We start from the raw sequence: 57,448 nt of genomic DNA, 5'->3' as shown, positions 1-57,448 counted from the left end.
CCTGGCCGCTGCCCGCCGGCTGGCTGGTGACGGGGTTCGGCGAGGTGGGGGACCAGCGCACCGGTGCCCGTGCCAGCGTGGTCGCGCTGACGGGACCCTCGCTGCTGGAAGGACCCGCCGATCTGCTCGTCATCGCGGAGGAGCCGGGCGTCGGGCTCGGCGCGGCCTTCGCCGGACTCGACGGCCCTGACCCCGGCGAGGGGTTCGACTCGGGTCCTCCGAACGCCAAGATCGATGTGCTCGGGCATCCCACCGCGCTCTGGTGCGTGGGCGGCGCCGATGACCGGGCCGTCTACGCGGGCGAGGCGATGGGCAACTGGCTGTGGGCCATCGCGTGGCCCGCCGACGCCGGTTGCATGATCGCGCTCGCCGAGCTGTCACTGCTCGACGTACGGGATCACGACCTGGATATCCCGTTTGGTGCGTTCTCTCCGCGACTCGAGGACTGAGCTCGATTCGCGCTCTGAGGCAGACGGACTAAAGTTCGGAAGCGTGACAGCGCGTATCGAGCGAGTGGTGACCGAGGGCGTCGTCGAAATAGACGGCACCGAGCACAAGGTCGAGAACAACACCTGGATCGTCGGCGACGACGACGAAGTGATCGTTGTCGACGCGGCGCGTGACGCCGAGAAGATCCTGGAGCAGGTGGGCGAGCGTGAAGTGCTCGCCGTCATCTGCACGGCGGGCCTGCCCGACCACGTCTCCGCCGCCATCGAGGTGGCCAGCAGAGACGAGGCCGTGGTCGCCCTGCACCCCAAGGACAAGCCCCTGTGGCGGGAGACCTGGCGCGAGACCTGGCCCGACATCGACATGGAGGACGACGGCGTCTTCGAGGTCGCCGACGTCCAGCTCGACGTCCTGGAGACGCCCGGCGTCACGCCCGGCGGCGTCTCGCTCTACTGCGAGGCGCTCGGGGCCGTGTTCACCGGCAAGGCCCTGCAGGCCGACGGCCCCGGCAAGCTGGGCGGCGAATACCCCGCCCTGGCCGACCAGCTCACCTCGATCGGCGGGCGGCTGTTCACGCTGCCCGGCGACACGCGGGTGCTGGCCGTCCACGGTGACGAGGTCACGATCGGCGACCTGGAGCCGCACTTCGACGACTGGGTGTCGGGCTCGCTGACCCGCGGCGACTCTGCCGGCGACGAGGACGGCCCGCTCAGCGACGGCACCAGGATCTCCGGGATCAAGCTCAACCCGGACGACCAATAGGGTGCGAGGGAGCGCCGCCGCCTGGACTGAGGAGCGGCGGGAGCGGAGCGACCAGAGCGACGAGGGAAGGCGGCGGCTCCTCGGCGACCGAGCCGCCTCCACGGAGTGGAGGCCATGAACACAGTGCAGCAGCTTCCGTTGGAAGGGATGCCGCGGCGGCTCTATTCATGCACGCCGTCGCGGTTGAACGCCTGGCTCGACTGCCGGCGCCGCTACCGGTTCAGCTACCTGGACCGGCCGCAGCCGTCCAAGGGGCCCGCCTGGGCGCACAACAGCGTCGGCGCGAGCGTGCACAACGCCCTGGCAGGGTGGTGGCGGGAGCCGTACGAGCGCCGGACCCCGCTGACGGCCGCCATCCTGCTCACAAACGGGTGGATCACGGAGGGCTTCAGGGACGCCGAGCAGTCGGGGCACTGGCTCGCCCGGGCGCGCGACCTCGTCTCCGGATATGTCGCGACATTAGACCCCGCTGACGACCCTGTGGGCGTCGAGCGCACGGTCGCGACCCGTACCAAGGTCATCGCCGTCTCCGGCCGCATCGACCGTCTCGACCGGCGCGGTGACGAGCTGGTCGTGGTCGACTACAAGACCGGCCGCCGCCCGCTCACCCAGGACGACGCCCGCTCGTCGCTCGCCCTGGCCGTGTACGCGGCCGCCGCCTCCACGATGATGCGCACGCCCTGCCGCACGGTCGAGCTCCACCACCTGCCCACCGGCGAGATCGTGGAGTGGCGGCACACCGAGGAGTCGCTCGCCCGCCATCTGCGGCGCGCGGAGGAGCTCGGGATCGAGGCGGCGGAGGCCGACGAACGCTACCGCGCCCTCATCGGCCCACCCGCCAAGGGAGGCGCCACCTCCCGCCGGGGGCCGGGGTCGTCCACGTCGGGGGAGCGGCAGGTCGTCAGGCCCGCCGCGGTGCCGGAGGAGGTCGACGAGCTGTTCGCGCCCAATCCCGGGCCGATCTGCTCCTGGTGCGACTTCCGCCGCCACTGCCCCGAGGGCCAGGCCGCCGGCCCTGACCGCCGCCCATGGGACGGCCTCGCCGACTGACGCACCGCCAGGCCCGCCCCACCGGCGGGCCTCGGCGCGCGGCCCCGAAGGACAGGACCTTCATCACTCTGGCGTTGCCCTATTTGAGCTCGTAGATCAGGTATGTGTCTTTCCCCTCCTGGGCCAGGACCAACAGTCCGGTGGCGCCCGGTATCGACACGATGCGCCCCACGCGCCCCCGATGGAGAGTAGATCTCGTCCAACGCCCTTCTCGGAAATTGAGGACATACGACTGGCCGTGATCAGGATTGGCCCCGATCCACACGCCGCCCACCTTGTCGGCCTGGATCTCGGTGAGCTGCGTCGTCGAGTCGAGCGGCAGCTTCGCCTCCTGCCAGGATGTGCCGTTCCAGTGCAGGACCACTTCGCGCACGGTCGGGCCGTTCCCGCAACGGGCGATCCTGGCGAGGGACCATACTTCGTTCCTGGCGCGGGACGCCAGTTCCCGGAGGTAGAGCGCAGATTCCGACGGGTTCTCGCACCACCCGGGCTCGCGCTGCGGCAACGACACGGAGGGCGAAGGTGAGGGCAGCATCGCCCAGCGGGAGCCATCACGGTGTATCACCCGGAGCTCGCCATAGCCCTGGCCGTATACGGAGAGCCCCCATACTTCGCCAGGATCGGCCGCGGCGACGTCCTCCACCAGATCGAGGCTGTCGAGCTGAGCCGGCTTGCGCACCCTTCGCCACGCGGCACCATCCCAGCGACGGAGTGCGGCCCCCGCGTAATCATCCGGACCACCGGTCTCGGCGACCCACACCTCGTTTCGGCTGGCGACGGCGACCGAGCCCGCCGCGTATCGACCGCGCCACGGCCGGATCACCACCGGCCCTCGACCAGTTGCCATGGGCCGTCTCCACAGGAATCACAGAACAGCCACAGATCATTCCCGGACGGCGAAGCGGCAAGCGTTCCGTAAAGTGACCTGCCGAAGCCCTTGGGCATGACGGCAGGCCGCCAGGATGCCCCGTCCCATCGCATGAGGGAGGCGGGCGCCGTGGACTTGCGTCGGATCATCGACCAGGCTTCGTTCGGGCCCGTAGCGGCTATCGGCCCATAGACTCCTACGCCACGCCCCGTATGCGTAAGCCGCCAGGTGGCCTTCGCCTCTTCGACCAGCGGGGCGCGCTTCTCCTCGGCGGCGCCGCATCCTGCGAGCAGCAAAAGGAGCGCAACCAGGAGCCTCATGAATGATCACCATATGTGCGAATTGACGAGGACATTCCCTACTTTGTGCGCCAGAGGGCTCCTCGATGCTCTTCGGCGAGTGAGCCGTCAATGAGGTCGTCCTCATCAGTGGTGACGTAGCCGGAGGCGTAGACCTCGTCCGTCCCCGGGCGCTTGACCAGGTGATCGACGAAGTAAGTCTGCCCGGCGGGAGTGGGCAGGAACTCTTTGGTCCATCGGCCGTCGGACAGGTGCCAGAGCTCGCTGGCTTCGTACTCGCGCTCGGCGATCACCCACAGCCCGCCCTTGCCGTCCGGCGCCGCCTCGCCGAAGAGGCGGTGCATCGGCCCCCATGTGCACGTCCACGACGAGCCGTTCCAGTGGACAGCCACTGGCCTGGCCCTGACCGGCACATCCTCGTACTCCTCGTTGTCCATGTCCCAGCCCACGTAGCCCACCGCCCAGGTGTCGTCGCGGCCGTACGGGACGAGAGCGGTCAGCCATGGCTCCGGGCTGCTGTCGAGCGCGCGCGTGCCCAGATCAGGCAGCTTCAGCCTCCGCCAGCCGGTGCCCTCCCAGCGCAGGACCGTTAGGTCGCCGTCGAGTGTCCACATGTCGTGGCCCTGGCCGAACGGGATGCCGCCCGAAGGTTTGCCCGGCTGCCGTGCCCAGGCCCGGCCGTTCCAGCGCAGCATCAGGCCGTCCACCGTCGCCCACCCGCTCCGCGCGCCGACCACGGACCAATCAAGCTCCAGAGTGGCTTTGTCGGCGATGACGACATCATTCCACCGCCCGTGCTGGAAGGTACCGATGAACATCCGGGTCACCACGTCGTCCTCTCCCGGAGGAGCCGTCGTGCCGAAGACCCAGACCCGCCGCGCCGAATCCGCGGCCAGCGCATAGACGCCGTCCACGGAGTCCGGGCCGATCGGATGCCGCGTCAAGGTGGTCCACTTCCCCTTGTGCCATCGGCGGATGGCGCTCTCCGTATCCTCCGCCTCCTCCTTGGATTCGATCACTCGGAACGTCTGTGCCCACACGGCGCCGTCGGCGGCGACATCGAAGTACCCGATCTGATTGATCTTCTGATCCACGTTGAGCAACTTCCAGCCCGATCGCCGCACCGGAACGGGCCTCATCTGGTCCGCCTTCAAGCCGGGCTGCGCGCACACCTTGGGTCTCGCCGGTATGGCCGGAAACGTCATGGGCTTGGGACCGGTCTCCAGCTTTTCGATCTTCCCGTATCCCGCCGGCGGGCTCGTGGTGGGACTGGCCGTCGGCGACCCGGTCGGCTTCGGCGTCGGTTGCGCAGCCGGACCCGGCGCAGTCGGTTGTTCGGCGGCGGAGCAACCGCAGACCATGAGCGCCATTGCCACCAGCAACCGCTTCACGCCGTTCATGATCCACGCACGCTAGGGCGATCCACATGAATCGCGCAACCCGCGGTGTAGGTCACCGAGACAGTGGTTATGACCGAAAAGTGGCTCACGTGGGGCGGTTACCGGCGGCGGTGGCTCTAGGATCGCTGTTCAATCCCCTGAACTCATCGATGATCGCCGTGGCCCTGGCCCACATCGAGGCCGAGTTCCACGTCGGCATCGCGGCCGTGACCTGGCTGGCCGCCGGGTTCTACCTGACCGGCATCATGGTCCCGCCCGTGATGGGCACGCTGGCGGATCGGCTGGGGCCGAGGCTGGTGTTCTGCGCCGGGCTGGTCACGATGGCCGTCACGGGCGTGCTGGCCGCGCTGGCACCGTCGTTCCCTGCGCTGGTCGTGGTCAGGTTGCTGCAGGCCTTCGCGAGTTGCGCGACGATGCCCGCGGGGATGGCGATCGTGCAGGCGGTGATGCCCGGCGAGGACGGGAGGCCGCCGCCCCGGGTGATCGCCACCATCTCCATGGCGCTCACCGCCGGCGCCGCCGCCGGTCCGGTGCTCGGCGGATTCCTGGTCTCGTTCTGGGGCTGGCAGGCGATCTTCCTGGTGAACGTCCCGCTCGCGGCGGTCGCGCTGGTCGCGGCCCTGCGCTGGCTGCCCAAGGTACGCGTGGACGGCCGGAGCCAGGCCCTGCTGCCCCGCCTGAGGCCGCAGCTGCTGGCCACCTGCGGCCAGTTCGCCCTGGTCAACATGGTCTTCTACTCGGCGTTCTTCGTGGTGCCGCTCTGGGCGCAGCGCTCGGCGGGAGTGCCCGCGCACATCGCCGGGCTGCTCGTGCTCCCCATGGCCGGGCTGGCGGTCGTCATGACCCCGGTCGCGGTGGCGCTGGCCGCCCGGGCGGGGATGCGGACGGTCCTGATGGCGAGCGCGACGCTGCTGCTCGGCGGCTCCTGCCTGCTGCTCGGAGTGGGACCCGTCTGGCTGGTGCTGGTGGTGGCGGCGCTGCTCGGGGTGGCGTCGGCGCTCAGCCAGTTCGGGCTCAACTCGCTGGTCTTCGTGCACGCCGACCGCCGCGACACGGGGGTGGCGGTGGGATTCTTCCAGGCGTCCAGGTACGTCGGCGCCGCGACCGCGTCGTCCCTGCTCGGTGTGCTGTTCGACGGGGGAGGCATGGCCGGCAGCGGATGGACGATGGCGGCCGTGTCGGCCGTCGTGCTGGTGGCCGGGTCGCTCCTGCCGGTCAGGCGGCCGGTTTCGGCGGCCAGCGGCGGGGATCGGTCAGACCCTTGAGGCCCTTGCTCACGTCGTAACCCGCCGCGCCGAGCCGCTCTCTGGACGCCTGCAGCATCCGCCTCGTGGCCGGCATGAACGCGCGGTCGTGCACCGGCTCCGGCAGCGAGTTGAGGCCCAGCCTGAACGCCTTCAGCGCGGCCGTGACGGTCGCGCGAGGCACCTCCGGCAGCGCCCCGTACATGCGCCTGGCCCAGTCCGGCAGCGTGTAGTAGCAGAGCGCGCCGAACGGGAAGTAGACGGGCTTGCCGGCGGACAGCAGCCTCAGCTCGTGCGGCAGCCTCGGCCACATCAGGAACCGCACGGCCGCGGCCGCCTCCTCCGTGACGCGCAGGATGGGGCGTACCTGCTTGAAATAGGCGTCCATCTCCGCGCACGAACCGGGCACGTCGTCGAGGTGCAGGCCGACGTAGGCGGCGCTCTTGCGCTGCTCGTACAGGTAGCGGTCGGCCTGGCGCTCGGTGAGGCCGAGCCCGCCGCGCCTGGCCACCTCCAGGTACGACGACACCTCCGCGCAGTGCACCCACAGCAGCAGCTCGGGGTCGTCCACCCGGTGCGTCCTGCCGGTGTCGGGGTCGTGGATGCGCAGCGCCTTGTGGATGCCGCGCACCCGCCGGCCGATCTCGTCGGCCTCCTCCGGGCTGCCGAACGTCACCCGCCCCACGAAGTCCGCCGTGCGGCGCAGCCGCCCGAACGGGTCCTCCTGGAAGTTGGAGTTCTGCCAGACGCCGCGCATGGCCAGCGGATGCAGCGCCTGCAGCATGAGACCGCGTACGCCACCCACCCACATCGAACGGTCGAGATGCACCTGCCACGTCGCGCTCTGCGGTGGCTGGGCGACGATGTCTTCGATGTTCGCCATAGTAAGTGGATAATTACATGACATTGGACCTTGTGTCCAAGTAGTGCTTCTCCGCCGCGTTCCAGAACCGGACCAGCGCCGCCGCGGTCGTCTCCGGCGCCTCGACGTTGGGGGAGTGGACGGCGCCGGGCACGACCATGCACTCGGCCTCGAGCCTGGCGGCCATCTCCGCCTGCATCTCGGGCGGCCACCCGTCGTCGTGCTCGCCGTACAGCACGAGCGTGGGCACCTCGATCTGGCGCAGCTCGTCGGTACGGTCGTGCATGCTCAGCACCTGCTGGGCCATGCACGTCAGCCCGGTCGGCGAGTTGGTGAGCAGGCGCTTGCGCAGGAACGCCAGGATCTCGTCCGGCACGTCGCCGGCCAGTGCCTCGGGCTCGAGCCGGTGGTGCCACACGTGCTCCAGGCCGAACTCCCGCACTTCTTCCATGAGCTTCTTGCCGTTGACCGCCCGCCTGCCCTCGATAGCCGCGGGGCCCGACCCCATCAGCGTGAACGACGCGAAATGCGTGCGCCCGTCGATCACCGCCTCCCTGGCGACCAGCCCGCCGAACGAGTGGCCCACCAGATGAACGGGGTCTCCGCCGCCGATGACCTGGGCGAGCGCGTCGACGTCGGCGCCGAGGGCGGGGCAGGAGTAGGCGGCCGGGTCGTCGGGGCCCGGTGTCTCGTACTGTCCGCGCAGGTCCACGGCCACCACCCTGCGCCCGGACTGGGCCAGGGTCATCAGGACCGCGATGAAGTCCTCCTTGCTGCCCGTCAGGCCGGGGACCAGAAGCGCGGGCCAGCGCTCAATCACACCACTGACCGGTCGCGCGTCCAGGGCGGCGAACGTGCCCTGCGGGGTTTCGATCTTCTGTGGTGTGACGCCAGGAGGCAGATCGAGGAATCGCGGCGTACTCACGTGGGGCAACAATACCCAGAGGTCAGCGGCTCGACACCGTCGAGGGGACTACCTGGGCGAAAGGGCGCGCACCCGACCGGGTGCGCGCCTCTCCTGCGGTGCTCAGCCCGCGCGGCGGCGGTTGCCGCCTCCGCCACGGGACTGGCGGCGCTGCTGCTTGCGCTCGGTGGCGGCGGACGGGGCGATGTCGTCGTCGTCCGTGGCCAGATCGGGTGACTGGAAAATCACCGTGAACGGGTTCGGGGGGACGATCCGCTCCGGCTCCTTGCGCACCGGCGGAGGCGGCGTCGCGAGGAAGGACGGCTCCGGCTCCGGCTCCCTGGCGGTCACGGGTTCCGTGGCGGCCACCGGCTCCGCGACGGTCCGGGGCTCGGCGACGGCGTCGGCCTTGGCGGGGGCACGGCGGGAGCGGGTGCTCTTCACCGGTGCCTCCTCGGTCGCTGCCGGCGCGTCGGCCTCGGGAGCGGCGTCGGCGGTCCGGCGCGACCTGGTGGCCTTGACCGGCGCCTCGGGCGCCTCCGGGGCGTCGGCGCTCCGGCGCAGCCTCGTGGCCTTGACGGGCGCCTCAGGAGCTTCGGCGAGTGCCTGCTCGATGGCCGAGGAGGCAGCCCCCCTCCGCGTACGCGTCCGCTTCGGCTCGGCGGCCGCCTGGATCTCGTCCGTTGAGAAGATCGCGGGGGTCTCCTCCGCCTTGGCATCCACGAGCTCGACCTCCGGAGTCTCGACGGCTGCGGTCTCCGCCAGCTCCTTGCCGCCACGGGTGCGGCGGCGCTGGCGCGGCGTGCGGGCAGGGCGCTCCTGGCGCTCCTCGCGCTCGTCGCGGCGACGGCCGCCACGACCGCGGGGCCTGCCGGTCTCTCCGAGGTCCTCGATGCGCTCCGCGGACAGCCCCGCGCGCGAGCGGCTCGCGTGCGGCAGGACGCCCTTGGTGCCTTCGGGGATGTTCAGCTCGGAGTAGACGTGCGGCGAGGTGGAGTAGGTCTCCTCGGGCTCGGCGAAGTCGAGTCCGAGCATCTGGTTGATCATCTTCCAGCGGGTCAGCTCCTCCCACTCCACGAAGGTGACCGAGATGCCCGTGCGCCCGGCCCGGCCGGTGCGGCCGATGCGGTGCACGTACGTCTTGTCGTCCGTGGGGCAGTCGTAGTTGACCACGTGGGTGACGTCGTCGATGTCGATGCCGCGGGCCGCCACGTCGGTGGCCACCAACACGTCGATCTTGCCGTTGCGGAACGCGCGCAGCGCCTGCTCGCGCTGGCCCTGGCCGAGGTCGCCGTGGACGGCCGCGACCGCGAAGCCGCGGGTGTCGAGCTGCTCGGCGACCATGTCGCAGGCCCGCTTGGTCTCGCAGAAGACCATGGTGAGCCCGCGGCCCTCGGCCTGCAGCAGCCGTGCGACGATCTCGATCTTGTCCATCCGGTGCGCACGCCACACGATCTGGCGAACCTGCGGCGTGGTCTCGCCCTCGCCGCTCTCGTGCTCGGCGCGCACGTGCGTCGGACGGTTGAGGTACTTACGCGACAGCGCGACGATCTCGCCCGGCATGGTCGCCGAGAACAGCATCGTCTGCCGCTCCGTGGGGATCAGCTTGAAGATCCGCTCGATGTCGGGAAGGAAGCCCAGGTCGAGCATGCGGTCGGCCTCGTCGAGCACGAGGGTCGTGACCTGGCTCAGGTCGAGGTGCTTCTGCTTGACCAGGTCGAGCAGGCGGCCCGGGGTGCCGACGATGACGTCGACGCCGGCCTTCAGCGCCTCGACCTGCGGCTCGTACGCGCGCCCGCCGTAGACGGTCAGGACCCGGGAGCCGAGCTTGCCCGCGGCCGTGACGAGGTCCTCGCTGACCTGCACGGCCAGCTCGCGGGTGGGCACGACGACGAGCCCGCGGGGCTTCTTGCGGTTCTTGCGCGGCTTGCCGATGCTCTGCAGCATGGCGATGCCGAACGCGTACGTCTTGCCCGTGCCCGTGCGCGCCTGACCGATCAGGTCCTGGCCGCTCAGGGCGAGCGGGAGAGCCATCTCTTGGATGGGGAACGGTGTGACGATGCCCTCAGTCTCGAGGGCATCGGCGATCTCAGGTGTGACTCCGAGGTCTCGGAAAGTCGTCAGGGTGGCCTGCCTCAGTTCTCAAATGAAGGCGGGCCTGCCGGGACCGACGGGCGGAAAACAGCCCCCGTTGCGTGGGTCCTCGCGGTAGAGCCAGCCCTCTCGCGTCATCAGCGACCGCGCACCCGGAAGTGGGGGTAATCGGGGGAAACCCTCGAATTTACACAGTGCGGTCGCACTTTCACAGAGCAGTGTACTCGATACCACAACGCTGGCCCAGCTTACGTATGTTCCCGCAGATTCCCCGAAGTACGCTGCCTCTATGAAGGAGTCTCCAGGAGTCGTAGACCTTCTCGGCGTGCTCGCGTACGCGGAGCTCAGCGCCTACGCGCGGATGACGGAGGACGCCGCCACGCTGGCGCCCACGCTGGCCGACCGCGCGGCGCTGAGCGAGCTGGCCGTGACCGAGTACGCCCATTTCCGCCTGCTGCGCGACCGGCTGGCCGAGCTCGGGGCCGATCCCGACGAGGCGATGGCGCCGTTCGTCGAGGCGCTGGACGCCTGGCACGCGCAGACCAGACCGGCCGACTGGCTCCAGGCGCTGGTCAAGACGTACGTCGGGGACGGCATCGCGCTCGACTTCTACCGGGAGGCGGCCAGGCACCTCGACCCGTCGATCGCCGAACTCGTGGACGAGGTGATCGTGGACGAGGAGCGCTCGCAGTTCGCGGTCGAGCGGGTCAGGGCGGGCATCGAGGCCGCGCCCGTGGAGGCCGGCCGGCTGGCGCTGTGGGCCCGGCGGCTCGTCGGCGAGGCGCTCAGCCAGGGGCAGCAGGTGGCCTCGGCGCGGCCCGAGTTGGCGTTGCTGTTGGTGTCGGGGGAGGGCGCCACCGATATTTCCCGACTTTTCGCGACATTGACGGAGGCGCACAACAAGCGCATGGCCGCCATGGGCCTCTGACCGACGCCCGCTGCCGAGGACTGGTCCGCCCATCGGGCGGCGCGAGGCGCGGAACGGTTGTACCGTGCCAGACATGAGGGCCTCGCGCCGCTACGGCAGTTCTTCGACGACGAGATGTAGGCCGAACCGCTGGACCTCGCGCCCGGTGCTGCGGAGGGAGAGCGCACGCTGCCCGACCGCCAAGCCCGGGCACGCCGTCCTCCACCCCCGGCCACCCCGCGCCTGCCACCTCGGGACTCTCCGCTGACCCACCCCTGCCGGTCGCGTCGGTGGGTCAGGCGACGGCAGCCGCTGGGCCGGGTGCGGTGAGGGAAGCCGGCGCGGCAAGTCGACAAGGAGCGCGCCCAGCGAAGGGGTACGGCGCCAGAGCCGTACCCCTCAGTCAGGAAAACCCTAGAGAGTGCCGCCGAACCCGACGGGCCGCGCCTCGGGCTCGCCGATCTCGATGAACCCGAGTGAGTGCACCGGCACCATGACCCGCCTGCCCTTGACGTCGGTCACGACGAACACGCCGCGCTGGACCGCCAGTGCGTTTCTGATCTCTTCTTCGATCTGCTCGGCGGTGAGGTCGGTCTCGACGATGAGTTCGCGGTGTACGGAGCGTACGCCGATCTTGATCTCCATCATGGCTCCTTAGTCGACGGGCTGGCTCACTCCCATCGTGGCGGCTCGTACCCGGGAACGGCGCAAATGATCGCGAACAGCGAACGGGTTATGCCGTACGCGGAAAACCGCTGATGCCGCGCCAGGCCAGCCGTGCCATGAGCTGCTCAGCCGCGTCCTTGGGGATCGAGCCGTGCGTGGTCACCCAGTAGCGGGCGCTCACCTCGGCCATGCCGACCAGGCCCATGCCGAGCAGATGCGCCTCGTCGCTGGTGCAGCCGGTGTCCTCCTGGATGACCGCGCTGACCATCTCAGCGCACTCCTGCAGCGAGCGCTCCACGCGTTGCCGCACCGGCGCGACGTTGCGCAGGTCGGACTCGAACACGAGCCGGAACGCCTCGCCCTGCGTGGAGACGAAGTCGAAGAACGCGCTGAACGTGGCCTGCACGCGGAGCTTGTTCTCGTGGGTGGAGGCCAGCGCATCCCGGCAGCGGTTGACCATGTCGTCGACGTGGAGGTCGAGCAGCGCCAGATAGAGCTCCAGCTTGCCGGGGAAGTGCTGGTAGAGCACCGGCTTGCTGACGCCGGCGCGGTCGGCGATCTCGTCCATGGCGGCCGCGTGATAGCCGTTCTGCACGAACACTTCCTGCGCGGCGCTCAGCAGCTGCCGGCGGCGCGCCAGTCGGGGCAGCCGGGTGCCCCGGGGTTTCGCATCCGGGGTTGCGGTCACACGGGTCTCCATAGGTCTCTCAGCGGGCTGTGCGGACATCCTACGTGCGAGTAGGCCACGTCTTCCTGGGCTTACGCCACTCCGTGAGGCGGGCTCGGTCGAGCGGATGCCGAGTCAGCCGAGTCGTCGCGGAGCCGTACTCAGCGGTATTCGTCGTCGTCGAGATCCACCACACGGTGCTGATCGGCCGCGTCGGCGGGATCGACGTCGAGCGGCAGCTCGTAGCGGAGCCTGGCGGAGCTCTGGCGTATCTCGTGGTGTTGGTCGGCGGCGTCGGCCTCGGGCGTCTCGATCGACAGCTCTGCCTCCTCCTCCACGTCGTAGGAGATCTCGTCCCCGCGTATGTCCATCTCCGACATCTTCTGGTCCCCCTTAAGGTGTGGACGCAACCAGCCTACGCCCGGCTGAAAAGGTCGCCGCGCTTCTCCACTCTGGCGAGTACGTCCGGCGCCGTGAACACCAGCTCATCGGGCCGTTCGCAGCTCTCGACCTCCTTCCACAGCAGTGGTGTCGAGACGGTCGGCTGCTCCCTGGCCCGCAGCGAGTAAGGCGCCACGGTGGTCTTGGCAGGGTTGTTCTGGCTCCAGTCGATGAACACCTTGCCAGGTCTGGCCGCCTTCGTCATCACGCTGACCACCTGCTTGGGATGCTCTTTCTCCAGAAGCCTGGCCAGTCTCCTGGCGTACGCGGAGGGCTCCTCGCGGCAGTCCCAGTCGGCGTACAACTGCATGCCCTTGCTCCCGCTGGTCTTCGGCCTGGCGGTGAGCCCCTCGCTCTTCAGCACCTCGCGCAGCATGAGCGCCACCTCGCAGCACTCGACGATGGTCGCGGGCGCGCCGGGGTCGAGGTCGAACACGAGCGTGTCGGGCGGCAGCGCCTCCCCGTCCTCCCCGACGCGCCACTGGGGCACGTGCAGCTCGAGCGCGGCGAGGTTGGCGTAGTAGACGAGCGTGGGCAGGTCGTCCACGACGGCGAAGTCGATGGTCTCGCGGTTCTTGGTGCTGCCGGGGGCGGGCAGGGTGACCTGCCGGACCCAGGAGGGGGTGTGGTCGGGGGCGTTCTTCTCGAAGAAGGACTGGCCGGTGACGCCGTTCGGGTAGCGCTTGACGGTGAGGGGCCTGCCCTGGAGGTGGGGGAGGAGCACGGGTGCGACCCGGCTGTAGTAGTCGATGACCTCGGCCTTGGTGAAGCCGTACTCCGGGTAGAGGACCTTGTCCAGATTGCTCAGCGTCAGGTCGCGCCCGTCGACCCTGACCGGCACCTTCATAGCGTCACCTCCGCCGGGAGCTTGTCGGGCCGCAGCCCGCGCCACACGGGGTGCCGCAGCCGCTGTTCGTCGGTCCACATCGTGTAGGCCACCTCCCCGACCAGCTCCGGCCTAACCCACCGGTTCCGCCAGGGGACCTCGTTGCAGAACGGGCTGCGCGGGATCTCCAGAGGCCGTATCCGCTGGTAGAGCTCGTCGAGCAGGGCGTCGGTGAACCCGGTGCCGACGTGCCCCACGTACGTGAACCCCTGCTCGGTGAACACCCCCATCACGAGCGAGCCGACCCCGCCCGCCCGGCGCCCCTTGCCCGGCTTCCAGCCGCCGATCACGACCTCCCTGGTGGTCAGGTTCTTCACCTTGATCCACCAGGGGGAGCGCGTCCCCGCCCGGTAGGGCGAGTCCAGCCGCTTGGCGACCACGCCCTCGAGCCCCTGCTCGTGCGTGGCCGTGAGCAGGTCGGAGTCGCCGGGGAAGTACGGGGGAGCGCCGACGTCCAGCTCGTCGAGCAGCGCCCGCCGGTCCCGGTAGGGGAGGTCGAACAGCGGCGTGCCGTCGAGATAGAGCAGGTCGAACGGCATGTACGTGATCGGGTACAGCTCCAGCATGACCGGCTCGGGATCGGTCAGGTGCATCCTGTGCTGCAACCGCACGAAGCTGGGCCTGCCGCCCCGGTCGAGCGCGACGACCTCGCCGTCGATGATCGCGTTCTTGATCCCGAACCCCGAGATCTCCGGATACCGCCGCGTGTACTCCACCCCATGCCTGCCCGTCACCCTCAGCCCGCCGTCAAGGTGGACGATGGCGCGGATGCCGTCCCACTTGACCTCCAACCCGTACAGCTCGCGGTCGGAGGGTAGTTCCCCAGGTACGGCCAGCATCGGTTCGACCGGGTATGGCATTGGTTGCCCCATGACGGGTATGTGCCCAATGGCAAACCCATGCGAGCTGAGGAGTGACCATGCGCAGCATCTGGAAAGGTGCGATCTCCTTCGGGCTGGTCACGATCCCCGTCAAGCTCTACTCCGCCACCGAGCAGAAGGACGTGTCGTTCCACCAGGTGCACCGCGAGGACGGCGGCCGGATCCGCTACAAGCGCGTGTGCACGGTGGACGGCGAGGAGGTGCCGTACTCCGACATCGCCAAGGGGTACGAGCTGGCGTCGGGCGAGATGGTCGTGCTCACCGACGAGGACTTCGAGGGTCTGCCACTGACCACGTCACGCAGGATCGACGTCCTCCAGTTCGCCCCGGCCGAACAGATCGACCCGATCTACTTCGCCAAGTCGTACTACCTGGAGCCGGACGCTCAGGGGGCGAAGCCGTACGTGCTGCTGCGCAACGCCCTGGAGAGCTCGGGCCAGGTGGCGGTGGTCAAGGTGGCGCTGCGCCAGCGCGAGTCGCTCGCCACACTCCGCGTACGGGACGGCGTCTTCGTCCTGGAGACCATGCTCTGGCCCGACGAGATCCGCAAGCCGGACTTCGCCTTCCTGGACGAGGACGTCGAGGTACGGCCCCAGGAGCTCAAGATGGCCGAGTCCTTGATCACCACGATGGAGTCGGACTTCGACGCGAGCGAGTACCACGACGCCTATCGTGAGGCGCTGCAGCAGGTGATCGAGGCGAAGGTGGCGGGCAAGGAGGTCATTCCTCCCCAGGAGGAGGAGGAGGCCCGCCCGGCGGTGGACCTCATGGCCGCGTTGAGGGCCAGCGTGGAGGCCGCGAAGCGGGAGCGGGAAGCCGGCGCGCCCGCCAAGGCCAAGAAGGCCGCGGGCAAGTCCAAGGACGAAGAGAAGGCCCCCGCGAAGCGCAAGGCCCGCAAGTCCGCCTGAGTCCCCCTGATGCCGCCTGTGGCGCCCTGAAGGACATGGGCGATGGCACGCGTATGAGGAATGCCCCGCTGTTGGTGGGCGTCTCGATGCCACGCCGTCTGCGTTGATTTCCACTGCACCGGTCCCGGTGTCTTCCCGCGATGAAGCATGCCCGGCCAACCGCGTACGGACGTGCCGCGGCGTTCCACCGGCCGTCCAAAAGGGACATATCGGGATAATTCATAACATGTCACGAGATAAATCACTAATACGAGCAATAACATGGTTATTGCATAGCAAAATGGGGCGATTCCTGTTTGTACCCCTACGTCCTCGGCAATGACATTCACCGGATGGCTCTCAGCAGGCGTCCAAGACGTTTTCCGGGTAATCCGGAAGCGTCCAGAACGGGGCAACAGATCCTTTAGGGGGAAAACGCAATGCCCAAGCTCAAGAGTCTTATGGCCGGCCTCGCCATCAGCACGGGTCTGACGGGCGGCCTGCTCGCCCTGGGCGCGACGACGACCTCGGCCAGCGCCGGCACCACCCAGGCCACCTCCGGCGCGCCCGTCCTCATCAACGGCTGCGGCTGGCGGTGCGGTGGCTGGGGTGGCGGCTGGCGTCGTCACCGCAACAACAACCGGACGAACGTCTTCGTCCACAACAACAACCAGAACTTCAACATTCGCCGGGACCGCAACAACCACAAGGAATTCGACATTCAGAAGCACTTCTTCAACGACCACGACGACGATGACGACGACTGACGTGCTCTGACATGACCGTGTCCTGACAGCACGGGCAATTCCTGGTGAGGGCTCCACCGGCATCGGCCGGGGAGCCCTCGCTGTGTCATGTCCGGCGAGAGGCGGCGGCTATATGCCACGGCTGGTTGCCGCTGAGCCATGTGAATGCCTGGTGTCGGGCAAGAGTGGACAATGTCGGTTTGTTGGCTATTCGGCCGGAAATATGCAGGGTACGGATGATTCGCCTAGCGGGCATCCGGGGGCGTTTCCCGATAATCCGGTCGTACTGGATTTGGGGAGCGCCGAGAACGGGGCAATCGATCCTTTAGGGGGGAACCGCAATGCCCAAAACGTTCAAGAATCTTATGGCCGGCCTCGCCATCAGCACGGCACTGACCGGCGGCGTGGTCGCCATGGGCGCCACGACGAGCGCGGCCAACGCCGGCACCGGCACCCAGCTCAGCGCCGGGACGTCCGTCCTCACCGGGGTCACCCGCTGCGGCCGCTGGCGTCGCTGCGGCTGGGGCGGACGCCGCGGCGGCTGGGGCTGGCGGCGCGAGCGTCCCCAAACGATCCGGATCCTCATCCACAACAACAACCAGAACTGGAACGTGAACCGGAACAGGTTCGACGACCAGCGCTTCCGCAGCTTCCGCAACTTCCGCGACCGGTTCTTCGACGACGATGACGACTGAGATCTCAGGCTGAGCCCGTGGCGCATTTCCCTGCGCCACCCAGGAGCCCGCTGACGCGTTGAGCTCCGCTCACACCGACGAGTGCCCGTATTCGCTCCACGAGCGAATACGGGCACTTCCTTTGTGTCGATCGCCGCCGCGCCACGCCCTTCACCTTGCGAGCGCGTCACGCAGCTCGTAGGGGCTCGGCTGTGGCGGATGGCTCGACTCCGGCGACTTGCCCCGCTGGGCGGTCGTGGCCGCCAATGCGCGCCGAGCCCGATCTACGGAGATTCGCCCGATGCCGATGCTTTCGTCGTAGCAGCCCATGACGCCTGGAGAGCCGTAGGCCGCCGCTCGCCGCCTTGGGGATGTGGGTGGGGTACATACGGACCCAGCCGCTCCGGCCTCGGGTCTGGGGTGCGCGGCATGGCCGTCCTTGCCGGAGGGGGCGACAAGTCGAGTGCCCCTGTTCGCTGCTGAAGCGAACAGGGGCACTCTCCCTGTGAGCGGAGTTCATCGCGTCGCGGTGGACTCCTTAGTGGTGCAGGGAAGCGCGCCACAGGCTCAGGCTGAGGCGTCGGCTCTCAGAAATCCTCGGCGTCGCCGCCGGCGCCGCCTGCGCCGCCGCCACCGCCGGCACCGCCGGCGCAGTTGGCGTTCCCGTTGCAGTTGTTGCCGCCTGCGCCGCCGGCGCCGCCTGCGCCGCCGCCACCGCCGTTGCCGCCGATGATGTTCTCGGCGTCCTCGCCGTCCTCGCCGTCCTTGCCCTTCTTGCCGTGGTCCTCGTTCTCGAACTTCCACTCGTCGTGGTCGTTCTCGAACTCGCGGGTCCTCTTGTTGTCGCGCTTGAGATTGAAGTTGTGGTTCCGGTTGAAGATCTGGATGTCGATGCGGTCGTTACGGTGGTGCTTGCGCCACCAGCCGCCCCAGCCCCAGCACGAACGCCAGCCGCAGCCGTGCCCCCCGATGAGGACGGGGGCGCCGGCGCTGACCTGGGTGCCGGCGTTGGCCGCGGTCGTCGTCGCGCTTGCGGCGATAACGCCGCCGGACATGGCCGTGCCGATGGCGAGGCTCGCCATAATACTTCTGAGCTTGGGCATTTCGTTTTCCTCCTAAAGGATCTTGCCCCGTTCTCGTCGTTTCCCGAAACAGCAGGGCCTGGATGCCGGGAAATGACTCGGAATGGCCGCTGAGTAAACCATTCGCATTCTCTTTGTTTCCGGTCGGATAGCCAGGAAACCGGAATTATTCAGTCTTGCCCGACGATAGGCGTTTCTATGGTTCAAGGAAAATGCCATCGAATGGCCGCCGTCCCTCGAACCGCAGCGGGGCGAGAAATGGAACGAGGCCAAGTGAGGGCTCCCCCGGGCCGATGCCGATGGAGCCCTCACCAGGATTGTCGTGAAGACGAGGAGAATGAATCTCAGGCCGAACCGCGAAGGAAGCGCGGACCGCTCCCGAGAGCCCGGCATTCACCGGCCGAATCCACATCACGTGAACCGTGGCCACCCGTGAAGACGGGCACTCATCCCTGCACTGTCAGCGCACGGACAGATCGCCGTGCGTCAGTCCTCGTCGTGGTGCTTCTTCTTGAACTTCACTTCGCGGTGGTCGTTCTCGAACTCGCGCCGCTTGTCCCTCTTGTGGTCGAAGTTGAAGTTCTGGTTGTCGTTGAAGACGGTGACGCAGACGTGCCGACGGTTGGACTTCCAGCCACCACCGCCGCCGCCCCGGCCGCAACGACGGCCGCCGAAGAAGCCGTTGTTGCCGTTGTTGAAGCCGTTGTTGGCGAAGAAGGGCAGGAACTCCGCGAAGTTGTTGTCGTCGTCGTCGTCATCGTCGTCGTTGTCGAAGAAGATGCGGTCGTTGTCGTCGTCGTCGCTGAGGATGGTGCCGGTGAACGCGTCGGCGGAAGTGGCGCCGAGGCCGACCACGCCGCCGGTCAGCAGCGTACTGAAGGCGAGGCCCGCCATAACACTCTTGAGGTTGGGCATTTCGTTTTCCCCCTAAAGGATCTTGCCCCGTTCTCGACGTTTTCGGAATACCTGAGACAGGTTCCTGGACGGCTGCTGAAGAGTCATCCGCCGAAAGTCATTTCCGGGGCGGTGGGCAGGCAAACAGGAATCACCCTATTTTGCTATGCATTAACACTCTTATTGCTCGCATTAGACATCTATCCAATGAAATGGCTCGATATGTCCGATTGTTCCGCTATGGAAACGTAGACCACACGACCGTCGTGCCGACCTGGCTTTTTCTGGTGGCCTTGCCGGCGTGCCGGCCGTGATGTCCTCGTTCGCGCTTTCGCTCCCAGGTGCGGAAGGCCGCGAACATATCTATTGCCTTGACGCAGGGTCCGCCTTGCTCGCGCCGGCGGTGGTGGCGTTCGCATTTCGCCGTAGTTGTGAGGGCAGGCATGCTGACGCGCACCGATGTCACCGGCTGAATGCGTTGTTGCGCCACGGCGGCCATCATTGGCCGAGAAGGCGTTGTGCCTTCCCGGAGGATGTCTTCCGCGTTTCGCGATGCCCGGCAATGCCCGCGTTATGGACTCGCCCGTCGTCAACGGTGAGCGTCCGTGCTGTCACGCTGAGTACCGCTTGGTTGTCATGTTTTCCGGCCTTGACTGCCACAAACGGGGGACTGCAGCTTTTACCCCACTCTTGGCCTGGCATGAGATCCATTAGACATTTATGAAACCAAATAGGACGATATGTCCGCATTGGTGAGAACGGGGTCTCGTGACGTGGCATCCCACCGCCGTGGGGTGTCTGCGCCAGATGTCCGGAAGATGGATGTAAGGGCGACTCTGTACGGAACCCAGACCCCACCAAGACCCGATGGTTATCGTTGAAGGAACGAGAAGAGACGTACGCGCGACGACAAGGGGGACACATGATGGCGGAACCGGTCCCGCACTGGCCGGGACGCATGATCGGCTCGGTGCACGTCCGATCGACGGGCGAGGGCCCCGGCCAGCAGGCCGTCTTCGTGCACGGCCTGGCCGGTTCGGCCACCAACTGGACCGATCTCATGGACGAGCTGAAGGACACCGTCACCGGCCACGCCATCGACCTGCCGGGCGCGGGGTTCTCGCCCGCCCCGTCCGACGGCGACTACACCGTCGCCGGTCACGCCAGAGCCGTGACCGAGCTGATGGAGCACACCGGCCCGGCCCACCTGTTCGGCAACTCGCTCGGCGGCGCGATCGCCGTCAGGGTCGCCGCCACCCGTCCCGACCTCGTCCGCTCGCTCACGCTGGTCTCCCCGGCCCTGCCCGACCTGCTCCCCAGGTACGGCCCCGTCCGCGTGGCCGCCGCCGCGATCCCCGTGCTGGGCGAATGGGTGGCGAGCAAGCTCTCCCTGGTCCCCGCCGAGCAGCGCATCAACGCCTCCATGGCTATGGTCTGGGCCAACACGGGCAGCGTCCATCCCGTACGCCTGCGCGACGCGATCGACGAGCTCCGCAGACGTGACGACCTCCCGTACGCCGGCGAGGCCATGATCGCCTCGGCCAGGGGCATCGTGGCCGAATACTTCCGCCGCGGCGAGGACAACCTGTGGCGCCAGGCGGCCAAGGTCAAGGTCCCGACCCTGATCGTGCACGGCAGGCACGACCGTCTCGTCCGGCCCGCGATGGCCGCGAAGGCGTACCGTACGTTCCCGCAGGTCCGGCTCGTGCTGCTGCCGACGGCGGGCCACGTGGCGATGATGGAGATGCCGCAGGTCGTGGCGGCGGAAGCACGCCGTCTGATCAGTGAGACTCGATTGGGGAATGCCCCACTCGCCAGCTAGGTTTCAAGGTGAGATAGGACCCCCTGGAACGGGAGCGTAGAAAGTGTCGTTGCCACCGCTGGTCGAGCCGGCCGCAGAGCTGACCGTCGACGAAGTGCGCCGCTACTCGCGCCACCTGATCATCCCCGATGTGGGCATGGCGGGGCAGAAGCGGCTGAAGAACGCCAAGGTGCTGTGTGTGGGCGCCGGGGGCCTGGGCTCGCCCGCGCTGATGTACCTCGCGGCGGCGGGCGTCGGCACCCTCGGCATCATCGACTTCGACGTGGTCGATGAGTCCAACCTGCAGCGCCAGATCATCCACGGCCAGTCCGACGTGGGCAAGCTGAAGGCCGAGAGCGCCGCGGCGTCAGTCCGCGAGATCAACCCGCTGGTCGACGTCGTCATCCACAACACGGCGCTGACCACAGAGAACGTCATGGAGATCTTCTCCGGCTACGACCTCATCGTCGACGGCACCGACAACTTCGCCACGCGCTACATGGTGAACGACGCCGCGGTGCTGCTCGGCAAGCCGTACGTCTGGGGCTCGATCTACCGCTTCGACGGGCAGGCCAGCGTGTTCTGGGCCGAGCACGGGCCCTGCTACCGCTGCCTCTACCCGGAGCCCCCGCCTCCCGGCATGGTGCCGTCGTGCGCCGAGGGCGGCGTGCTCGGCGTGCTGTGCGCGTCGATCGGCTCCATACAGGTCAACGAGGCCATCAAGCTGCTCACCGGCATCGGCGACCCGCTGGTGGGGCGGCTGATGATCTACGACGCCCTGGAGATGAAGTACCGCGACGTCAAGGTCCGCAAGGACCCCGAGTGCGTCCTGTGCGGCAAGAACCCCACGGTCACCCAGCTGCTGGACGACTACGAGGCGTTCTGCGGCGCGATCTCCGACGAGGCCGCCGAGGCCGCCAGCGGCTCCACGATCACCGCGCTGGAGCTCAAGGAGATGCAGGACCGCGGCGACAACATCTTCCTCGTCGACGTCCGCGAGCCCAACGAGTACGAGATCGTCTCCATCCCCGGCGCCACGCTGATCCCCAAGGGTGAGTTCCTCAACGGCTCGGCCCTGGAGAAGCTGCCGCAGGACAAGCGCATCGTGCTCCACTGCAAGTCCGGCGCGCGCTCGGCCGAGGCACTCGCCGTGGTCAAGAACGCCGGGTTCTCCGACGCCGTCCACGTGGGCGGCGGCGTGCTGAGCTGGATCAAGACGATAGACCCGAGCCTGCCCACCTACTGACGGGTTTCTGGGGAAGTTCCCCGGACAGCCCTATTAAGGTCGATGGGGTGAACTCCGCTCGGCCCTGGCCCACTCTCGTGGTGGCCTCCGCGCTGACCCTGGTCTGCGCGGCGGCCGCCGGGGTGGCGGGCAGCGCGGCCGTGACGGAGCTCACCCGCGGCCCCACCACGATGGAGCTTCAGGCGGCGGCCAGGCACGAGGTCGCCGAGCGCTGGCGCACCTGGCCCAGCGGACGTATCTTCCCCGCCACACTGCCGTACTCCGCCGAGCAGGGCGGCCAGGAACGTGCCAGCAGGATCGGCATCTCGCCTCAGACCTCCTGCGACCCCGTCGACGCCAAGGCGGTCAAGGCGCTGCGCAGGGCGGGCTGCAGGGGCCTGCTCCGGGCCACCTACATCGACGCGCTGCGCGGCGTGCTCGTCACGATCGGCGTGGTGGCCATGCGTGACGAGCCGGGCGCCGCACGCGCCAGGACCGCCTTCTCCGACAGCGGCAAACCCGTCCCCGGCCTTTATCCGCTGGCCTTCAGCGGCACGGTGGCCGACCGGTTCACCCCCGCCGTGCGGCAGGCCGGTTCGGTACGTCAGGCAGGCCCGTACCTGGTGCTGACCACGGCGGGCCAGGTGGACGGGCGGCCGGCGGACGCGGCGGACGAGCAGCGGCCCGCCATCTTCGCCTTCGCCACCGAGATCGCCGAGCACGTGCTGACCGACCTCAGCACGCCGAGGACGCCCGACTGCGCGGCCGAGGAGTGGCGGTGCTGAGCCTGGGCAGTACGCGGACCGTGCTGACGAGAGGCGCGGCGGTCGCGGCGGCCGGGATGCTGCTGTTCACGGCCGCTCCCGCGCGGGCGGACGACGTGCGCGGCGGACAGCGGCCGGTCATCAGGACGCTGGAGCTGACCCACGCGTGGCGCACCAGCAAGGGCCGCGGGGTGACGGTGGCGGTGCTCGACTCCGGCGTCGATCCGCGCCATCGCGACCTGGTCGGCTCGGTGCGGGTGGGCAAGGACTTCACCGCGGGCGCGAACCCCCCGGGGGTCGCTCCGCTCCGCCTGCACGGCACGTACATGGCCTCGCTGATCGCCGGGCACGGTCACGGTCCCGGGGGAAATCTGGGGATCATCGGCGTCGCGCCCGAAGCGGACGTACTGTCAGTAAGGGTCATCCTCGAGGACGAGGAGCCGGGTTTCCGCGAGTTCAACACCGCGGAGCGGTTCGAGAACGTGGTGGCCCGGGGCATTCGCTACGCCGTGGACGAGGGGGCAGACGTGATCAACATGTCGATCTCCAAGGAGCTGGCGACCGAAGAGGAGCGGGCGGCCATCCGCTACGCCATCTCCAAGGGCGTCGTGCTCGTGGCCGCCGCGGGCAACGACGGCGACAGGAAGGTCGACGTGGACTACGCCCCCTACTCCTATCCGGCCGCGTTCCCCGGTGTCGTCTCGGTGGGAGCGACGGACCGGCGGCTGCGCCGGGCCGCGTTCTCCAACTGGAACTCCTCCGTGCTGGTCGCCGCCCCGGGCGTGGACATCATGGGCGCCGGGCCCGGTGACGAGTACTGGGTCGGTCGGGGCACCTCGCAGGCGACCGCGCTGGTCTCCGGAGTAGCCGCCCTCATTAAGGCAAAATATCCGGACATGTCGCCGCCGCTGGTCGCCCGCGCCCTCACCGCCGGCGCCAACGACCGGCCGCCGGGAGGGTACGACATCGCCACCGGGTTCGGCGTCGTGAACGCGGCCAGGGCCCTGTCGGAGGCCGGCAAGCTGGCCGGGTACACCGAGACCGCCGCGGGCGCCCAGGCGCAGGACTCCGCCGAGCCGCTGCCCGGCGGCCGGGCGGCCCCCATCAAGGTCATCGCCAGGGACGAGAGGAGCGTCGCGATCCACACGACCGTCGCCGCCGCGGCCACCCTCGGCGCGCTCGCGTCGCTGGCAGTCATATTCGTCCTGGTCAGGCGCGTCCGCCGGGCACACAGCTCGCAAGGCGCATGATCCGCCTATCAAGGGGGACGAAATAGACATGCGAGGGAGCGCCGCCGCCTGGACTGAGGAGCGCAGGGAGCGTAGCGACCGGAGCGACGAGGGAAGGCGGCGGCTCGGAAGCGACCGAGCCCGCCTCTGCGGAGCAGAGGCCATAGACACAGGAGCCGGGAAGAGGTGGTGGTGAAGGCTCGTAGGTCGACGTCAGGGCTTCCTCGCGCCGAGGGAGAGGCCACGCAGGGCCACAGGAACCCGCTCGGCACCCCCGCCGGCCGGGGGTCGCGCATCCGTGCCTGGCCGGCGGCGAACTCCCGTACGCGGGCAGCCGTCAAGCAGCGCGCGGAACTGGACGCGCTCCAGCATGGTGTCCGGTACAGGCGCATGTTCGTGACCCTGCTCAGCGTCATCGTGGTCGTGTCGTCGGTGGTCGTGCTGCTCGGCACGATCGGCCTGTTCGCCGAGACGCGTTCGCGCCCGCTGACCCCCACGGAGCAGAGCCGGTACCAGCAGGAGGAGATCGCCAGGCGCTGGCAGGCGTGGCCGGCGACGGGAGTCTTCCCCGAAGAGGTGAAGTACCTCGGGCTCGACCGTGCCCAGCAGTACGCCAGGCGCGTCGGCATCGCCCCTGAGACCGAGTGCGGCAAGGGCGTGGACGCCTCCGTCGCGGGGGTGCTGCAGAGCCATGGCTGCCTCACGATGTTGCGGGCGACGTACATCGACCAGACGGCCTCGTTCGTGATCACGGTCGGGGTCGCCGTGCTGAAGGACGAGGAGTCCAGGGTCTCGGCCACCGAGGAGCTCACCCAGGACGACCGCGTGGGCGTGCTGCCCGTCGCCTTCCCCGGCACGATCAGCGAGCGCTTCGGCCCCGACCAGCGCCAGCGCACCGGCTGGGTGGGCGCGGGGCCGTACATCGTCTTCTCGACGGCGGGCTACGCCGACGGGCGGACCAGGGCCGCGATCCCGCCCGAGGAGATCCTGCACAGCGAGCTCTGGCCGGCCGCCAAGTCCGTCGGCAACCAGATCGCCTACTTCCTCGCGGACCCGCCCAAGGTGCCGCCCTGCACCCAGGGGAACGTGTGCTAGCCGGCGTGCGCGCGCTCACCGCCGCGCTGCTCGTGCTGTCAGGACCTTCCGCCGCGCCCGTGCGGGACCAGCAGCAGTGGGTGCTCGACGCGCTCAACGTGGAGCAGGCGTGGACCGTCACCAAGGGCGAGGGCGTCACGGTCGCCGTCGTGGACAGCGGCGTGGACGGTCAGATCAAGGAGCTGAAGGGGCGCGTGAGCGCGGGCCCGGACATGACCTCGGGCGCCGTGAGCCGCCAGATGCCGCCGGGCAGGCACGGCACCGCCATGGCCGGCCTGATCGCGGCCTCGGGCGAGGACGACGGGCTGATCGGCGTGGCGCCCAAGGCGCACATCCTGTCGCTCCCCATGCTCACGGACGACGATCCTGAGGTGAGCGTCCCACCGGCGCAGGACGAGGAGCAGGTCACGGAGAGCCCGCTCGCCCGGGCGCTGCGCTACGCGGCCAACCACGGAGCCAAGGTCGTCAGCATGTCCATCGGCTCCTACGGCCCGCTCAGGTCCGAGCGCGAGGCCGTCTCGTACGCGCTCGGCAAGGGCGTCGTCCTGGTCGCTGCCGTGGGCAACGACGGCCTGACCGAGTACGCCAGGCAGAACAGCACCTCCTACTGGAGCTTCCCGGCCGGCTACCCGGGGGTCATCGGCGTGGCGGCCACCGACAAACAGGGCAAGCGGGCGGCGTTCAGCAGCGACAACCTCTCCGTGCTGGTCGCCGCGCCCGGCGTGGGCGTGCCCGTGGTCAAGCGCAAGAGCGGCTACGAGCTGTCGGAGGGCACGAGCTCGGCCGCCGCGCTCGTGGCGGGCGTGGCCGCCCTCATCAAGGCGAAATATCCGGACCTGCCGCCCGAGCAGGTCGCCCAGGCACTGGCGTCGAGCGCACGCGGCAGGCCCGCCGCGGGGTACGACGACCAGACCGGGTACGGGGTCGTGGACGCGGCCGCCGCGCTCAACGCCGCCGAGCGGCTCACCGGCGAGCAGCGCAGCGTCGTGGCGGGCAAGGAGCACTTCGGGCAGGGTGAGGACTCGCCCGTGCCCACGCGGCCGGGGCCCGATCCGCTGCGGCTGTGGCTGTACGGGGGAGGGGTGCTGGTCGCGCTGGTCATGTTCTGCGGCGCGATCATCCTGCTCAATCAGCGCAAGGAGTGAACCTTTACGATCCGCGCGAACAGTAAAGTTCCGCTATGGTCCCCCGTCATGGGATACGAGCTGCGGGTGGTGCGCGAGTCGCCACTCGCCTTCGCGGAGCTCGCGAAGGCCATCGCGCCGGCCGGTTTCGAGCTGCGCGGATCTGACGAGATCGTGGCCGCACACCGGGGCGGCACGCACGCGGTGGCGCGCTGGCAGGGCCAGCTGGTCGGGGAGCCCGGCTCCGACTGGCACGTCGCACAGCTCCTCCGGCTGTCGGCCGCGCTGGGCGCCCGGCTCATGGGCGAGGACGGCGAGGTCTACGCGCTGCGTGACGGCGTCATCGAGGTGCTGACGGGCGGCAGCGCGATGGAGATCGGAAAGTTCGACGAGATCATCGACGCGGGTCCCGCGGCATGGACCCCCTGAACCCGTTCGCCGAGCGGGTGCTCGACCTCGTCGAGCGCATCCCGCCCGGCAAGGTCATGGCGTACGGCGACATCGCCGAATACCTCGGCGAGGGCGGCCCCCGTCAGGTCGGCAAGGTGATGTCCACGTGGGGCGGCGGCGTGCCGTGGTGGCGCGTCGTGCACGCCGACGGCACCGGCGCGGCCCCTGACCACGTACAACGCTGCCTGACGCACTGGCGCGAGGAGGGCACACCGTTGCGGGGCGAGCGGGTGGACATGCGTCGGGCGCGCTGGGACGGGCGTTCAGCGGATTTTCAGAAAGGGGTCTGACCTGCTGTTTCGCCGAACCGGCGAATCCATGACATGTGACTCCCATTACCATGGGCAGAACACTGATGGCGGCCCGAAAGGCGGTGCCACCCTATGGCCACCGGCGTCACAGCCCAGAGCCAGGGCGGCGACTCGCTCGCCGACCGCCTCAAGGCTGTCCAGGATCTCTGCGACCGTGGAGAGCCTCTCGAAGCGGTCATGCGAGCGCTCGGCCCAGGCGGTCGCGACGCCGCGTTCGACACCGAGGTCTTGAGCGGCCCGCTCGGGGCGCGCATGGACCTCGCGGTCAAGCGTGGCGCCGCGCGGCGGCGTGAGATGCTCGATCTCGTCCGGCCCTACCTGGCGGCCGTCGACGCGCGCGTCAAGCACGACCTGCCGGTCGCGCGGCGCGTCATCGTCCACCTGATCGAGCACCGGCCCGACGAGGAGCTCGTCGAGGGGGAGACGCTCGTCAAGGTCGTGACCGCGGCGGCCGAGCCGTCCAAGCGCATCCGCAAGGGCCTGCGCTGGTACGCCGACCTGCCCTTCCGTGACGAGCTCCCGCCCGACCTCTACCGCCTGCGGCGGGCCGACCTCGTGCCGGTCACCCACATCGACGACATCGTCTGGGCCGACGGCAGGCTGCGCGTCACCGGGTTCGCCTATCTGGCGGGGCTGTCCGTCCGCAGCCGCAGGTTCAACCGGGCGACCGTGGTGCTGCGCGGACCGCGCTGGCTGCCGCCCATCCGCATGCGCACGCACCGCGTGCTCGCGCCCGAGGCCACGCACGGCGCGCGCGAGCCCGGCTGCAACTACGACTGGTCCGGGTTCAGCGCCGAGCTGAGCCCGTGGCCGCTGCGCTGGCGCGGCGCCGTGCGCGGCGTGGTGTCCGCCGTGCGGCGGCGGATGCGCCACCGGCCGTCGGTGCCCGACGCCACGACGTGGCGGGCCGAGATCGTGTTCTGGAGCCGGGGCGCGCGGGCCACGGGCCTGCTGCGCGGCTCCTCCGTCGGCCGGCCGGAGCGCCCGGCCGGGCTCAAGCTGAAGCCGGGCTGGTGGATCAGGCCGGTGTGGACGTCCGACCGGGCGCTGCAGGTCGTGCTCCAGCCCAACAGGGCCGAGCTGACGGGCGTGTCCGTCGAGGGCGAGCGCCTCGAGCTGAAGATCTTCCTGCGCGGGCGTACGGTGACCAAGGGCCACGCCCGGCTGGGCGGCCACCGCATCGCCGCCGACTTCACGCCCGCGGGCGACGGCACGCAGGTCGTGGTGGGCCTGGCCGTGTCCGCGCTGCTGCAGGAGAAGGACGGGCGGCGGCTCTGGGTCGAGCCCAAGGGCGATCCCGCGGCTTCTGTCATGCTCGGCGACCTGGTGGAGACCCGCACGCCGGTGGGCGACCGCGAGATCACCGTGCTCGGTGACCGCCGCGACCGCGTGGTCGTCTCGGCCCACCGCATCCGCCCCGTGATCACCTCCGCGGTCTGGGAGGGCTCCGCGCTCGTCCTGCGCGGCAGCTATCCCGACGCTGCCGGTCCCCGCACGCTGACGCTGCGGCACCGGTCCGGGCTGTGCTACTGGCTGCCGATGGAGCGCTCCGGCGAGGAGTTCTCCGTACGCGTCGAGCCGTCGGCCATGGACCGCTTCGGCGAGTCCGTGCCGCTGGCCTCCGGCACCTGGAACATGTCGATCCGCCACCCGTCGGGTGAGATCGTGCCGTTGCGCATGGACCACGCGGCCCTGGCCGGGCTCGACGAGGATCCGCGCGCGTTCGACGGGCGCACGTACCGGATGATCTCCACCCGCTTCGACGTGCCGGTCGTGACGGTCGAGGAGGCACGGCCCGCGGACGAGCGGGGCGTGGCGGGCACCCACGTGCTGCGCCGCGTCTTCTACCCGGCCCAGCGCACGGAGCCGCTGACGGACGCGACCGTCTACGTCGTCAACGACGGGCGGCTCTACGCCGACAGCGTCCGCGCGATCTACGAGGAGCGGCTGCGCCGGGGCGACGACCGCGAGCACATCTGGATCGTCAAGGACGGCGCCTTCGTGCCGCCCGGCGGCGCGACCGTCATCCGCGCGGGCAGCCGCGAGCACCACGCCGCGCTGGCCAGGTCCCGCCACATCGTGACCAACTCGTTCCTGCCGGCCTGGTTCCGGGCGCGGGAGGACCAGGTGGTGCTGCAGACCTGGCACGGCACCCCGGCCAAGCGCGTCGGCAACGACCTGCCCCACATGGCCCGCGACCCCAGGCCGCCGATCTGGCACCGGCAGGCGGCGGAGGTGCGCGGCTGGGACCTGCTGCTGTCGCAGTCGCCGTGGGCGACGCCGATCCTGCGTAAGGCCTTCGGCTACAAGGGCGAGATCCTGGAGAGCGGGCTGCCGCGCAACGACGTGCTCCACTCTCCCGACCGGGAGGAGTTGGCGGCCGCCGTGCGCGAGCGGCTGGGGCTCGTCGAGGGCAAGCGGGTGATCCTCTACGCGCCCACGTGGCGGGATTACGACCGCAAGAACGCCATGGTCAAGCTGGACCTGGCCAAGGCGCGCGAGGCGCTGGGGGCCGATCACGAGATCCTGGTGCGGGCGCACCCGATGCAGGCGATGCCCGCCGTCCCCGACATCGCCCACGACGTCACCACTTATCCCGACATCGCGGACTTGTTGCTGGTGGCGGACGTGCTGGTGACGGACTACTCGTCGGTGATGTTCGACTTCGTGTGCACGGGCCGGCCGATCGTGTTCTACGGGTACGACCTGGCGAAATACTCGTCGAAGCGGGGGCTCTACCTGGACCTGGCGGAGCTCGCGCCGGGGCCGGTGCTGTCGACGTCGGCCGAGGTGGTCGAGGCCCTGCGGTCCATCGACTCCGTCGCCGCCGCCCACAGGGACCGCTACGAGTCCTTCCGGGCGACGTTCGCTCCCCGCGACGACGGCAAGGCGACCGCGCGGGTCGTCGACCACCTCTTTTCCTGATCACCCTGTACGGCTCCGCACGGCGGGCCGCACGCGCCGACGTCAGCGGCCGGCTGTCATGGCCGGTCGTGAAGGCCCACGGGTCGCCCGCCGTGACGACGCGTCTTCTCGACCGGCTGGGTGGTCGGAAGCCCGCGGCTGTCCGTACGGCGTCAGAAGAGGTCCGGGAGGTCCGGTAGGAGGAACCGGCGATCGGGGTCGTAGCCCAGATCGCCGGGCAGGTCCTCGGCCCGGCGCAGGCCGACGGCGGGGAGGCTCTCCACCATGAGGTAGAGGAGCGACGACATGGTGGTGGCGCAGACGATCTCGCCGTTCTCGATGAGCTTGCGCAGCCCCGAGACGTGGACCCACTCCACCCGCTCCGCCTCCCACGGGTCCGTGGGCGGCCCGATGCGCGTGGCCGAGTCGGCGCGGTAGACGTGGTGGAGGTTGTCGGCGATGCCGTTCACCGGCTGGATCGACAGGAGCGGGCGCAGCGGCCCGGGGCGCCAGCCGGTCTCCTCCTCGACCTCGCGCGCCGCCGCGTCCCGAGGCATCTCGCCCTCTTCCACCCGCCCGAGCGGGATCTCCCAGCCCCAGCTGTCGGTGATGAAGCGGTGCCGCCAGATCAGCAGCACCTGGTCCCGGTCGTCGGTGACGACCGCCCCCGCGCCGGGCGCCGTGCGGACGAGCCGGTGGTCGAGGCGGCGCCCGTCGGGCAGCTCCACATCGGCGACGCGGATGTCCAGCCACTGGTCGGCATAGAGCGACCTCTCGGAGTGGACCTTCCACCGCATGCGATCGACCTCCGCGCCAAGGCGAGATGTTGACCTTACGTTACAAGGGTCAACGCTCCGTGCGCGAGAGCTCCGCGGCGGTCATTTCCGCAGGTCGACCTCCAGGGACAGCGGCGAGAGACGGACGTCGCAGGTCGTTGATGAGGGCGCGGCCGCCGGGCCGCAGCACCCGGTGCATCTCCTGGAGAGCTCCGACGGGATCGGAGAAGTTCTTGAACGCCGCGCAGCAGACGACGAAGTCGAAGCTCTCGTCCTCGAACGGCATCGCGGAGGCGTTCCCGACCAGGAAGTCGACCTCGACCCCGGCCTCGGCCGCCTTCGTGCGGGCGATCTCGACGAAGGTCTCGCTGATGTCGAGCCCCGTGACCGTGTAGTCGCCGGTCCTGGCCAGGGCGATCGACAGGTAGCCGGGCCCGGGGGCCACCTCCAGGATCTCGCTCCCCGGCCCGGTGCGCTCCCGCACCTGGACGACCTGCTCGGCGAACCTGTCGGGCGACCTGCCGGTGCTCGTGGCGTACCAGCGGGCGATCGGGCCCTTCATGCCTACGCCTTTGTATCCCTTGTCGGTCTTCGTCATGAAAAACACGATATATCGCGTATATGAACTGTCAAGACATATCTCGAGACGCCCATGGCGAAAATCAGGCGGCGTGTCGCGCGAGGAAGTGGAGATTTGCCCCGATACGGTAGGCGGATCGCGTGGGGAGACCGGGCAAGTCGGCACGATCTGTCCCTGTGGTCTGGTGGAATCTAGTGCTGTGAGTGGTCAGACCTGGCGTTTGGTGCGGCGTGGCAGCGATGGCCCTGTTGTGCCCCCTGCGCTCGACGAGCACCAGCGTGCCGTGGTCGCCCACGAGAGCGGCCCGCTGCTCGTTCTCGCAGGTCCTGGCACCGGCAAGACCACCACGATCGTGGAGAGCGTGGTCGACAGGATCGACCGGCGCGGCCTCGACCCCGAGCGCGTGCTCATCCTCACCTTCAGCCGCAAGGCCGCCGAGGAGCTGCGCCAGCGCGTCACCGCCCGCCTGCGCCGCACCACCCGCTCGCCCCTGGCCCTGACCTTCCACTCCTACGCGTACGCGCTGCTGCGCCGGGAGTCCGTGCTCGAGGGCAAGGCCCCGCCGCGCCTGCTGACCGGCCCCGAGCAGCTGCTGGAGATCCGGCGGCTGCTCCACGGCGAGCTGGAGAGCGGCGCGCTCGACTGGCCGGTGTCGCTGCGCGAGCCGCTCAAGACGCGGGGGTTCGCCGAGGAGTTGCGCGACTTCCTGTCCAGGGCCAACGAGCGCGGGCTCGACGGCGAGCGGCTGGTCGCGCTCGGCAGGCTGCACGGCAGGAGCGACTGGATGGCGGCCGGCAGGTTCGCCGAGCGCTACCAGGACAGGTTCGACCTCGACCCGGAGGAGACCTACGACTACGCCGAGCTGATCGGGGCCGCCTCCGCGCTCCTCGCCAGGCCGGAGGTGCGGGAGCGGGAGCGGGCGGCGCACGACGTGGTGTTCGTGGACGAATACCAGGACACCGACCCCGCCCAGGAGCTGCTGCTGGCCCAGCTGGCGGGAGACGGCCGCGACCTGGTCGCGGTGGGCGACCCCGACCAGTCGATCTACGGGTTCAGGGGCGCCGACGTGCAGGGCATCATGAAGTTCCCCGAGCGCTTCAAGACCCGCGACGGCCGCGACGCGCCGGTGCTGGCGCTGCGGGTGTGCCGCAGGAGCGGGGCCGACCTGCTCGAGGCCTCCCGCCGGGTCGCGGCCCGCCTGCCCGTCGCCCCCATGCCCGACCACGCGTACGGGCACGAGCACGACCATCGCGACCTGGTGCCGCTGTCCGAGGCGGAGCCGGGTGACACGCGGGTGCTGCTGGCCGACAGCACCAGCCAGGAGGCGGCGATCGTGGCCGACACGCTGCGCCGCGCCCACCTGATCGACGGGGTGCCGTGGCACCGGATGGCCGTGCTGGTGCGCTCGGCCAAACGCCAGGTGCCGCTGCTGCGGCGGGCGCTGGTCAACGCGGGCGTGCCCACGATGATCGCGGGCGACGAGGTGCCGATCGCGCAGGAGCCCGGCGTGCGGCCGCTGCTCACCATGCTGCGGGTGGCCCTGGACGCGGCCCAGCTCGACGAGGGCGTGGCCGAGGAGCTGCTGACGGGGCCGCTCGGTGGCACGGACATGATCGGCGTACGCCGCCTCCGCCGCGCACTCAAGATCGCGGAGAACGAGGCGGAGGGGACACGGTCGTCAGGGGAGCTGCTGGTCGCGGCCGTCCAGGACGTCCGCGAGCTGACCCGGGTGGAGCCTCACATCGCCCTGCCCGCCGAACGCGTGGCCAAGCTGCTCGCCGCCGCCCGCGAGGCCGCGGCGCAGGAGGGCACCGCCGAAGACCTCCTGTGGACCGTGTGGCACGCCAGCGGCCTGGCCGGGCGCTGGACCGAGCTGAGCATGCACGGCGGCCCCAGGGGAGCGCAGGCCGACCGCGACCTCGACGCCGTGGTGGCGCTGTTCGACCACGCGGCCAGGTTCGTGGACCGGATGCCCAAGGCGGGTCCCGAGGTGTTCATCGACGACCTGGCCGCCCAGGAGATCCCCGGCGACACGCTGGCCGACCGGGCCCCCGACGGCGACGCCGTACGCGTGCTGACCGCCCACCGCTCCAAGGGCCTCGAATGGGACGTCGTGGTCGTCGCGGGCGTGCAGGAGGGCGTCTGGCCCGACCTGCGCCTGCGCGGCTCCCTGCTCGGCGTGGAGGACCTCGTCGAGGTGGTCGAGGGCACCGAGCCGAACGCCGCCTCCCTGGTCTCCAAGCTGCTGGCCGAGGAGCGCAGGCTGTTCTACGTGGCCGTCACCAGGGCCAGGCGCAGGCTCGTGGTGACCGCGGTGGGCGGCGAGGACACCGACGAGCGGCCTTCCAGGTTCCTGTCGGAGCTGATGCCGGGCGCGGTGGACTCGGCCACGGTCGACGACCGGGCCCGCTGGCTGAACATGTCCGCGCTGGTGGCCGACCTCCGCAGCGCGGTGACCGATCCCACCAAACCCCGAAAAATCCGCCAAAGTGCCGCCAAGCAGCTCGCCCGGCTCGCCGCGGCGGGCGTCCAGGGCGCCCACCCCAACGACTGGTACGCCCTCACGCCCATCTCCGACGACCGCCCCCTGAGCTGGCCCGACGACATCGTGAACATCTCGCCCTCGGCGGTCGAGAGCTTCACCAAGTGCGGCCTGCGCTGGCTCCTGGAGACGGCCGTCGGCGCCGCGGGCACCAGCACCGCCCAGGGCCTCGGCAACATCATCCATGCCCTGGCCGTCCTGGCCTCCACCGACCTGCCCAGCGAGGACCTCCTGGGCGACCGCCTCGACCAGGTCTGGAACGACCTCGACTTCGGCGGCGTCTGGTACAACCGCAAGCAGCGCCAGGTCGCCGAGCAGATGATCGGCAAGTTCCTGCGCTGGCACAAGGAGAATCCGCGCGAACTGGTGGCCCTGGAGGAGGCGTTCACGGCGATGGTGTCGGAGGGCGTCCAGATCAAGGGCCGCGTCGACCGGGTCGAGCGCGACTCCGACAACCGCGCGGTGATCATCGACCTCAAGACCGGCGGCTCCAAGCCCAAGCCCGGCGACCTCGACCGCCATCCCCAGCTCGGCGTCTACCAGCTCGCCGCGCTGCTCGGCGCGTTCGCGCGGCACGGCATGACCGAGCCGGGCGGCGCCGCACTGGTCCAGGTCGGCAAGGCGGCGGGCAAGAAGGAGGCACTGGAGCAGGCCCAGCCCCCGCTGTCGGAGGACAAGGATCCCGGCTGGGCCAAGGACCTGGTCGACACGGTGGCGACCGGCATGTCGGGGCCGTTCTTCCAGGCCAAGGTCAACGACGGCTGCCGCACCTGCGCGGCCAGGGCCAGCTGCCCGGTCAACGACAACGGGGGCCAGGTGTGCTGACCCCCGCCGAACTCGCCGGCAAGCTCGGCATCCTGCCGCCCACCCGTGAGCAGGCCGCGGTCATCGAGTCCCCCCTGGAGCCGATGGTCGTCATGGCCGGCGCGGGCTCGGGCAAGAGCGAGACCATGGCCGGGCGCGTGGTCTGGCTCGTCGCCAACGGCCTGGTCAAGCCCGAGAACGTGCTGGGCCTGACCTTCACCCGCAAGGCCGCCGCCGAGCTGGCCACCAGGGTCAGGGAGCGGCTGACCGGCCTGGCCGAGGCCGGCCTGGTCGAGCCGGGCGCGCTCGACAACGAGCCGACCGTGTCCACCTACCACGCCTACGCCGCCCGCCTGGTCACCGACCACGCCCTGCGCGAGGGCCTCGAGCCGACCATGCGCCTGGTCACGCCGGCCGTGTCGTGGCAGCTCGCCTCGCGGGTGGTGGCGATGTACGACGGGCCGATGGACCGCATCGAGCTGGGCCCGCCGTCGGTCACCGCGGCGGTGCTGGAGCTCGCCGGGGAGCTGTCGGAGCACCTGCGCGCGTCCGGCGACGTGCGGCGGGTGGGGGAGTGGCTCCAGGACCGGCACGACGCGCTGACCGGCAGGACGACCGTGGCCCAGCGCAAGCCGCTCAGCGTGCAGGCCGCCAGGGAGCAGCTGCTGCCGCTGGTGGAGGCGTACGAACGGCTCAAGCGCGCCCGTGAGGTCATCGACTACGGCGACCAGATGTCGCTGGCCGCCCGGATCGCCGCCAACCACAAGGAGGTCGGCGAGATCGAGCGCGCCCGCTACTCCGTGGTCCTGCTCGACGAATACCAGGACACCAGCCACGCCCAGCTCGTCCTGCTCCGCTCCCTGTACGGCGGCGGCCACCCGGTCACCGCCGTGGGCGACCCCTGCCAGTCGATCTACGGCTGGCGCGGCGCCTCCGCGGGCAACCTCCGTCGCTTCCCGCGTGACTTCCGCACCAGCACCGGCGACGCCGCCGAGGTCCGCCAGCTCAGCGTCAGCTTCCGCAACGGCGACCGCGTCCTCGACGTCGCCGCCCGCGTCCAGCTCCCGCTGCGCATGGAGGCCCGCGAGGTGCCGGTCCTGGTCCCCGGCCCCAACCGGGTCGACCGGGGCCGCGTCACGTGCGCCTTCCACGAGACCGCCGAGGACGAGGCCAGGTGGATCGCCGACGGCATCGCCAAGATCCTCGGCCAGGAGGTCGCACCCGACGGCATGCCCTGGGGCGAGAAGGAGCGCAAGAAGACGCTCGCCATCCAGCCCCAGGACGTGGCGATCCTCGCGCGCAAGCGATCGCAGTTCCCCGCGCTGCGCAGGGCGCTCGAAGAACGCGACATCCCGGTCGAGGTGGTCGGGCTCGGCGGCCTGCTGACCGTGCCCGAGGTGACCGACATCGTGGCCACCCTCCGCGTCCTGTACGACGCGACAGCGGGCGACGCGCTGGCCAGGCTCCTGGCCGGGCCGCGCTGGCGGATCGGCCCGGCCGACCTGCGGGTGCTGGGGGAGCAGGCCAGGCAGCTGGCCCGCGAGCTGAGCGAGAGCGGGCGCGAGGAGGACCCGCTCGACCAGGTGGTCGCCGACCTGGCCGAAGAGCGCGGCAGTCTGGTGGACGCGCTGGACGAGCTGCCCGACAGGGAGGAGTGGCTGGAGCCGTTCTCGCCGCTGGCCCGCACCAGGCTCGTCGCGCTCGCCCACGAGCTGCGCCGGCTGAGGGCGCACACCGCGCAGCCTCTCCCCGACCTGATCACCGAGGTCGAGCGGACGCTCGGGCTCGACGTCGAGGTGGCCGCGCGCAGCGGGACGGCGAGCGCGTTCGCGGCGCGGGCCGATCTGGACGCGTTCATCGACGCGGCGTCCAGGTTCGCGGGCGACGCCGAGGATCCGACGCTCGGGGCGTTCCTGGCCTACCTCCAGGCGGCGGAGAGCGAGGAGTTCGGGCTGGAGGCGGGCCGGGTCGGCGACAGCAACAGCGTCAAGCTCATGACCGTGCACGCCTCCAAGGGCCTGGAGTGGCCCATCGTGGTCGTGCCGGGGCTGTCGCAGCTCGTCAGCTCCAAGGGGACGATCGCGACCGGCAGCATCTTCCCCGCCACACCGGTCATGAACAGCCGCTGGACCGAGAACCCGCGCAAACTCCCCTACGCCCTGCGCGGCGACGCCGCCGACCTGCCCAGGCTGAGCGGGCTGAGCAAGGAGGAGCTGGCCGCGTTCGACGAGCACTGCCGCGAGCGCGACCTGATGGAGGAGCGCAGGCTCGCGTACGTGGCCGTCACCCGCGCCCACTACCACCTGATCGCCTCCGGCTACCGGTGGGGCAGCGCCACCAAGCCCCTGGAGCCGTCCGACTTCCTGCTGGAGATCCGCGACACCGCCGACCGCGTCTCGTTCTGGGCCGACCGGCAGGCGGAGGGCGCCACCAACCCGCTGCTCGCCGAGCCCGCCGAGGCCGTCTGGCCGGTCACGCCCGAGGGCCTGCGCTACGAGTCCGTCCTGGACGGCGCCAGGCTCGTCGAGGACGCGCTGGCGGGCGCACTCGCGGAGGAGGAGGACGAGCCGCTGCGGACGTTCGAGGAGGAGCGCCTACGGGCCTGGGAGCGCGACACCGACCTGCTGCTGCGCGAGCGCGAGCTGAACCGCCGCCGGCCCGCCACGGTCGTCGAGCTGCCGACGAAGCTGACCGTGTCGTCGCTGGTCACGCTGGCCGGCGACCCGCGCGAGCTGGCCCGCAGGATCCGCCGCCCCGTGCCGGTGCAGCCCGCGCCGCTGGCGCGCCGGGGCACGTCGTTCCACAAGTGGCTGGAGACGCGGTGGGACCAGCAGCGCCTCATCGACGACCTGGAGCTGTACGACGAGGAGCTCGAAGAGGCCGATGTGCGCCTGGCCGAGCTGCAGGAGCGGTTCGAGGCGAGCGAGTGGGCCGATCGGCGGCCGGTCGACCTGGAGGTGCCGTTCGAGACCATGATCGCCGACCGGCTGGTGCGCGGGCGGATGGACGCGGTCTTCGAGCTGCCCGACGGCGGCTACGAGGTCGTCGACTGGAAGACCGGCCAGCCGCCCAAGGGCAAGGCCGCCAGGGTGGCGTCGGTGCAGCTGGCCGCGTACCGGCTGGCCTGGTCGCACCTGGCGGGCGTGCCGCTGGAGAAGGTGCGGGCGGCCTTCCACTACGTACGCGCCAACCGCACCGTACGGCCCGTCAACCTGCTCGACGCCGACGGCCTGGTCGCGCTCATCGAGGGCGTCAGGCTCCTAGATAGCGGAACGCCGGCTTCGGATGCATGAGGAAGTCGTGGTGCGAGATGTTCCAGGCGTAGGCGCCGGCCATCTCGAACACCACCGTGTCCCCGATGTACGCCGAGCTCACGATTTTTCGGGAAAAAACGTCTTTTGGGGTGCATAGCTGGCCGACGAAGGTGATCGGCTCGTCGGCCACGCCCTGCCCCTTGCCCGTCGGCAGGATCGTGAACGGCTGGTCGTGGCCCTTCGTCGCCGGGGTGCGCAGGTGGTGGGTGCCGCCCAGCAGGACCGCGTACGCCTCGCCGCGCACCCGCTTCACGTCCACGACCCTGGTCACGTAGTAGCCGCAGTACGCGGTCAGCGCCCTGCCGGGCTCGATGCGCAGTGTCCGCCCCCGGCCGAGCGCCGCCAGGCCGCGCCCATAGCCTGCCCAGTCGAAGCGCGACCCGGGCGCGGCGTACGAGACCGCCATGCCGCCGCCCAGGTTGACCTCGTCGTACCCGTTGTCCAGCAGGCTCCCGGCCAGTGTCAGGAGCTGGGCCGCGTCCAGGCCGCTGGCCAGGTGGGTGTGCAGGCCGCGCAGCCGTACCCGGTCGGTGAACAGCGGCAGGCACTCGGCCACGCCCTGCTCGTCCATGCCGAACGGCCCGCTCATCGTGAGCGCGGCGCCCTCGACGGGGAGGTCGGGGTTGAGCCTGAGCAGCACGTCGGCCTCCAGGCCGGTGTCGAGGAGGCGGCGCAGCTCGTTCGGGGACTCGACGTGGATGCGGTGGTGGGGCAGGCGCAGCTCGGCGTCGGTCTTGCCGGGGCCGCCGAGCGCCACTCGCCCGCCCGGGAACAGGCTCGTGACATGCGCGTGCTCGCCGCCCGACGACACCTCGAACCCGTCCACGTGGCCCGCAAGCACGCGCAGCAGCTCGGCGTCCGGGTTGGCCTTGACGGCGTAGTACAGCTCGATGCCAGGGAGCGCCCGCCGTACGGACGCGGCGTGCTCGTCCAGCGCGGGCAGGTCGTAAAGGTAGGCGGGGGCCTCGGGCAGGCTCAGGGCGGCGTCCCGGACCCGGTCGGCGATCATGCGAGCGGGTTCGCGATCGGGACGTAACCGGCGGCGCGGTCGGCGGCCCTGGCCCAGCGGACGCCCAGGTTCGCCTTGGCGGGCAGCGGCGCCCCGGCCAGCAGGTCCGACAGGGGCAGCGGCCGGCCGAGGTCCTCGGCCTGGCGGGCGAGCAGGTCGCGGGCGGTCCCCCACAGCTCGCGCAGCAGCCCGTCGTCCTGCCCCGCCAGCGTGGCGGCGATCTCGGTGAGGTGGTTGACGAGCAGGCAGTAGACCACCCGGGTCCAGCCGCGCTCAGCGTCGTAGGTGAGCGCTCCGGCCACCTCGGGGTGCAGGCCGGTGAGGTCGTGGCGGCCCGCGACCAGCTTGGCGCCCTCCAGGTCGCGGAAGACGGCCTGCGCGGGCAGGCCGTCGGTGTCCAGGCCGACCAGGACGTTCTGGAGATGGGGCTCGAGCACCACGCCGTGCGTGAAGTACAGCTCCAGGACGGGCAGCGCGACCGCCGTCACGTACGCGTGCCACCAGGAGAGCGGATCCTTCGCCGACACGTCGAGGGCGAGCGCGGCGGCCAGCACGGGAGTCACGCCGGGGTCGCAGGCGGCCCAGGGGCTCTGCCTGACGATCACCCCCAGGCCCTCGTGGAGCCGGGGGCCGAGGGCGGCCGAGCGGTAGCCGGGTTCGGGGAGCCAGCGGGTGGTGGGGTGCTTGACGGATATTTCCTCAAAAATCGGTGTCAGCCGGGAGGTGAGCTCGACGGCCCCGGCCAGCTCGTACCAGGCGTTCTTGCGCACGCAGTTGGTGATCCGCACGTCCAGGGAGAACTTCAGGCAGACCTCCGACTCAGGGGCGTAGACGGTCCGCACGGACGAGGTGGGCATGACGGCCGGTCCCGGCCCCAGATCGACCAGCCCCGGCCCGAACGCCGGCCGCAACAGCTCGAGCTGCCACGGATGCGCCGGGAGCAGCCGGTACCCGGCCGGCGCCGCGCCCATCGCGTCCAGCACCGACACGTCGCCGCCCTCCGCGAGCACGTCCTCGCGCACGCCGAGCAGCCTGACGGGGAACCGGGCGTGCGCCTCGGGCGCGTACCGCAGCCAGCCGTCCCCGCCGCGCGCCTTGGGGCTGGGATGGAACGGATGCCCGTACACCAGCGCCTGCTCCGAGGCCAGCCACGGATCGGCGGGCGGCGCGGCCTCCTCCCTGGCCCGCAGGATCGCCGCCACGGCCTCCCGGCTGGCCGCCACCTGGCCGCCGAACTCGCCGTTCTCCCCGTGGAGGTCGGCCTCGGCCAGCCTTACCAGCTCGTCGGCCGTCAACCGCTGCCAGGCGCCGCCTTCCAGGCGCTCAGGCGGGCCCTCGAAGCGCAGCGCCGCGCCTCCGTACGTGCGGGCCCGCAGCAGCGTGCCGGCCACCCGCAGCAGCAGGTACGGCGAAGCGGGCCACACCAGCCCGCGCGGCCCGGCCACCTCCCGCACGCAGCAGCGCAGCAGGGCCGCCAGCGTCGCCTCCTCGGCCAGGGCGGAGGCCGCGTCGATGGCCAGTCCTCGCATCAGGCTCTCCTCAGGTAGTTGGGCCCGCTGGTGCCGTAGAACTTGTTGACGTCGCGTGCGCCGGAACGTTCCTTCGCCACGAGCGTCCCAGCGGTGATCATGGATTTGCCGGTGAGCCTGGCGGCGTCCAGGGTCCTGGCGCGCAGGATCCTGGCCATGGGGTCGTCGCCGTACTCGTCGAGCGCCTCGGCCAGCGTGGCGCGCAGCAGCGCGGCCGCCCGGTCGCCCGGCATCGCCGCGAACGCCACGGCGGCGGCGGCCAGGTGCAGCGTGATGGTCACGAACACGTCGGCCAGCGCGTGCGGGTCGTCGTCGAGCATCCGCCCGTCGGCGAACTCCGGCACCGCGACCCCGGCGGCGCGCAGCCTCGCGGGTGAGGCCAGCAGCCCGTCGTTGTCCTTGACCAGCAGCCGCATCCGGTCGCCCTGGAAGACCAGGGCGAGATTCTGCTGATGGGCTTCGAGCGCGACGCCGTACCGCACGAAGAGCCGCACGTTCCACCGCAGCAGCACCCGCAGATAGGCGGGGACGACGTCGCCCAGCTCGGCGAGCACGCCGGGCGCGGCCAGCGCGGCCACCGGCACGATCTCGCCCTCGGGCAGCCGCCTGACCATCCAGGCGAGGTACTCGTGCCCGGCGTGCGCGTAGGTCTGCTCGTCGGCCAGCAGGACGTCCGGATCGGCCAGCTCGCGCAGCAGCAGCTCGGCCTCCGCCCCGTCGCCGAGCGTGCCGGGCTTGATCGAGCGCCGGTTCCGCATGCCCAGGGTGCTGATCGGCAGGGGGAGCTTGAGATGGGTGCGGGCGTCGAGTTCGACCGTGCGCATCGACAGGGTGGGGCGCACGGTCACCCTTGCCTCGTCGAGGACCCGTACCCCGTCGATCTTCCGCACCTCGCCGACGGTCAGCGGATGCACCGGGAACAGCACCTCGTCGCTCTCCCAGGGCGCCACGTCCGCCGGAAGGCGCGCGGCGCCGGGCACGGCGCCCGTCACCGCGGCCCAGCGCAGCTCGAAGGAGGGCGCGAACTCCGGCGCGTAGGCCAGCAGGTCGGCCTCGGACAGCCCCACACGAGCCCGGGAGGTCGGATAGACGGGATGATCAACGAACGCGGCGAGCGTCTCATAAGAGGGCTTCCGCGCGAGCACCTCGACGGCGTGCGCGTCGTGCAGCTCCAGGGCGCCCAACGCGGCCAGGCACTCCTCGAAGAAGGCCGCCACCCCCTCCGCGTCCGCCGGGTCCGCGACCTCCGCCAGCGTCTCCAGCACCTGCTCCAGCCCCAGCCGCTCGTCCTCCGCGACCACGAAGTCCTGGAACAGCGCCCCGGGGACCAGCCGCACCCATCGCCCGTCCGCCAGCAGCAGCCCCGTGCCGTCCTTGGTCCGGCTGACCCGGGACGACAGCCCGCCGTAGTCCTCGCGCAGCAGCGCGTTCAGCACCCGGGCGGCCAGATAGGCCTCCCGACCGCTCATTCGATCACCCACGGCCGTGAGGCCCGGTAGGCCTCGATCGCCGAGTCCACTGCCTCCCGGGAGGGGCCGACGGCCCGTACCACGCCGAGATAGTCCCGGTTGGTGTGCGTGAGGGAGACGACGTCCCCGACCTGCCGCAGGGGCCGGTGCCACAGCCGCACGTCGCCCTCGTCCAGGACCTCGGTGCCGGGAGCGTCCTTGACGGTCCCCGGCCGGTCCGCGACCAGGCTGACCGCGCTCCCGTGCGCGGAGGTCTCCGGGACGCCGGGCACGGTCTCGCCGAGGTGCACCCGCAGGATCCACTCGAACAGCGGCACGCCGAGCACGTCGCCGAGCAGGAAGTCGCAGTGGTCCCCGATCACCCGGTAGTTCACCTCGACGATCCGGGGCCCGCGCGACGTGACCACGTACTCGGTGTGACAGGCCCCGAACCCGGCCCCCAGCGCCCGCAACGCCCCGAGCACGTGCTCCTGCGACCCGTCCGCCGGCGCCCAGTCGAGCCGCTCCTCGATGAAGTACGGCAGCGCCCCCAACGTCGTCTCGAACCCCCCGAGCACCCGAAGGCCGGAGGAGTCGCCCAGCGTCTCCAGCGTCCGCAGCGGCCCCTCGAGGTACTCCTCGACGACCAGCGCCTCCCCGGGCCGCCGCTTCCTGACCTCGGCGACCGCCCCGGCCAGATCGCGTTCGACGAGCATGACGTCCTCGCTGGCCACACCCTCGCGCGGCTTCAGCACGACCGGGTACGGCAGGCCCTCGGGCACCGGGTCGCCGGGGCCGATCCGCGCCGACCACACGTGCTCGATCCCGGCCTCGAGGAGCCTGCGGCGCATCAGGAACTTGTTCTTGGCGGCCACGCACGCCCGCCAGTCCTTGCCGGGCAGCCCGAAATAGGCGGCCGCCAGCGCGGTCTCCGCCTGCAGGTGGTCGGAGTTGGTGAAGATCGCGTCCGGCCTGCCGAGGTGCTCGACGGCGTCGATCACGGCCCGCGGATCGCGTACGTCGCACGCCACCGCGTGCGGATGGTGCTCCGGCCGATCCGTCAGGATCGTCACCTCACAGTCCAGCGCTTGAGCCGCAGGCAGGAAGCCATCCGTCACGGAATCTGTTGGTTTGAGCGCGGTCAGATAGAGCCGCAACGCGAAGGCACCCCCGGGTAATCAGGTAAGGCTAACCTAACTCACTGATCCTAGCCCCAGAAAGATCGCCGCGGGTCCCGGATACCGTAATCGGCGGCTAACCGCGAGGTCATAGGATGACAGGGGATTTGGGGAGGGGGCGGCTTGTGGAGACGACCGCGGAAGAGCAACTCATCGGACCCCTGCTTCTGGCGCGCGGCACGATCGACAGATCATCGGCGCTGCGTGCCAACGAGGGATGGCTCGAGCGGGCGTGGACCGATCCGTCGAGCCGGGTGCTGGTGATCGACAACGGCCACACGCTGGTGCGGCGGACGGGCGATGAGGTGCACGCGGTGCTCTTCCCGCCCGAGGACGCGCCGGCCGGGCCGCGCTATCTGCTCGGGCTGGAGGACGGGGTCGCGTACTTCGCGGTCGCCGCGCCGCTGCCCGGCATCCCCCAGGGCGACGCCAACGGCCGCGTGACGATCCCGATGAGCCTGCTCGACACGCCGGAGGGCGAGCTGGTGGCGGCCGGGCTGCGCCAGGTGGGCGGCCTGCTCGGCGACCGCGACGCGGGCCTGCTGGTCTACGCCGTGGCGCTGGAGGCCTGGCACACGACCCACGAATACTGCCCGCGCTGCGGCACCCGTACGGACATCCGGGCCGGAGGCCACATCCGGGTCTGCCCGCAGGACGCCAGCCAGCACTTCCCGCGCGTCGACCCCGCGGTCATCATGCTGGTACGCGACGAGGACGACCGCTGCCTGCTCGCCCGCGGCCCTCAGTGGCCGGAGGGGCGGCTGTCGATCCTGGCGGGGTTCGTGGAGCCGGGGGAGTCGCTGGAGCACGCCGTCGCGCGCGAGGTGGCCGAGGAGGTCGGCATCACCGTCGTCAACCCGCGCTATCTCGGCAGCCAGCCCTGGCCGTTCCCGCGCAGCCTCATGCTCGGCTTCTTCGCCGAGGCCACCTCGACCGACCTCACGCCCGACGCGGAGGAGATCGCCGAGGCCCGCTGGTACTCCCGTGAGGAGCTGGTGCAGGCGCTGGACTCCGGCGAGCTGCGCCTGCCGCCGCCGGTGTCGATAGCCCGCCGCCTGATCGAGACCTGGTACGGCGGCGAGCTGACCGGCGACTGGTGATCAGGCCGCTTCGAGCAGGGCCTTGACCTCGAGGGCGGAGGGGTTCGTCCGGACGATGCGGCCGTTGGGGGTGTCGATCACCACGGTCGGCACCGTCTGGTTGCCGTTGTTGACGCTCATGACGAACTCGGCTGCCGACGGGTCGCGCTCGATGTCGACCTCTCGAAAGCTGATGCCCTCGCGGGTGAGCTGAGACTTGAGTCGCTTGCAGGGGCCGCACCAGGTGGTGCTGTAGACCGTGAGCGCCATGTTGGGAGATCCCTCCAAGGTCAGGAAACAGGCGCTCGGTGCAACAACGCCGCGTGCCGGGTTAATCCCCCCCGGCAGGCGGCTCTCACCCGCCGAGGCGTTCGGCGACCCAGGCCTGCACGCGCTCGGCCACGCCCGGCTCGCGGTAGAGCGGGTTGCTGTGGTTGATGCCCGGCTGGGTGATGACGGTCACGGGCACGCCAACCTGGCCCAGCATCGTCTTGAGCAGCTGGCTCTGCACCGGCGGCACGAACTCGTCCTCGGAGTGCACGGTCAGCATCGGAGCGTCCTTGCTGCTGGCGTGCCAGGCCACCTCCATGCTGGCCCAGACCCGCGAGCACTTGCCCTTGGGCTCGCAGCCTCCGGCCAGGCGGATGGCGGCCGTACGGAGCTTGCGCTTGCTGGCGTCGGTGGACTTCTCGCCGTCGGAGTAGGCGCGGAGGGGCGAGATGATCGGCGACAGGCCCACGACGCCCTTGAGCCCGTGGATACCGTCGCCGTACGTGCCCACCGCCGCCGCGATGTGGCCCCCGGCCGAGAAGCCGACCACCACGTAGTTGCCCGGGTCGAACGCCCACCGGTCGGCGTGCTTGCGGGCCAGCGCTATCGCGGCCAGCGCGTCCGTGCGCTGCGCGGGCCAGGCCGCGTCGCCGGAGAGCCGGTAGTTGAGGTTGAAGACCGTGTAGCCGAGGTCGGCGTACTGGCGGACGATCTCCTTCATGTAGCGCTTGTCGCCGCCCGACCACCAGCCGCCGTGGATCAGGAAGACACCGGGGCGCTGCTGGCCGTCGGGGGTCCACCAGACGTCCATGCTCTGACGTACGTGGGAGCCGTACGAGATGGTCTCATTGGCGAAGCCACCCAGACCCTCCTGGTCGATGACGGAGGTGGGGGCGGGCGTCGGCTCCTTGTTCGCACTGGCGGCGACTGGTGTGAGCACGACGGCGGCGAGCGCGAGCACGCTCGCGGAAACCGCTGTTCGCACGGCTTTCCTTTCCCCCATGCAGATGGTCGGCCCCATTGTGGGGGAAGAGACCAGTTCTTTGCATCTGTGGCTGACAATCAACATACGTCGGCCCGCATGTTGCCAGAATAAAGAGTCCTTCCGCTACACCTGGGAGTATGTACGGGTGAACAACATGGATGACGTCCTGGCCGGCCTCGACCCCGAGCAGCGCGCGGTGGCCGAGGCCGTGCGCGGGCCGGTGTGTGTGCTGGCCGGGGCGGGCACGGGCAAGACCAGGGCGATCACCCATCGCATCGCGTACGCGGTGCGCAGCGGGGTGGTCGACGCGCCGAGCGTGCTCGCTGTGACGTTCACCACTCGCGCGGCGGGGGAGCTGCGTCAGCGCCTGCGCGCGCTGGGGGCGCCGGGTGTGCAGGCCCGCACGTTCCACGCGGCGGCCCTGCGGCAGCTCACGTACTTCTGGCCGCGGGTCATCGGCGGCGAGGCGCCCTCGGTGATCGAGTCCAAGCTCCCGGTGCTGGCGGAGGCCTGCCGCCAGATGCGGAAAAATCCGGATCGGTCCGAGTTGCGGGACATCGCGGCCGAGGTCGAGTGGGCCAAGGTCACCCAGATCGGCCCGGAGGACTACGTGGCCGCGGCCGCGAAACACCACCGCACGCCGCCGGTCCCCCCGGAGGAGGTGTCCAGGATCTATGAGGCGTACGAGCAGATCAGGCGCGAGCGCCACCTGGTCGACTTCGAGACCATCCTCGAGCTGACCGCGGCCGTGATGACCGAGCACCAGGAGGTCGCGGCGCAGATCCGCCAGCAGTACCGCTACTTCGTCGTGGACGAGTACCAGGACGTCAACCCGCTGCAGAAGCTCCTCCTCGACACCTGGCTCGGGGGCCGCGACGACATCTGCGTGGTCGGCGACCCCAACCAGACGATCTACTCCTTCACCGGCGCCTCCCCGCGCTACCTGACGGGCTTCGGCGTGGAGCACCCGAACGCCACCGTCATCAAGCTGGTCCGCGACTACCGCTCGACCCCGCAGGTGGTCGACCTCGCCAACCGGATGGTCGCCAGGTCGCCGCACCGGCTCGACCTGGTGGCACAGCGCCCCGACGGCCCCAAGCCGTCCTTCTCCGACTACGACGACGAGCCCGCCGAGGCCGCGGGGGCGGCCCGCGCGATCAGGAAGCTCCTGGACAAGGGCGTGCCCTCGCGGGAGATCGCGATCCTGTTCCGCGTCAACTCGCAGTCGGAGTCTTACGAGGAGGCGCTGTCCAAGGCCGAGATCCCGTACGTGCTGCGCGGCGCCGAGCGCTTCTTCGACCGCCCCGAGGTACGCCAGGCCGTCGTGCTCCTGCGCGGCGCCGCCCGCTCCTCGGCCGGAGAGCCGCTGGCCTCGGAGGTCCACCAGATTCTCAGCGGCGTGGGCCTGACGCCGGTCCCTCCGGGCGGTGGCAAGGCCAGGGAGCGGTGGGAGTCCTTGAAGGCCCTGGCCGACCTGGCGGAGGACATGGCCGCCGAGGGCGCCGACCTGCCCGCCTTCGTGGCCGAGCTGGAACGCCGCGCCTCCGAACAGCACGCCCCGCCCGTGGAGGGCGTCACCCTGGCCTCTCTGCACGCCGCCAAGGGCCTGGAGTGGGACGCCGTGTTCCTGGTCGGCCTGACAGACGGCATGCTGCCCATCATCTACGCCGAGACGCCGGAGCAGATCGAGGAGGAACGCCGTCTCCTCTATGTCGGCATCACCCGCGCCAGGGAGCACCTGTCCCTCTCCTGGGCCGGTGCCCGCGCCCCCGGCGCCCGCAAGACCCGCCGCCCCTCCCGCTTCCTCGACGGCCTCAACGGCCGCACCTCGTCCCCGCCCCGCCTCGCGCCGTCCTCCCGCGAGCGCCGCCCGGTGGCGGCCCCGGTGAGCTGCCGGGTGTGCGCCAAGACCCTGGTGGCGGCCGCCGAGCAGAAGCTGGGCCGCTGCTCGACGTGCCCGGCGGACTACGACGAGGCCCTCCTGGAGCGCCTGAAGGCCTGGCGCACGGCCACGGCCAAAGAGGCCAAGATCCCGCCGTACGTCATCTTCACGGACGTGACCCTCCAGGCCATCGCGGAGCGCGCGCCGGGGTCCGAGCAGGAGCTGCTGTCGATCGCGGGGGTCGGCCGGGTCAAACTCGACCGCTACGGCGAGGCCGTCCTCTCCCTCTGCCGCACCGACTGATCCCCGCACCCGTCTCTCGCCCACTCTCACCCCACACCGCCCGCCGTGCCCTCTCGCCCGTGAAAGGCGCCGCCCTCGGCCCAAGGAATCACCATTCACAAAGGCCGCAGCGCCGTAACAAGAGGGAAACCAGCGCCCGGGATCATCGGACAAGCCCGGCCCACCTTTGGCCGCATACGGGAGACACGTCAGACTTGTCCCAATACTGCACAGCACCAAAGGGGGGACGGACACGTGAACGAGGCGCTGAAGGAGCTCCTGGACCTGCTCGACCTGGAGCAGATCGAGCTCGACATCTTCCGGGGACGAAGCCCGGAGGAACGCATCCAGCGCGTCTTCGGTGGCCAGGTGGCGGCCCAGGCCCTGGTGGCAGCCGGCCGTACGGTCCCCAAGGACCGTAACGTGCACTCCCTCCACGCGTACTTCATCCGCCCCGGCGACCCCGCCGTCCCGATCGTCTACAACGTGGAGCGCCTGCGCGACGGCCGTTCGTTCACCACCCGCAGGATCGTCGCCATCCAGCACGGCAAGGCGATCTTCACGATGTCGGCGTCGTTCCACATCCCCGAGGAGGGCGTGACGCATCAGGCGTCCGTGATGCCGCAGGTGCCCGACCCTGAGACGCTCCCCACCTTCCAGGACAGGATGTACGAGCTGGCCGGCGACAACCCCGGCCTCCGGGACTGGCTCTCGCGGCCCCGCCCCGTGGACGCCAGGTACGTCTCGCCGCTCACCTGGGAGGCGTTCAAGAACCCCGAGCTGCGCAGCGCCGAGACCAACGTGTGGTTCCGCTACCACGCGGACCTGCCCGACGACCCGCTCCTGCACGTGGTGCTGGCCGCGTACGCCTCCGACTTCACGCTGGTCGACACGATCCTGCTGGCCCACGGCATGGCCTGGGGCGCCTCGAACGTCATGGGCGCGTCGCTGGACCACGCCATGTGGTTCCACCGCCCCTTCAGGGCCGACGACTGGCTGCTCTATGCTCAGGAATCCCCCTGGTCGGGGGGAGCTCGGGGACTGGCGCGCGGTGAGATGTTCACCGCGTCGGGTGAGCTCGTGGTCTCGGTCGTCCAGGAGGCCATGATCCGCCTGACGAAGTAGGCGCGAAGTCACCGCCTGCGACGGCCGTCAGAGACAGCCACTTGTTACAAAATCGCAGGTAGAAAATATGTTGCCGGTTCCCGGGTTCCCGGTTTAGGGTCTTGGTCAAGCGAGTCGGGACGCAGAGTCCCGACGATCTCGAGTGGAGGTGAGTCACCAGTGATGAGCATCAAGATGTCGGCCACGCAGTGGCTCGCTTCCGCGTGCCGTGACTCGGTGAGGCTCGTCGATGGTCCCGCCAAGCCGCGGCAGGAGAGGTCTGCCCGTAGCCAGGCGGCTGCCTACTACGCGCGCGCCCACTACGGGGCCGCTGCGCAAGCTGCCCCTGCCTACACCGCACGTATTGAACTGCCGGCCAACCAGCTCACCAAGGGTGGACTGTGGGGTCCGCAGCCCTGGAGGGATGTACCGGTCATAACCTGACCGGCACATAGCAGCCCCCCAGGCCGCGGATCCACAGACGGATCCGCGGCCTTACTTATTTGTCCGTGATCCCGACCACCTACGAGGTGCCCGACCAAGATCAAAAAGATCGATCAAAAGGAGAAGCAGATGGGGGCGAAGACGATCATGGACCTGATCGACGAAGCCAAGATCCCCTGCCGTACCGACCCTGACCTGTGGTTCGCCGAGTCGCCGGACGACGTGGAGTTCGCGAAGGCACTCTGCGGCGGCTGCCCCATCCAGAAGGCCTGCCTGGCCCGCGCGCTCGAGCGCGAGGAGCCGTGGGGTGTCTGGGGCGGCGAACTGATCCTCAGGGGAACGATCGTTCCCCGCAAGCGTCCGCGCGGGCGTCCCCGCAAGCACCCGGTCGCTGCGTGAACACCGCACCTACCACCAGAAAGCGAACAGACGAATGAGCACTCAGATCACGAGGAGCCGAGCAGTGCCGGATCTCATCCATGACCTGGTAAATGACCGAATACAAACGCTCCACCGCGAGGCGGAGCACCAACGCCTCATCCTGCGCGTCAGCCGCGTGCAGCGAGCGCGGCGCGAGGTCAAGCGGGCGCACGACCGCCTCCGCGAGGCCCTGAGCCGCCAGATCTGATCCGGGAGATCCTGCCGCCGGCGCAGGATCTCCCGCGATCCTCCAAAAGAGCCGGGCGCTCCCAGCGCCCGGCTCTTTCCTTGCGAGCCCGCCTCCTCGGCTCGTGCGCGACCACTGAGGCTCAGCACATTGCCCCTCTCGAAGGGCCGACCGTCGCGCACCGCCCTCCCTCACCCTCCCCGGCTCGTACGGAACCACCTTCGGCGGAAGCGGGAACCGCCTTCGGCGGAGGCGTCACGCCCGTCGAAAGGCTGACTGCCTGTCGCGCTCGCCCGCTCCCTTGCCTTCCCGGCCCGTACGGGACCGCCTTCGACCGAGGCGTTGCGCTCGCCCATCGAGAGGCTGACTGTCTGTCGTCCTAGCCGGCCTCCTCCTCGGCTCTTACAGCGGGCCACTTTCTGCCGAGGTGTAACACCGCACGAGGCTGGCTGTCGCCCGCCCTCCCGGCTCGTACGCTGGCCACCTCCGCCGATACCGTACGTCCCACCTCAAGCCGTGGGACGTACGCCGGTTCGCGGCGAACTCGTGACGAGTTCCTCTTCGGCGGCCCACAGCCGAGCCGACATCCAGGCGACCCCGACCGACGCCACCACCAGCCCGATCAGATAGACCGGCAGCGGCACCACGTTCCGCAGCGACCCGGGCACCATCCCCACCGCATAGAGCACCACGCCGAGGGCGGGCATCGCCCCGCTCCGGATCGCCGCCGCGCTGAACGTCAGCACCCCGGCCAGCAGGACCACCGACGTGACCAGGAACGCCCGCCCGGTGCCCCCGGCCAGCAGCTCGTTCACCGTGCCCCCGCTGAGGTAGGGGAAGACGAAATGCAGTATGTACTCGATCGCGAACGCTCCGGCCAGACCGGCCGAGTTGAGCACGTACCCGACGAGCCCGAGACCACCAGCCGTCTTCCGGATGAGCAGGTAGATGCCCGTGATCGCGAGCAAGCCCGTCAGCGCCCCGAACGGCGCGATGGCGTGCGTGAACGCCGTCTCCGGCAGGAACCCGGCACGGCGGGCGGAGCTCACCACGAGCAGCGCGGCGCAGACGAACCCGGCCGCCGCCGTGACCCGATGGACGTGCATGTCTGGAGTCCTTTCCCTCGGCCGACATCAAGCGATAACGCTCGTTATGGTGCGCGTTATCGCCCGAGATGGTGAGAGCGTGCCGAGAGATGTAAGCACCCCGAAAGAACTCGGCGTACTGAGCAGGCCGGCCTCAGATTGCCACGGCTGTTGTGAGCCCACCGGCGCCTGTTCAGCACCCTGGAGGGGAGTGCGCTGATCATCGGCGCCGGTGGGCTCACCGTGCACGAGCACACGCGCGTGCACGGGCATTGGGCCCGGACCGGCCCGCGGGTGTCACGACCCAAGCCGGCCACGGGCGACACCCGCTTCACCAGCCACAGACGTCACCGCCTCTGGCCAGCTCCAGGTGTCTCAGTCCTGAACCGGCCTCAGGCGTCATTGCCTCTGGCCGGCTTCAGATGTCTCAGTCCTGAACCGGCCACAGGCGTCACCGCCTCTGGCCGGCTTCAGATGTCTCAGTCCTGAACCGGCCACAAGCATCACCGTCTCGGACCGACCTCGGGTGTCACGGACCGGACCGGCGGGTCACGGGCCTATGCCGGCTACGGGCAGTGCTAAGTCGAGCCGGGCGAGAATCCATGCAGACGGTACCCACGCCTGTGATCCCCGCGCCCCGGCGACGGTGGGAGCGGCCATGAAGAGACCGGCGGTCGCTGGAGTGGCGGGGGTGGACAGGCGCGCGGAACGACGCATCCGGATCCCCTCCGTTCGGTAACGGCTTGCACTCGTATCATTACACAGAGCAGTCGAAAATCAATACGGCGTCAGTAAAATCCCTGTGCCCGTCAACGAGTAACCCGTGGGCCCGCCAACGACAGGATGATCCGTGGACGCGCTAGTTGACGGCCAGGGCCTCGTCGTCGGGGTCGTCGGAGAAACCGGGGACCCAGCGGATCACCTCGTCGCGGAAGCGCGCCGTGGTGCCCAGCTGACACAGGACGCCGATCCCGGCGGCATGAACGCGGTGTATGAGCACGTACGAAGGCGGGAGGTTCAGCTGGCGGACCACGTTCGTGGGGCGGAGATCGGTGACGCTCGCCGCCTGCGCCTGCAGCCACTCCCGGCTGAACGTGAACTCCTCCACCGCCGTCGGCTCGACGTACGGCGCCAGAAAGCCTCGGAGCACGTCAGGATCGATCTCTATGTCGTCGCGGATGAAGCCTTCCCGGCGCAGGCCGGCCATGACGGTGTCCATGTCGCCCTCGTTGAAGATGCGCGTCAGCTGGCCGAACATCTTGGGGTAGCCGTCGGGCAGGCGGTTGACCGCGCCGAAGTCCAGTACGCCCAGCCGCCCGTCGGGCCGCATCCGGAAGTTGCCGGGGTGCGGATCGGCGTGCAGCATGCCGACCCGCGCGGGGGAGCAGAAGAGGAAGCGGACGAAGAGTAAGCCGGCGCGATCGCGCTCCTCTTTGGTGCCGTCGGCAATGATGCGGGACAGCGGGGTGCCGTCCATCCACTCGCTGACCAGCACCATTTCGTTGGCCGCGACCACGTCGGGGACATGGAAGTCGGGATCACCGTCGAATTCGAGCGCGAACGCGTGCTGGGCCTCCGCCTCCCGCAGGTAGTCGAGCTCCTCGGCGACCCGTTCGCGCAGCTCCGCCAGCACGGCCCTCATATCGAGCCCTGGCAGCAGCGCGCCGAACAGCTTGCCCAGCCGCGCCAGCTGCGCGAAGTCGCCGAGCAGCGCCTTACCCGCCCCCGGATACTGGATCTTGACGGCCACCTCCCTGCCGTCATGCCACACAGCCTTGTGCACCTGCCCGATCGACGCGGCAGCCGTCGGCTGGTCGTCGAACGACAGGAAGTTCTCCCGCCAGTCGTCGCCGAGCTGCTCGGTGAGCACCTTGTGGACGGTGGACACGGGCAGCGGGGGAGCGGCGTCCTGCAGTTTGGTCAGGGTGGCGCGATAGGGGCCGACGATCTCCTGCGGCAGTGCCGCCTCGAAGATGGACAGGGCCTGCCCGAGCTTCATCGCGCCGCCCTTGAGCTCGCCGAGCACCTTGAAGATCTGCTCAGCCGTACGCTGCTGGACCTCCTGCGCCACGATCTCGGCGGACTTGCCCCCGAGCCGCTTGCCCAACCCGAGGGCGGCGCGGCCGGCGAATCCGAGCGGAAGGGCGGCCAGCTTGGCGGAGCGCGTGACAGCACGACGCGGAAGATCGCTCACACTGATGCGCGGAATCTCGGCGAGATACCGCTTCCCCCCTTCATGGTCATCCTCTGAGCACGTCAGTCGCGGTTAGGAGACATGACCATTCTTAGCGAATACGGATTGTTTCGCATACAACGACATTGCGGATGTGCCTTCCACGACCGCCTTTTCCAGCGCCAATCAGGCGTAACTTCCAATGTGCCGTTGGTCACAGCCGACTCCTTGCCGTCCAGGTAGGCGAGGGCATGGCCGGTCGCCTCGGCCGCCACCAGCGTCGCCAGTGTGGCGTCACAGGCGATCTCGCCCGGCGGATAACCACCCAGCCTGGCGGTCACGATCGGCCATCCGGGATCGCCATCCCGGCGCGTCAGGTCCAGGCAGTGTAGGCACGCCGTCTTCCCCGGTATGACCAGTGGCCCCACGGTACCGTGCCCCTCGAATGCCGATGCCAGGAGATGCGGGATGTCGAGCGAGGCCAGCTCGTTGACCAACACTCCGTCGAGGGGTGTGACGGGCGTGAGTATGACGAGATCGGGCCGATCCGACTTGTCCCCAAGATAAGGACCTCCGGCCAAGGCATTGACGGACGGTCTCGCCTCCTCACCACCGTCCCCGCCAGCCTCCGGACGCCGCCGGGCGGACGTCGCAACAGACGGTCCACCCGACGGGCCGGCCCGCCTCTCAAGGGGGCGTACCTGCTGCAACGACCCAGTGGCGGTGTGGCACGCTTCCACACCCGTGGCGGACGTCACGGCGCTCGTGGAGGATGCCGAGGCACCCGTGGCGGCTGTTGTGGTGCCTGCGGAGGACGTTGCGGTGCCCGCGGAGGACGTTGCGGTGCCCGCGGTGGACGTTGCGGGGGGCCGGGAGGGCGCCGCAGCGCCCGCGGCGGCCCTCCGATTCGGGGCAAGGGCCGAGCGCGCCGCCTGCGCCGGGTCGCCGGAGGTCGCGGCCTGGGTGGGGATACTGGAGCGTGCGGCTTCTCCCGGATTGCCGGAGCGTACGGCTTGCCCTGGGTTGCCGGAGCGTACGGCTTGCCCTGGGTTGCCGGAGCGCGCAGGCGGTGCTGGGTTGCCGGAGCGCGGAGATGGCGCCGCGCTACCGGAGTGACCGCCTTGTGCTGGGCGGCTGGAGCGCGCGGATGGTGCTGCGTCACCGGGGTGACTGCCTTGTGCTGGGCGGCCGGAGCGTGGCGACGGCGCTGGGATGCCGGAGTGACCGCCCTGTGCTGGGATGCCTGGATGACCGCCCTGGATGCCGGGGCGACCGCCCTGTGCTGGACGGCCCGAGCGTGGCACTGCTGGTGTGTTGGTGACCCGCGCGGTCTGCGGTGATCGGGCAGATGACGCGGCCGGCGGACGTGCGGTGCCTCGAGAATCGACGGCTTGCGGTGCGTCCGCCGACTCCACGGACGTGTGGCCACGTGACGTGTGGCCTCCTGACGTGTGGCCTCCTGACGTGAGCCTCCTGACGACCGCCACCGCGCCGACCTCCCGGGGAAGACCGACCTCCGCCCACGTCAGCCCGCCGGGTGTGATGTCGCACGGCCGGGCGGTGCCCGGGTCGAACACGCGGATGTTGCCGACCCCGGCGGCGGCGAGGAGGGCGACCACCTGCGCGCCCACCCGGCCTGCCCCATAGACGCGCACCCGCTGCTCCCTGCGGTGGCCGAAGAGGGCGATCGCGCCGTCCGGGGCGGTGGAGGCGAGGTCGAGGGCGTCGATGTCTGGTCTCAGGCGGTCTCTCTCGGCCAGTGAGAGATCGGCGAGCGGCGTGGGGCTGGTGGCGGCGTCGTGGAGAACGCCCTGTGCGGCGAGTTGCTCCAGCAACGAGCGGGCGCGGATCTCGTCCAGGCCCGCGGTGGCCGCCTCCGCCAGGACAGACTCGAGCTCGCGAGTGCCGTCGAGCCTCTCTATCCACCGACGGACGGCCGGGGTCAGGCCGCTCAGCATGACGGCCCGCAGGGGATGCGCGCCGTATTGGAGGGTGTGCTCGTCGCGGATGATGCGCCGGAGGGCGGGCTTCACACGTGGCCTCATGGCGGGAAAGATTTCATGCCCGAGCAAGATCCCGGGCCGGTTCGGCAGGGGCTGTGGACAACCGTGGCCCCGGGCGGGCGCCTGTGGACAGACGATGGCCCGGACGAGGAGAGATAAAGATCTGGTAAATCACTCTTTCCCAGAAAATGACCCAATGTCGGAAGCGGATGTGATCGCAGCGAAGATCGCCTAGAACGTGCCAACCCCACAAGACCCGCCAAAGCACTCACAACCAAGACCATCAACGCCAGGAAGGCGTACTGATGTGGGAATCCTCAACATGCCCCTGACCACGGCCTCCAGCAGGTCGATCCAGGTCAGCCCGCGCATCGGGAAACCGCGCATGCCCAAATTCACCGGCTCTTAATCATCTGACCAGCAGAAACAACGTCCACCCTCTGTGGAATTTCGCCGGGGTCGGCTACCGTGCATATGTGCCCCCCGAGACAGTCGAGGTTCGTCGCAGTTCTCGTCGCCGGCGTACGGTCTCCGCCTACCGCGACGGCGACAAGACGATCGTGCTCCTGCCCGCCTGGCTGAGTGGTGAAGACGCGGATGAGTGGGTGAGCCGGATGCTGGATCGGCTGGCGGCGAAGGAAAGCCGACGAAGGCCCACCGACGAGGCGCTGCTCGAGCGGGCCAAGGAGCTGTCGACGAGATACCTCGACGGCAAGCCGGAGCCGGTGAGCGTGCGATGGGTCGACAACCAGCAGCACCGCTGGGGCTCGTGCACCCCGGAGAACGGCACGATCAGGATCTCGACCAGGCTCAAGGGCCTGCCCGAATGGGTCATCAACTACGTGATCATCCATGAGCTGGTGCACCTGCTGGTGCCCAGCCACGGAGCCAAGTTCTGGGCGCTGGTAGAACAGTATCCCAAGGCAGAACGCGCGCGCGGGTTTCTGGAGGGATTCTCGGCCGCGGCCCATACGGCACCGGAGGAGTGTTGACGCGCATCGCCGCGGTTCTCGTACGACAGCGCATGGCACAGGCGGCGCCCCCGGGCGTGGATCCCCGTGAGTTCCTCGAAGCGGTGGCGGAGGACACCTACGAGATGGTCGCGGGGCTGGAGCTCGTCACTCCGGTCCTGATCACCAGTATCCCGGAGCTGGAGGAGATCGTCTGGCCCGGCACCGAAGTAATCACGATAAAAGACGACGAACCGCTAAAAATCATCCTCCAGCGCCTCAACGCCGACCACGCAGCCGTGATCAGCGCCGACGCGCCCGACCTGCCGCCCCTGCTGGTCGGCAAGCTCTTCAGGGAGCTGGGCAGAGCCGAGATCACGATCTGCCCGGCCGAGAACGGCGGCGCGGTGGCCATCGCCTGCGCGCTCCCCGCCCCCACCTGGGCCGATCCCGACCTCGACGACGCGGACATCGTGGCCACCCTGCGCGCTCAGGCCCCCGGACCGCGTCGGGTCGCCACCACCCCGGGCTGGCACCGCCTGCGCACCCACGAAGACGTCGAACGCCTCGACCCCGGCCTGGAAGGCTGGGAGAACACGAGGGCCCTGGTCGCGGCACGGTGACCTCAGCCGGTCAGGGCAAAAGGCGGGTAGGTCAGGGCACGATGCGCCCGGCCGGTCAGGCCACGGCACGCTCGGCCGAGGAGAGCACAGCGAACTCGGCCGTTCATGGCGCAGCATGCTCGGCCGTTCAGGGCACGGTGAGCTGGGCCAGCACGGCGCGATGGTCGGTCCTCGGCACGTCCCGCACGCTGACCTCCTCCACCCCCACCCGCCGATCCACCAGCACGTGGTCGATCGTGATGATCGGCGGCACCCGCTTGTTCGCCGGCCACGTCGGTATCAGCCCGGCCCCCACCGTGTCGGCCGCGTCCTTGTAGCCGCGGGCCAGCAGCCCGCGCAGGGCGGCGTGGTCGAGCGAGGCGTTGAAGTCGCCCGCGATGATCCGGATCCGGTCCGGCGAGGCGGACGGGAAGGCGGCGAGAGCCTCGTTCCACTCGGTGACATAGTCCCCCAGCGGCGGAAAAGGATGCGCGTCGATGAACTCGACCGGCTTCCCGCCGGGAAGGGAGATCAGCGCGGCGGGCATCTGATGCCCGACCGGCGGCATCACGCCCGTCAGCGGCTCCAGCGGGTGCCTGGAGTAGAGCCCGCTGCCCCCGGCGCTCCACTCGGGCAGCAGCACGCGGTGCGGCATCACCTCTTCGAGGCCGGCCGCGTCCAGGTCGGAGACCGCCCCGGGCGTGAGCTCCTGCGTGCTCAGCACGTCGGGGTCGAACTCGCGTACCAGCTTCATGATCGTCACCGCGTCGGCCCTGCCGAACAGCATGTTGATCGTCATGACCCGGAAGGGCCTGCCCGCCGTCGTCTCGGCGCTGCCCAGCGCCCTGGGCAGCACGCTGAAGCCGAGCGCGGTCGTGGCCAGCAGCGCCACGGCGGTCGCGGCGCGCTTGCGCCCGACCGCCGCGATCAGGAGGGGGACCAGCGAACCCGCCGCGGCGTACGGGGTGGCGGTCATGATCTGCGTGGGCAGCGACCCCCGCTCCAGCCCGGCCACCCTGGCCACCGCCCAGGCGGCGAACGGCGTCACCGCCAGCCACGTCAACGCCGTCCCGGGGAACTTCACTCGTTTGCGCCCAGGCGTCACGATCGTGCCGCCGACGGCAGAAGTCTCCACGCCACCCCCCCCATTGGAACGACGCAAAGGACTCTAGCCGAGGGCGCGCGAGCCCGACCGGAGCTTCGCCTGTCCACGTGCGGCCAATCGCCGCGTCGCCTCG

The 57,448-nt window shown here is 70.0% G+C and carries 52 protein-coding genes (2 of these 52 cut by a window edge); 27 read left to right on the top strand and 25 right to left on the bottom strand.

The genetic code is table 11. The features are described 5' to 3' along the window. The 3 genes from ABD830_RS26230 to ABD830_RS26220 form a co-directional block, all read left to right on the top strand. Positions 1-449 carry the 3' portion of a DUF6758 family protein gene (locus ABD830_RS26230; RefSeq protein WP_344992454.1) on the top strand. It extends 205 nt beyond the left edge of the window, so 449 of the gene's 654 nt are visible here — the last part of the coding sequence; the start codon falls outside the window, past its left edge; its stop codon occupies positions 447-449. Between the two features lie 43 nt (positions 450-492). Then, the gene (locus tag ABD830_RS26225; RefSeq protein ID WP_344992451.1) at positions 493-1,209 is read left to right on the top strand and encodes an MBL fold metallo-hydrolase; all 717 of its coding nucleotides are present in this window, start codon (positions 493-495) and stop codon (positions 1,207-1,209) included. A gap of 114 nt (positions 1,210-1,323) precedes the next feature. Then, positions 1,324-2,259 (top strand): RecB family exonuclease, encoded by a 936-nt coding sequence (locus tag ABD830_RS26220; protein WP_344992448.1) that lies wholly within the window; start codon positions 1,324-1,326, stop codon positions 2,257-2,259. A 79-nt stretch (positions 2,260-2,338) separates the two neighbouring features. Here the strand turns inward: ABD830_RS26220 and ABD830_RS26215 are convergent, their stop codons facing one another. Together ABD830_RS26215 and ABD830_RS26210 are read right to left on the bottom strand one after the other, a co-directional pair. After that, the gene (locus tag ABD830_RS26215) at positions 2,339-3,106 is read right to left on the bottom strand and encodes a hypothetical protein (RefSeq protein ID WP_344992445.1); all 768 of its coding nucleotides are present in this window, start codon (positions 3,104-3,106) and stop codon (positions 2,339-2,341) included. Positions 3,107-3,485: 379 nt separating this feature from the next. Further along, on the bottom strand, positions 3,486-4,520 hold the full coding sequence (locus ABD830_RS26210; RefSeq protein ID WP_344992442.1) for a hypothetical protein: 1,035 nt from the start codon (positions 4,518-4,520) through the stop codon (positions 3,486-3,488). A gap of 1 nt (position 4,521) precedes the next feature. On the opposite strand from ABD830_RS26210, the gene ABD830_RS26205 reads away from it, so the two are divergent. Beyond that, entirely contained in the window at positions 4,522-4,842 is a 321-nt protein-coding gene (locus ABD830_RS26205; RefSeq protein ID WP_344992439.1) for a hypothetical protein, read from the top strand. A gap of 10 nt (positions 4,843-4,852) precedes the next feature. Beyond that, complete coding sequence (locus ABD830_RS26200) at positions 4,853-6,091, top strand: MFS transporter (protein WP_344992436.1); 1,239 nt, start codon at positions 4,853-4,855, stop codon at positions 6,089-6,091. Here ABD830_RS26200 and ABD830_RS26195 read toward each other — a convergent pair. The 3 genes from ABD830_RS26195 to ABD830_RS26185 all read right to left on the bottom strand — a co-directional run bounded on the left by ABD830_RS26195 (position 6,042) and on the right by ABD830_RS26185 (position 9,870). Continuing rightward, positions 6,042-6,953 carry an oxygenase MpaB family protein gene (locus ABD830_RS26195; protein WP_344992433.1) on the bottom strand — a complete coding sequence of 304 codons (912 nt, stop codon included), beginning with the start codon at positions 6,951-6,953 and terminating at the stop codon, positions 6,042-6,044. The two genes, ABD830_RS26200 and ABD830_RS26195, sit on opposite strands and share 50 nt — an antisense overlap. 13 nt (positions 6,954-6,966) lie before the next feature. After that, entirely contained in the window at positions 6,967-7,857 is an 891-nt protein-coding gene (locus ABD830_RS26190; RefSeq protein WP_344992430.1) for an alpha/beta fold hydrolase, read from the bottom strand. A 102-nt stretch (positions 7,858-7,959) separates the two neighbouring features. Then, positions 7,960-9,870, bottom strand: a complete 1,911-nt coding sequence (locus ABD830_RS26185; RefSeq protein ID WP_344992427.1) for a DEAD/DEAH box helicase — start codon at positions 9,868-9,870, stop codon at positions 7,960-7,962. A 349-nt stretch (positions 9,871-10,219) separates the two neighbouring features. Here ABD830_RS26185 and ABD830_RS26180 point away from each other — a divergent pair, with 349 nt between their 5' ends. Continuing rightward, complete coding sequence (locus tag ABD830_RS26180) at positions 10,220-10,858, top strand: ferritin-like fold-containing protein (protein ID WP_344992424.1); 639 nt, start codon at positions 10,220-10,222, stop codon at positions 10,856-10,858. Between the two features lie 393 nt (positions 10,859-11,251). On the opposite strand, the gene ABD830_RS26175 is transcribed toward ABD830_RS26180, so the two are convergent. From ABD830_RS26175 to ligD (ABD830_RS26155), 5 genes are all read right to left on the bottom strand, one after another. Next, positions 11,252-11,485, bottom strand: a complete 234-nt coding sequence (locus ABD830_RS26175; protein WP_344992421.1) for a DUF3107 domain-containing protein — start codon at positions 11,483-11,485, stop codon at positions 11,252-11,254. 85 nt (positions 11,486-11,570) lie between these two features. Beyond that, positions 11,571-12,191 (bottom strand): TetR/AcrR family transcriptional regulator, encoded by a 621-nt coding sequence (locus ABD830_RS26170; RefSeq protein WP_344992419.1) that lies wholly within the window; start codon positions 12,189-12,191, stop codon positions 11,571-11,573. Positions 12,192-12,331: 140 nt separating this feature from the next. Then, positions 12,332-12,541, bottom strand: a complete 210-nt coding sequence (locus ABD830_RS26165; protein ID WP_344992417.1) for a hypothetical protein — start codon at positions 12,539-12,541, stop codon at positions 12,332-12,334. A 44-nt stretch (positions 12,542-12,585) separates the two neighbouring features. Next, a complete protein-coding gene (gene ligD / locus ABD830_RS26160) occupies positions 12,586-13,458 on the bottom strand; it encodes a non-homologous end-joining DNA ligase (RefSeq protein WP_344992414.1) in 873 nt (290 codons plus the stop codon). Next, positions 13,455-14,357: a non-homologous end-joining DNA ligase gene (gene ligD, locus ABD830_RS26155; protein ID WP_344992412.1), complete on the bottom strand. Its 903-nt coding sequence runs from the start codon at positions 14,355-14,357 to the stop codon at positions 13,455-13,457. The genes ligD (ABD830_RS26160) and ligD (ABD830_RS26155) overlap by 4 nt, the downstream gene beginning before the upstream one ends. Before the next feature lie 59 nt (positions 14,358-14,416). On the opposite strand from ligD (ABD830_RS26155), the gene ku reads away from it, so the two are divergent. The 3 genes from ku to ABD830_RS26140 all read left to right on the top strand — a co-directional run bounded on the left by ku (position 14,417) and on the right by ABD830_RS26140 (position 16,706). Continuing rightward, positions 14,417-15,286 (top strand): non-homologous end joining protein Ku, encoded by an 870-nt coding sequence (gene ku, locus ABD830_RS26150; protein WP_344992409.1) that lies wholly within the window; start codon positions 14,417-14,419, stop codon positions 15,284-15,286. A 419-nt stretch (positions 15,287-15,705) separates the two neighbouring features. Beyond that, entirely contained in the window at positions 15,706-16,032 is a 327-nt protein-coding gene (locus ABD830_RS26145; RefSeq protein ID WP_344992406.1) for a hypothetical protein, read from the top strand. A 320-nt stretch (positions 16,033-16,352) separates the two neighbouring features. Further along, a complete protein-coding gene (locus ABD830_RS26140; RefSeq protein ID WP_344992404.1) occupies positions 16,353-16,706 on the top strand; it encodes a hypothetical protein in 354 nt (117 codons plus the stop codon). A 566-nt stretch (positions 16,707-17,272) separates the two neighbouring features. On the opposite strand, the gene ABD830_RS26135 is transcribed toward ABD830_RS26140, so the two are convergent. Together ABD830_RS26135 and ABD830_RS26130 are read right to left on the bottom strand one after the other, a co-directional pair. After that, on the bottom strand, positions 17,273-17,788 hold the full coding sequence (locus ABD830_RS26135) for a hypothetical protein (RefSeq protein ID WP_344992401.1): 516 nt from the start codon (positions 17,786-17,788) through the stop codon (positions 17,273-17,275). Between the two features lie 465 nt (positions 17,789-18,253). After that, a complete protein-coding gene (locus ABD830_RS26130; protein ID WP_344992398.1) occupies positions 18,254-18,682 on the bottom strand; it encodes a hypothetical protein in 429 nt (142 codons plus the stop codon). A 901-nt stretch (positions 18,683-19,583) separates the two neighbouring features. Between ABD830_RS26130 and ABD830_RS26125 the strand changes: the two genes are divergently transcribed. From ABD830_RS26125 to ABD830_RS26085, 9 genes are all read left to right on the top strand, one after another. After that, a complete protein-coding gene (locus ABD830_RS26125; RefSeq protein ID WP_344992395.1) occupies positions 19,584-20,483 on the top strand; it encodes an alpha/beta fold hydrolase in 900 nt (299 codons plus the stop codon). Positions 20,484-20,526: 43 nt separating this feature from the next. Beyond that, positions 20,527-21,708, top strand: a complete 1,182-nt coding sequence (gene moeZ, locus ABD830_RS26120; protein ID WP_344992392.1) for an adenylyltransferase/sulfurtransferase MoeZ — start codon at positions 20,527-20,529, stop codon at positions 21,706-21,708. Between the two features lie 47 nt (positions 21,709-21,755). Then, a complete protein-coding gene (locus tag ABD830_RS26115; protein ID WP_344992389.1) occupies positions 21,756-22,472 on the top strand; it encodes a hypothetical protein in 717 nt (238 codons plus the stop codon). After that, positions 22,466-23,701: a S8 family serine peptidase gene (locus tag ABD830_RS26110; RefSeq protein WP_344992386.1), complete on the top strand. Its 1,236-nt coding sequence runs from the start codon at positions 22,466-22,468 to the stop codon at positions 23,699-23,701. The genes ABD830_RS26115 and ABD830_RS26110 overlap by 7 nt, the downstream gene beginning before the upstream one ends. 171 nt (positions 23,702-23,872) lie before the next feature. Then, on the top strand, positions 23,873-24,775 hold the full coding sequence (locus ABD830_RS26105) for a hypothetical protein (protein ID WP_344992383.1): 903 nt from the start codon (positions 23,873-23,875) through the stop codon (positions 24,773-24,775). Between the two features lie 5 nt (positions 24,776-24,780). Next, on the top strand, positions 24,781-25,920 hold the full coding sequence (locus ABD830_RS26100) for a S8 family serine peptidase (protein ID WP_344992380.1): 1,140 nt from the start codon (positions 24,781-24,783) through the stop codon (positions 25,918-25,920). Between the two features lie 48 nt (positions 25,921-25,968). Further along, positions 25,969-26,328: a hypothetical protein gene (locus ABD830_RS26095; RefSeq protein ID WP_344992377.1), complete on the top strand. Its 360-nt coding sequence runs from the start codon at positions 25,969-25,971 to the stop codon at positions 26,326-26,328. Further along, complete coding sequence (locus tag ABD830_RS26090; RefSeq protein ID WP_344992374.1) at positions 26,316-26,639, top strand: MGMT family protein; 324 nt, start codon at positions 26,316-26,318, stop codon at positions 26,637-26,639. Before ABD830_RS26095 ends, ABD830_RS26090 begins: the two co-directional genes overlap by 13 nt. A 93-nt stretch (positions 26,640-26,732) precedes the next feature. Then, positions 26,733-29,585 (top strand): CDP-glycerol glycerophosphotransferase family protein, encoded by a 2,853-nt coding sequence (locus tag ABD830_RS26085; protein ID WP_344992371.1) that lies wholly within the window; start codon positions 26,733-26,735, stop codon positions 29,583-29,585. Positions 29,586-29,737: 152 nt separating this feature from the next. On the opposite strand, the gene ABD830_RS26080 is transcribed toward ABD830_RS26085, so the two are convergent. Together ABD830_RS26080 and ABD830_RS26075 are read right to left on the bottom strand one after the other, a co-directional pair. Continuing rightward, on the bottom strand, positions 29,738-30,361 hold the full coding sequence (locus tag ABD830_RS26080; protein WP_344992368.1) for an NUDIX hydrolase: 624 nt from the start codon (positions 30,359-30,361) through the stop codon (positions 29,738-29,740). Between the two features lie 49 nt (positions 30,362-30,410). Next, positions 30,411-30,938, bottom strand: coding sequence for a class I SAM-dependent methyltransferase (locus ABD830_RS26075; protein WP_344992366.1), 528 nt, complete (start codon positions 30,936-30,938; stop codon positions 30,411-30,413). Positions 30,939-31,170: 232 nt separating this feature from the next. Between ABD830_RS26075 and ABD830_RS26070 the strand changes: the two genes are divergently transcribed. Further along, complete coding sequence (locus ABD830_RS26070; RefSeq protein WP_344992363.1) at positions 31,171-34,287, top strand: ATP-dependent helicase; 3,117 nt, start codon at positions 31,171-31,173, stop codon at positions 34,285-34,287. Continuing rightward, entirely contained in the window at positions 34,281-37,559 is a 3,279-nt protein-coding gene (locus ABD830_RS26065) for an ATP-dependent helicase (protein WP_344992359.1), read from the top strand. The genes ABD830_RS26070 and ABD830_RS26065 overlap by 7 nt, the downstream gene beginning before the upstream one ends. Here the strand turns inward: ABD830_RS26065 and ABD830_RS26060 are convergent. From ABD830_RS26060 to ABD830_RS26045, 4 genes are read right to left on the bottom strand one after another with little or no spacing between them, the layout of a single operon-like run. Next, complete coding sequence (locus tag ABD830_RS26060) at positions 37,519-38,589, bottom strand: type III PLP-dependent enzyme domain-containing protein (RefSeq protein ID WP_344992356.1); 1,071 nt, start codon at positions 38,587-38,589, stop codon at positions 37,519-37,521. The genes ABD830_RS26065 and ABD830_RS26060 overlap by 41 nt on opposite strands. Next, a complete protein-coding gene (locus ABD830_RS26055) occupies positions 38,586-40,118 on the bottom strand; it encodes an IucA/IucC family protein (protein ID WP_344992353.1) in 1,533 nt (510 codons plus the stop codon). The genes ABD830_RS26060 and ABD830_RS26055 overlap by 4 nt, the downstream gene beginning before the upstream one ends. Continuing rightward, positions 40,118-41,587 carry an IucA/IucC family protein gene (locus ABD830_RS26050; protein WP_344992350.1) on the bottom strand — a complete coding sequence of 490 codons (1,470 nt, stop codon included), beginning with the start codon at positions 41,585-41,587 and terminating at the stop codon, positions 40,118-40,120. Before ABD830_RS26050 ends, ABD830_RS26055 begins: the two co-directional genes overlap by 1 nt. Beyond that, positions 41,584-42,639 (bottom strand): siderophore biosynthesis protein, encoded by a 1,056-nt coding sequence (locus ABD830_RS26045; protein WP_344992347.1) that lies wholly within the window; start codon positions 42,637-42,639, stop codon positions 41,584-41,586. Before ABD830_RS26045 ends, ABD830_RS26050 begins: the two co-directional genes overlap by 4 nt. Positions 42,640-42,869: 230 nt before the next feature. Here ABD830_RS26045 and nudC point away from each other — a divergent pair, with 230 nt between their 5' ends. Then, positions 42,870-43,844: an NAD(+) diphosphatase gene (nudC, locus tag ABD830_RS26040; protein WP_344992344.1), complete on the top strand. Its 975-nt coding sequence runs from the start codon at positions 42,870-42,872 to the stop codon at positions 43,842-43,844. Here nudC and ABD830_RS26035 read toward each other — a convergent pair whose 3' ends face one another. Then, positions 43,845-44,093 (bottom strand): mycoredoxin, encoded by a 249-nt coding sequence (locus ABD830_RS26035; protein WP_344992341.1) that lies wholly within the window; start codon positions 44,091-44,093, stop codon positions 43,845-43,847. Between the two features lie 85 nt (positions 44,094-44,178). Continuing rightward, positions 44,179-45,078 carry an alpha/beta hydrolase gene (locus ABD830_RS26030; RefSeq protein ID WP_344992338.1) on the bottom strand — a complete coding sequence of 300 codons (900 nt, stop codon included), beginning with the start codon at positions 45,076-45,078 and terminating at the stop codon, positions 44,179-44,181. A gap of 154 nt (positions 45,079-45,232) precedes the next feature. Between ABD830_RS26030 and ABD830_RS26025 the strand changes: the two genes are divergently transcribed. The 4 genes from ABD830_RS26025 (at position 45,233) to ABD830_RS26010 (ending at position 49,418) form a co-directional block, all read left to right on the top strand. Next, a complete protein-coding gene (locus ABD830_RS26025) occupies positions 45,233-47,263 on the top strand; it encodes an ATP-dependent DNA helicase UvrD2 (protein ID WP_344993039.1) in 2,031 nt (676 codons plus the stop codon). 234 nt (positions 47,264-47,497) lie between these two features. Further along, positions 47,498-48,367 carry an acyl-CoA thioesterase II gene (tesB, locus tag ABD830_RS26020; protein WP_344992335.1) on the top strand — a complete coding sequence of 290 codons (870 nt, stop codon included), beginning with the start codon at positions 47,498-47,500 and terminating at the stop codon, positions 48,365-48,367. Positions 48,368-48,919: 552 nt separating this feature from the next. Then, positions 48,920-49,189 carry a WhiB family transcriptional regulator gene (locus tag ABD830_RS26015; protein WP_344992332.1) on the top strand — a complete coding sequence of 90 codons (270 nt, stop codon included), beginning with the start codon at positions 48,920-48,922 and terminating at the stop codon, positions 49,187-49,189. Between the two features lie 64 nt (positions 49,190-49,253). Continuing rightward, the gene (locus tag ABD830_RS26010) at positions 49,254-49,418 is read left to right on the top strand and encodes a hypothetical protein (RefSeq protein WP_344992329.1); all 165 of its coding nucleotides are present in this window, start codon (positions 49,254-49,256) and stop codon (positions 49,416-49,418) included. 488 nt (positions 49,419-49,906) lie between these two features. Here ABD830_RS26010 and ABD830_RS26005 read toward each other — a convergent pair whose 3' ends face one another. The 3 genes from ABD830_RS26005 to ABD830_RS25995 form a co-directional block, all read right to left on the bottom strand. After that, positions 49,907-50,503: a hypothetical protein gene (locus ABD830_RS26005; RefSeq protein ID WP_344992326.1), complete on the bottom strand. Its 597-nt coding sequence runs from the start codon at positions 50,501-50,503 to the stop codon at positions 49,907-49,909. An 838-nt stretch (positions 50,504-51,341) separates the two neighbouring features. Beyond that, positions 51,342-52,676 carry an ABC1 kinase family protein gene (locus ABD830_RS26000; protein ID WP_344992323.1) on the bottom strand — a complete coding sequence of 445 codons (1,335 nt, stop codon included), beginning with the start codon at positions 52,674-52,676 and terminating at the stop codon, positions 51,342-51,344. A 62-nt stretch (positions 52,677-52,738) separates the two neighbouring features. After that, entirely contained in the window at positions 52,739-53,152 is a 414-nt protein-coding gene (locus tag ABD830_RS25995; RefSeq protein WP_344992320.1) for a hypothetical protein, read from the bottom strand. A gap of 1,982 nt (positions 53,153-55,134) precedes the next feature. Here ABD830_RS25995 and ABD830_RS25990 point away from each other — a divergent pair. Together ABD830_RS25990 and ABD830_RS25985 are read left to right on the top strand one after the other, a co-directional pair. After that, positions 55,135-55,650: a M48 metallopeptidase family protein gene (locus ABD830_RS25990; protein ID WP_344992317.1), complete on the top strand. Its 516-nt coding sequence runs from the start codon at positions 55,135-55,137 to the stop codon at positions 55,648-55,650. Next, entirely contained in the window at positions 55,647-56,231 is a 585-nt protein-coding gene (locus ABD830_RS25985; RefSeq protein ID WP_344992314.1) for a glycosyltransferase family protein, read from the top strand. The genes ABD830_RS25990 and ABD830_RS25985 overlap by 4 nt, the downstream gene beginning before the upstream one ends. 127 nt (positions 56,232-56,358) lie before the next feature. Here ABD830_RS25985 and ABD830_RS25980 read toward each other — a convergent pair whose 3' ends face one another. Both ABD830_RS25980 and ABD830_RS25975 read right to left on the bottom strand, forming a co-directional pair. After that, the gene (locus tag ABD830_RS25980; RefSeq protein WP_344992311.1) at positions 56,359-57,345 is read right to left on the bottom strand and encodes an endonuclease/exonuclease/phosphatase family protein; all 987 of its coding nucleotides are present in this window, start codon (positions 57,343-57,345) and stop codon (positions 56,359-56,361) included. Positions 57,346-57,378: 33 nt separating this feature from the next. Continuing rightward, positions 57,379-57,448 carry the 3' end of an NUDIX hydrolase gene (locus ABD830_RS25975; RefSeq protein ID WP_344992308.1) on the bottom strand. 491 nt of this gene lie beyond the right edge of the window, so only the last 70 of its 561 coding nucleotides appear in the window; the start codon falls outside the window, past its right edge; its stop codon occupies positions 57,379-57,381.

It is taken from the genome of Nonomuraea helvata (genome assembly GCF_039535785.1).
Taxonomy (GTDB): Bacteria; Actinomycetota; Actinomycetes; order Streptosporangiales; family Streptosporangiaceae; genus Nonomuraea; species Nonomuraea helvata.
The sequence above is the reverse complement of the archived record's forward strand: the minus strand, read 5'-3'. Positions and strand labels throughout refer to the sequence as shown.

Coding starts and splice junctions, on each gene's coding strand:
- ligD (WP_344992412.1), bottom strand. CDS start 14,357: ATGCCATACCCGGTCGAACCGATGCTGGCCGTACCTGGGGAACTACCC.
- ku (WP_344992409.1), top strand. CDS start 14,417: ATGCGCAGCATCTGGAAAGGTGCGATCTCCTTCGGGCTGGTCACGATC.
- ABD830_RS26215 (WP_344992445.1), bottom strand. CDS start 3,106: ATGGCAACTGGTCGAGGGCCGGTGGTGATCCGGCCGTGGCGCGGTCGA.
- ABD830_RS26195 (WP_344992433.1), bottom strand. CDS start 6,953: ATGGCGAACATCGAAGACATCGTCGCCCAGCCACCGCAGAGCGCGACG.
- ABD830_RS26005 (WP_344992326.1), bottom strand. CDS start 50,503: ATGCACGTCCATCGGGTCACGGCGGCGGCCGGGTTCGTCTGCGCCGCG.
- ABD830_RS26025 (WP_344993039.1), top strand. CDS start 45,233: ATGGATGACGTCCTGGCCGGCCTCGACCCCGAGCAGCGCGCGGTGGCC.
- ABD830_RS26095 (WP_344992377.1), top strand. CDS start 25,969: ATGGGATACGAGCTGCGGGTGGTGCGCGAGTCGCCACTCGCCTTCGCG.
- ABD830_RS26175 (WP_344992421.1), bottom strand. CDS start 11,485: ATGATGGAGATCAAGATCGGCGTACGCTCCGTACACCGCGAACTCATC.
- ABD830_RS26035 (WP_344992341.1), bottom strand. CDS start 44,093: ATGGCGCTCACGGTCTACAGCACCACCTGGTGCGGCCCCTGCAAGCGA.
- ABD830_RS26125 (WP_344992395.1), top strand. CDS start 19,584: ATGATGGCGGAACCGGTCCCGCACTGGCCGGGACGCATGATCGGCTCG.
- ABD830_RS26140 (WP_344992404.1), top strand. CDS start 16,353: ATGCCCAAAACGTTCAAGAATCTTATGGCCGGCCTCGCCATCAGCACG.
- ABD830_RS26135 (WP_344992401.1), bottom strand. CDS start 17,788: ATGCCCAAGCTCAGAAGTATTATGGCGAGCCTCGCCATCGGCACGGCC.
- ABD830_RS26200 (WP_344992436.1), top strand. CDS start 4,853: ATGAATCGCGCAACCCGCGGTGTAGGTCACCGAGACAGTGGTTATGAC.
- ABD830_RS26060 (WP_344992356.1), bottom strand. CDS start 38,589: ATGATCGCCGACCGGGTCCGGGACGCCGCCCTGAGCCTGCCCGAGGCC.
- ABD830_RS26180 (WP_344992424.1), top strand. CDS start 10,220: ATGAAGGAGTCTCCAGGAGTCGTAGACCTTCTCGGCGTGCTCGCGTAC.
- ABD830_RS26090 (WP_344992374.1), top strand. CDS start 26,316: ATGGACCCCCTGAACCCGTTCGCCGAGCGGGTGCTCGACCTCGTCGAG.
- ABD830_RS26165 (WP_344992417.1), bottom strand. CDS start 12,541: ATGGACATACGCGGGGACGAGATCTCCTACGACGTGGAGGAGGAGGCA.
- ABD830_RS26220 (WP_344992448.1), top strand. CDS start 1,324: ATGAACACAGTGCAGCAGCTTCCGTTGGAAGGGATGCCGCGGCGGCTC.
- ABD830_RS26075 (WP_344992366.1), bottom strand. CDS start 30,938: ATGACGAAGACCGACAAGGGATACAAAGGCGTAGGCATGAAGGGCCCG.
- ABD830_RS26185 (WP_344992427.1), bottom strand. CDS start 9,870: ATGGCTCTCCCGCTCGCCCTGAGCGGCCAGGACCTGATCGGTCAGGCG.
- ligD (WP_344992414.1), bottom strand. CDS start 13,458: ATGAAGGTGCCGGTCAGGGTCGACGGGCGCGACCTGACGCTGAGCAAT.
- ABD830_RS26080 (WP_344992368.1), bottom strand. CDS start 30,361: ATGCGGTGGAAGGTCCACTCCGAGAGGTCGCTCTATGCCGACCAGTGG.
- ABD830_RS26015 (WP_344992332.1), top strand. CDS start 48,920: ATGGGGGCGAAGACGATCATGGACCTGATCGACGAAGCCAAGATCCCC.
- ABD830_RS26130 (WP_344992398.1), bottom strand. CDS start 18,682: ATGCCCAACCTCAAGAGTGTTATGGCGGGCCTCGCCTTCAGTACGCTG.
- ABD830_RS26050 (WP_344992350.1), bottom strand. CDS start 41,587: ATGAGCGGTCGGGAGGCCTATCTGGCCGCCCGGGTGCTGAACGCGCTG.
- ABD830_RS26085 (WP_344992371.1), top strand. CDS start 26,733: ATGGCCACCGGCGTCACAGCCCAGAGCCAGGGCGGCGACTCGCTCGCC.
- ABD830_RS26055 (WP_344992353.1), bottom strand. CDS start 40,118: ATGCGAGGACTGGCCATCGACGCGGCCTCCGCCCTGGCCGAGGAGGCG.
- ABD830_RS26145 (WP_344992406.1), top strand. CDS start 15,706: ATGCCCAAGCTCAAGAGTCTTATGGCCGGCCTCGCCATCAGCACGGGT.